This window comes from Haloterrigena salifodinae, from assembly GCF_003977755.1.
GTDB classification, from domain to species: domain Archaea; phylum Halobacteriota; class Halobacteria; order Halobacteriales; family Natrialbaceae; genus Haloterrigena; species Haloterrigena salifodinae.
In genome coordinates this window covers 109,676-166,814 of record NZ_RQWN01000003.1, presented here as the reverse complement: position 1 = coordinate 166,814, position 57,139 = coordinate 109,676, and the positions used below count along the sequence as shown (strand labels likewise).

Below are 57,139 nucleotides of genomic sequence, written 5' to 3'. Positions count from 1 at the left end.
TTCGTGGAGAGCCCGCGATCGTGTCGCGAGCGGGTCAGCGGCGCGCCCGTCCGCCGGCGGTCGGTCTCCTCGCCGTCGAACGAGCGCCATTCGGGGCCGCGATCGATCGCATCTTCCGAAGAGACGAGACCGCACTCCTCACAGATCGTTTCGGTACCTCGAGTCCGCAACCTCCCGTCACATTCCGGACAGACGGGTGCTAAGTCCGTATTCACCATTGGCAATTTCCTCCTACATGATTGGTAGACTGTTCATGGTACTTAAAATACTGGAATTTCGAAGGTAATTAATAGCGCATCGCTCCGCCTGCCAAGAAACGCTTAGTTCGCGTTCGGCCGATCGCCGCGACGTTCGGTCGATGGATACTGCTACGAGTCGCGGGATTGCGCCACCAGTGCGGGAAGTCGTCCGCCGCGAGGTCCCGTCGGACGCCGCACGCTCCTCGAGGGCTGCGACCCGCAACTCGAATTGCGTCCGTTCGATGCGAGCGGAAAGCGGAACGGCAGGCCGCTGGTCGCTCGGGTCGACGCGAGCGGGCGTGGGGTCGTCACCCAGGTGGTCGACGGACATGAATCGCCGTTCGGTTCGAGTCGGACTCGGAAAAAGCTCAGTCAGTCGGCCATCAGACGCGTCCGACGCGAGTCGTCCGACCGTCCGACCCGCGGTCGTCTCAGTCCTGCAGGTGCTCGAGCACTCCCTGCGTGTCGGCCGGCACGGGTTCGGGGTCGCTCCCCGCCGCGGCGGCGGCGTCGGGGTCCTTGAGCAGGTGGCCGGTCGTGAGACAGGCGACGCGCTCGTCGTCGTCGACGATCCCTTCCGCGCGGAGCTTTCGGAGCCCGGCGACGGAGGCGGCGGACGCGGGTTCGACGCCGATCCCCTCGGCCGCGATGTCGCGTTGGGCTTCGGTGATCTCCTCGTCGGAGACCGCGACGGCGGTGCCGCCCGTCTCGCGGATGCCGGGGAGGGCCTTCGGAGCGTTGACGGGGTTGCCGATCCGGATCGCGGTCGCTCGCGTCTCGACGTCCTCCCAGCGCCGGACCTCGTCGGCGCCGTTCTCGACGGCTTCGACCATCGGTGCCGCGCCCTCGGCCTGGACGCCGGTCAGCTTGGGGACGTCGTCTTCCTCGAGTTCGCCTGCCTGGACGAGTTCCCGGAAGGCCTTGTACAGCGCCGAGGTGTTGCCGGCGTTGCCGACCGGCAGGACGATTCGGTCCGGCACGGTGTCGTAGTCCGCGAGGAAGCCCTCGAGGATCTCGAGGCCGATCGTCTTCTGGCCCTCCAGCCGGAAGGGGTTCAGCGAGTTCAGCAGGTAGGCCTCGCCCTGTCCCGCGAGCTCCTGGACGATATCGAGACAGGCGTCGAAGTTGCCGTCGACCTCGAGAATGCGGGCGCCGTGGAGGCTGGCCTGGGCGATCTTGCCCGCCGCGACCTTCCCCGCGGGGAGGAGCACGAGCGTTTCCATCCCGCCGCGGGAGCCGTAGGCGGCCAGCGCGGCGCTCGTGTTGCCCGTCGACGCACAGGCGAGGCGGCCGACGCCGAGTTCTTCGGCGACCCTGACGCCGACGGTCATGCCGCGGTCCTTGAACGAGCCAGTCGGATTCATTCCCTCGTGTTTGATTCGCAGGGCCTCGACGCCGATCGACTCCTCGAGTCGCGGCGCCTCGTACAACGGCGTCGCACCTTCCTGGATCGAGACGCCCGACTCGAAGGGCAGGGCGTCGGCGTAGCGCCAGACACCCTGGCCCTCGAAGTCGTCGAACGTCGGGAGGTCGGCGTAGCGGACCTCGAGCAGGCTGTCGCAGTCGTCGCAGGTGTAGCGGACGTCGTCGAAGGGCGCGAACGTCTCGCCGCACTCGATACACTCGAGCCAGACGCCGTCGTCGGCATCGTCCGGGACGGCCGGCTGATCAGCGGAGAGGCTGAGACTCATTGTGCCTCGAGAGGGAGGCGACGGGGAAAAAGTAAGTGGATTCGGCAGCCGATTCACGGCGGCGCGCCGTCGAACTCGTCGATCACCTCGTGTACCGTCGCCGCCCACGCGTCCAACGCCTCGTGGAGCATCGCCTTCGTCTCGGGAACGGGGACCGCGGTAAACTGGTAGACGTAGCCGCCGCCGTCGAGCAATCGTCTGTCGCGTCGAACGAGCCCGCGATCGCGCAACGTCGACAACGATCGAGTGACCGTGCTCCGGTCGCGCTCGAGCGCGTCGGCCAGTTCGTCGATCGTGCTACCCGGCCGTTGACGGAGGACGAGATACGTTCGCGTCTCGTGGTTCTCGATTCCGAATACGCAGCTCATCACTTCCTCGAACGGCGGGTCGGACTGCTCCATCAACTCCCCGAGGCGGTGCTGGGAACGGTCGGTCATATCGGTCCGTACGACCGACGAGGTGAAAATAGTCGCTGGACAGCGTTCACGCGTCTCCGACCGCTCCGTATCCCATCTTCCGAATACAGGCTCGCATCTCGCGTTCGCTCTCGTGTCGGTGCAGCCGCGTCGGCGTGTCGCAGTAGAACACCAAGCCGTCGTACCGCAACGTCACCTCGTGTTCAGCGTCGAGAATCGTCGTCGTCACCACGACTCGCCGGCCGTCCCGAATCGCGGTTATGATCTCGTCGGCCGTGCACTCCCCGGCGTCGATCCGCAGCGGATCGGGCATCGTCCGCCACTGCGCGGACCACTTCAAAGAGCCTTTTCCCGCCGTCAGTGATGCGATCTCGGGTATGCGTGGCCGATACACGACCGAGATACTGATACACACACCCATGCCCTACGATCGGACATGAGTCAAGAAATGGCGACTCGAACCGACGAACGGACGACGACCGCACTCGCTCCGTGGCAAGCGGGAACCGTCGGCGGTATCCTCGGTGCCATCGTCTTCGGGGTGATGATGGCGATGCAGACGCCCGCCGTCCTCGAGGCCGCGATTCCGGCCATGTACGGCCTCGAGGGCGGGCTCGCGGGGACGATACTCCACGTTTCCCACGGGGCCGTCCTCGGCGTCGTCTTCGCGGCGCTGCTGGTTGCGGCGGGCCGATCCCATCTCGGCGCGGGTTCGACCCTCGTCGCCGGTTTGGTCTACGGCATCGCGGTTTGGGCGGTCCTCGCCGTCGTCATCATGCCGATCTGGCTCTCGGCGGTCGGATTCGGAATGGCGCCGGCCGTCCCTAACGTCGCCGTCGAGAGCCTCGTCGGTCACGCCGCGTACGGCCTCGTCCTCGGCGTCACGTACTCGCTGCTCGCGCGGTAACGCGAGCGGGCGGGTTCGAACGCGGCGCCGACCACAATCGTTCGTTTTCCGTACCCCGTTCTCCGTACTCGCTCACAGCAGGTGTAGCGCGATGAGGGCAGCCGACCTCAAGAGCATGATGAGTACTGAGAGCAGTAGTCTGAACGATGTTTACTTGCCCGAATCGGCAGGTCACTAGCATATACCCTCGATCGATCGCTTACGGTTGCAGACGAGACTGTCTGGAGATTAACGAAGTAATGACCGAGATGATTTCTCGATTAGTGGCGAAACGAAGCGGCGCGGTCCGGTGACCGCGGTCGCAGTCGGATCACTCGAGCAGCCAACTCAGCAACGCCTTCTGAGCGTGGAGCCGGTTCTCCGCCTGATCGAAGACGACCGAGCGGTCGCTCTCGATGACGTCGTCGGTGATCTCCTCGCCGCGGTGGGCGGGCAGACAGTGCATCACCGAGGCGTCGGCGGTGTGCTCGAGGAGGTCCGCGCTGATCTGGAATCCCTCGAAGTCGTTCATCCGGACGTCGCGTTCGTCCTCTTGACCCATGCTGATCCAGACGTCCGTATAGATGATGTCGGCGTCCGTGGCGGCCTCAACGGGGTCGTGGGTCGTCGTCGGATCGCCGCCGAGGTCGCGGGCGCGCTCGAGCACTGCGTCGTCGATACCGTACCCCTCGGGCGTCGCGACCGTCAGATCGATATCGGTCAGCGCGGCGCCGATCGCGAACGACTGGGCGACGTTGTTGCCGTCGCCGATCCAGGCCGCGGAGACGTCCTCGAAGCCGCCCTCCTGCTCGCGGATGGTCAGCAGATCGGCGAGCGTCTGGCAGGGGTGGGCGTCGTCGGTGAGGCCGTTGACGACCGGCACGGAGGAGTACTCCGCTAACACCTCCATGTTTCCGTGTTTGAACACCCGGGCCATCACCGCATCGACGTACCGAGAGAGCGTCCGCGAGGTGTCCTTCAGCGGCTCGCCTCGTCCCAGCTGGATGTCGTCCTCGCCGAGGAAGACTGCGTGGCCGCCCAGCTGGGTCATTCCCGTCTCGAAGGAGACGCGAGTACGGGTGCTCGGCTTCTGGAAGATCATGCCTAGCGTCTGGCCATCGAGGTCCTCGTGGTCCTCGCCGGCGTGCTGGGCGCGTTTGTACGCTTCCGCGCGCTCGAGGATGGTCTCGAGTTCGGTCGGCGAGACGTCGTCGACGTCGAGGAAGTGACGGGGTTCGTCGGTCATCACTCCTCACCTCCGGCGAGCGTCGTCGCGACGCGCTCTAAGATCTTCACCGACTGGTCGTACTCCGACAGCGAGAGTCGCTCGTCGGGTGCGTGGTCGAGATCCGAATTCCCGGGGCCGTAGGTAACCATCGGGCAGTCCCACGCGCCGGCGTAGAGGTTCATGTCACTGGTGCCGGTCTTGCGAAGGAGTCGGGGATCGGCCCCTTCCTTCCGGATCGCCGCGCGGAACGCGCGGGCGGCCTCGGTCCGCGGGCTCTCCATCACCGGCGGGATCGGCTCGGCCCAGGAGACGGTACCGATCTCGAGTTCGGCCTCGGCGGTCTCGCGGACCGATTCGGCGTCCAGCGACGGTGGAATTCGCAATTGGACGTCGAGGGTCGCTTCGACGGAGAGGCCGTCGTCGCTGATGCCGCCGTCCATGTCGACGGGCTTTGCGGTCACGCGCTCGAAGACGGCCTGGTACTCGTCGTTCTCGAAGGCGCCCTCGACGCTGGTCCACCACTCGGTCGCGTGCTGGATGGCGTTGGGTTCGGGGCGCGAGGTGTGGCCGGACTCGCTGGTGGCGACGTAGGTGCCCGCGAGAAAGCCGCGGTAGCCCAGCGTGATTCCCGTCGCGCCGCTGGGTTCGCCGTTGACGACCGCGTCGGGCTTCTCGCGCTCGGCGACGAGGTGGCGGGCGCCGCGGGAGTTCGTCTCCTCGCCGACGACGCCGACGAAGGAGACGCCGGTGCGGACGGCAGCGACGGCCATCGCGGCCAGCGGGCCCGTGGCGTCGACGCTGCCGCGGCCCCAGAGCACGTCCTCGCCGGTTTCCGACGCGACCTCCGCCTCGACGTCGTCCTCGTCGGCCGTCCGCACTTCGACCGGAATCTCGCCGGGGACGGTATCGACGTGGGACGTGAGCAGGACCGAGTCGTCCGCGGGCGCGCGGACGTTGCCGACCTCGTCGATCCAGGTCTCTCGGTCGTGGAGTTCGAAGAAGGCCACCAGCCGCTCGGCGGCCTTCCGTTCCTCGCCGGTCGGCGACGGGATCGAAACGAGGTCGGTCAGTAGCTGCCGCGCTTCGTCGAGCGACACGTTGGCCGGTTCGGTCACGCTCGCGCTCATGATTCTGCCTCGGCTTCGGGTGCGATGACTGCGGTCAGCGCGTCCACGAGCCGGTCTGCCTCCGCCTTGTCGATCACGAGCGGCGGCAGCAGGCGCAGGACGGTCCGTCCCGCGGGAAGCGCCAGTACTTGGTGGTTCATCGCCAAGTCGCGGGCGGCGCGGTTCGCGCCGCGTTTCAATTCGAGGCCGATGAGTAGGCCCTCGCCGCGGACCTCGCGGACCGAATCGCCCAGCGCGGACTCGAGTTCGGTCGTGAGGTAGTCACCCATCTCGGCGGCGTGGGCGGGGTACTCCTCCTCGACCAGCGTCGAGACGGTCGCGTGGACCGCCGCGGCGACGACGGGGCCGCCGCTGAACGTAGCGTTGTGCGAGGCCGCGCCGTCGGCGATCCAGTCTCGCACCGCGACCGCGCCGACGGGCAGGCCGTTGCCCAGGCCCTTCGCCGTCGTGAGGATATCGGGCGTGACGCCAGCGTTCTGGCAGGCCCACATCGATCCCGTCCGGCCCATGCCGGTCTGGACCTCGTCCAAGACGAGCGCCGCACCGGCCTCGTCGGTGAGTTCGCGAGCCGTCTCGAGGTAGCCCGTCGGCGGGACGTTGATGCCACCTTCGCCCTGAATCGGCTCGAGGATCACGGCCGCGGTCTCGTCGTCGACGGCGTCAGCGAGCTCCTCGCCGTCGCCGTAGGGGACGAACTCCATGTCGCCGGCCAGCGGCTCGTAGGGCTTCTTGTACTTGTCCTTCCAGGTGGCCGCGAGCGCGCCCATCGTCCGGCCGTGGAACGAGCGGGTCGCCGCGACGATCTTCGACTCGCCGGTCGCCGACCGGGCGAACTTCAGGGCGGCCTCGTTGGCCTCGGTCCCGGAGTTACAGAACCAGGCGCCCTCGAGTCCGTCCGGCGTCGACGCGACGAACGAGGCGTAGGCGTTCTCACGGGCCTCGACGGGGTACGAGGAGTCGACGAACGTCAGGTCGCCGACCTGCTCCTGGACAGCCTCGACGACCGCGGGATGAGAGTGGCCCAGCGGCGTACACGCGAAACTCGCGCCGGCGTCGATGTACTCCGTGCCGTCGGCGGTGTAGAGGAACGCCCCCTCGCCGCGCTCGATGCCGATCGGCTTGCTTCCGGAGACGAAGTCAAGGTCGCTCATTCTGCGGCCTCCTGTGCGGTTTCGTCCGCTTCGTCGGCGAGCACGCCGGGCTCGAGCGTCGTGCCCTCGCCCTCGAGCGCGCTCGTGATCGGTGCGTCGGCGTTGGCGGTCGCGACGGTGACGCTCGCGGCGCCGCCCTCGAGAGCTTCTTCAGCGGCCATGACCTTCTTCGTCATGAAGCCTTCAGCGGCCTCTTTGACGGCCTCGAACTCGTCGGGCGTCGACGCGGAGTCGATCTTCGTCGACTCGTCGTCGGGATCCTCGTAGATCCCCGAGACGTCGGTCAGCACGACGAGGTCGGCCTCGAGCGCGCCCGCGATCGCTGCGGCCGCGCGGTCGGCGTCGGCGTTGACTGCCGTGTAACCGCCGGACTTCTCCTTGCCCAGCATGGGGACGGAGACGACGGGCGTGTAGCCGCCCGCGAGAGTCGTCTCGAGCAGGTCGGCGTTGACCGACTCGATCTTGCCGGAGTGATCGCCGCGCTTGATCTTCTTCTTGCCGTCCTCCTTGACGCGGACGGCGGACTTGCGCTTGCCGCAGAGCAGCTTGCCGTCCGTGCCCGAGAGACCGACGGCGTCGACGCCCTCGTTGTGCAAGCTCTCGACCAGATCGGTGTTGAGCTTGCCGGGCATGACCATCTTGAAGACGTCCATCGTCTCCTCGTCGGTAAAGCGCCCGACGACGCCGCCGGGAGTCTCGACGTAGGTGGGCTCCTTGCCGAGGTCCTCGAGGGTCTCGTCGACGGCAGTCGAACCGCCGTGCGTGAGGACGACGTCCTCGCCGTCCTCGACGAGGCTCGCCACGTCGGCGAGCGCCCCTTCGGGGTCGACAGCGCGTGCGCCGCCGATCTTGACGACGACAGTCATTACGGCGCCCCCACGGGGTGCATCCCCGTAAACTCGAGTCCGGCCGTCTCCTCGAGACCGAGCGCGATGTTGGCCGCGTGGACCGCCTGTCCCGCGGATCCCTTCATCATGTTGTCGATCGCCGAGAAGACGACGATGCGCTTGTTCGAGGGGTCGAGTTCGAAGCCGACCTCGGCGAGATTCGTTCCGGCGACCGATTTGGGCTCCGGATACCGATACACGCCGGAGCCGCCGGCGGCCATCCGGACGAACGGCTCGTCCTCGTAACACGCGCGGTAGGCCTGCCAGAGGTCGCCCTTCGAGACGGGTCCCGAGGGGAAGACGTGGTTGGTCGCGCTGGCTCCGCGGATCATGTCCACGGCGTGGCAGGTAAAGGAGACGCTCGTGTCGAGGAACTGCTCGATCTCGGCCTCGTGGCGGTGGCCCGTCGGCGCGTAGGGACGGACGACACCCGAGCGCTCGGGATGCGAGGATGCCTCGCCGCCGCCGGCGCCCCCTTCCGAGGAGCCGACTTTGACGTCGACGACGATCTGCTCGCCGCCCTCGAGGATGTCGTGCTCGAAGAGCGGATACAGTCCTAGAATGGTGGCAGTGGCGTTACAGCCGCCGCCGGCGATCAGGCCCGCGCCCTTGAGGTTCTCGCGGTTGATCTCCGGGAGCGCGTACTCGGCCTTCTCTAAGTATTCGGGTGCCTCGTGGCCGTCGTACCACTCGTCGTACTGTTCCTCGCTCTCGAGGCGGAAGTCCGCCGAGAGGTCGACGACGGTGTCGGCGATCTCGAAGAACTCGTCGATCTGACCCATGGAGACGCCGTGGGGCGTCGCCGCGAACAGGACGTCGACGCTCTCGAGATCGTCGGGTTCGGTGAAACGTAGGTCCGTCCCGCGAAGCGGCGGGTGGACGGAGCCGACGCTCTTGCCGGCCTTCGAGCGGCTGGTGACCTCCGTGAGTTCGAAGTTCGGGTGGCCCGCGAGCAGGCGAAGCAGTTCGCCGCCCGTGAAGCCGGAGCCGCCGATGACCGTCGCGGTGACGGTCTCAGCGTTCGCGTCGGCGCCGGCCTCGGTGCCGACCGCCATCAGGCGCTCACCTCGAGTTCGTCCTCGGTCTCAGTTTCCGCCTTCTCCTCGAGCCAGTCGACGACGGTGCCGGCGACGTCGGTCTCGACGGCGCCGTCGAGGGCCTTGAACTCGACCGTGTGGTTGACCTCGTGGACGGTGTAGCCGTCCTCGGTCTCCATCAGGTCGATGCCCAGCAGGCCGCCGCCGACGGCGTCGCTGGCCTTCCGGACGAGTTCTTTCGCCTCCTCGTCGGGCTCGAAGACGTCCGTTTCGGCGCCCTTCGCGGCGTTGGTGATCCAGTGGTCGGAGGATCGGACCATGCCGGCGATGGGTTCGCCGTCGGTCGCGAGCACGCGGATGTCCCGTCCGGGTTTCTCGACGAACTCCTGGACGTAGAACACCTTGTGCTCGTAGTGGCCCAGCGTCGCCTTGTGCTCTAAGATCGCTTCCGCGGCGTCCTTCGAGTCGATCTTGGCCATCAGGCGTCCCCACGAGCCCACGACGGGTTTGAGGACGCAGGGGTAACCGAACTCCTCGATAGCCTCCATCGCGGTCTCCTTGGTGAACGCGACCTTCGTCGCGGGCGTGGGCACGCCCGCCTTCTCGAGCGCGAGGCTGTTTTTCACCTTATCGGCGCAGATGTCCGCGGTCTCGTGGCTGTTAATCACGGGGATACCGTACGCCTCGAAGAACTGCGTGGCGTACAGGCTCCGGCTCGTGGCGAGACAGCGGTCGACGACGATGTCGAGGTCCGCGAACTCCTCGGGCGCCTCGCTGATGTCGAAGGTCTGCTTGCGGACGTCGATCTTCTCGATTTCGTGGTCACGTTCGCGAAGCTCGTTCAGGAGGAGCTTCTCGTCCTTGCGGATCCGGGAATAGAGTATTCCTACTTGCAAGGTCACTCACCCCAGTCCTCTTCGAGCTCCGGGGCTCGCTCGAGGACTGGCGGCTCGGTGTCGACGACTTCCAGCTCTGCTCCGCACGTGGTACAGTCAACGATCTCTCCAACCTCCAGATCGTCGTGCAGGGACACCTCAGCCCCACACTCGACGCATTCGGTCATTGTACCTGCAACTGGGGGCCGGTATCCCTTAAAGCCTTCGAAATTAACAGCAAAATTACATTAACTGCACTGTCCGCTAACGGGCCGCTGACGCCAGCACACCGCAATTTTAATTTGACATATCATCTGGTAGGTTATTTGTCCCCTCGCGGGGACGGCGGCGGAAGCGGTGCTCCCGCTCGCCCGAAGGTTCGTCCCTCACCTACGGACGGCGGCAGTCGCGGCGGTCGCGGACGGCGCGGAGCGACGGCGGGAACGGCCTCAGACATAGCCGTTCACCTCCTCGCGGAGTGTCTCGTGGGCCGCCTCGAGCGCCGCGTCCAGTTCCTCGAGGGCTGCGCGGTTGTCCGACTGCGACTCGCGAGCGAGTTCGAGTTGGTCGGCGACCGCCTCGGGGGCGGGGCCGCCCTGCGAGTCGCGGCTCGCGACGCTCGCGGCGGGATCGAGGGCCTCCTCGACGGCGTCGGGGTCGACCAGCGACTCGAGGGGTTCGCCCAGGACCTCCCGGGCGGCGGCCTCGAGGGCGTCGTAATCGGCCCCGTTGTCGCGCGGCTTCGCCGCGTGACTGTCCGCGGAACTGCGTTCCGCGCTATTCTCCGCCGCGTGGGCCACCATCTCGTGGGCCGTCCGGAACGGGAGGCCGTTCGCGGCCAGGAGGTCGGCGACGCCGGTCGCCGTCGAGAACCCCTCGCCGGCCTCGGCGGCCAGCGTCTCCTCGTTCCAGTCGGCGGTCGCGACCGCGCCGGCGGCGACCTCGCTGGCCTCCGTCACGGCGTCGACGGTCTCCCAGGCGTAGGTCGTCGCCCGCTGGAGGTCGCGGTTGTACGCGCGCGGCAGTCCCTTGAGCGTCGTCGTCAGCCCCTGCACCCCGCCGGCCGCGTCGCCCGCGACCGCGCGGATGAGTTCCAGCGTGTCGGGATTCTTCTTCTGGGGCATGATCGACGACGTCGAGGAGTAGTCGTCCGAGAGGTCGACGAAGCCGCGGTTCGCGAAGATGACGATGTCTTCGGCGAGCCCCGACAGCGTCGTCGCGTGCGTCGACAGCGCCTGCGTCACCTCGAGCAGGAAGTCCCGGCTCGAGGAGGCGTCCATCGAGTTCTCTACCACGCCGTCGAAACCGAGCAGTTCCGCGGTGCGCTCGCGGTCGATATCGAACGTCGTTCCCGCGAACGCGGCGCCGCCCAGCGGCGACTCGTTGATCCGATCGTAGGCCTCGAGGAGCCGCGCCGTGTCGCGACCCACCGCGCCCTCGTAGGCCAGCGCCCAGTGGGCAACGGTGGTCGGCTGGGCGGGTTGGAGGTGGGTGTAGCCGGGCATGATCGTCTCCGCGTAGGCCTCGGCGACCGCGACCAGCGACTCGCGCAGCGCCAGCGTCGTCTCGACGGCCTCGAGGACGTCCTCGCGCAGGCGATACCGGATGCAGGCCGCGACCTCGTCGTTTCGCGAGCGCGCGGTGTGCATCTTGCCGCCCTCGGCGCCGATGCGCTCGATGACGGCCGTTTCGATGGCCTCGTGGACGTCCTCGCCGTCGGGCAGGGAGCCGTGGCCGTCGACCTCGATGGCGTCCAGCGCGGTCAGAATCTGCCCGGCCACGTCGTCCTCGACGATCCCCTGTTCGGCGAGCATCACCGTGTGCGCGCGGTCGACCTCGAGGTCGGCCTCGAAGATCCGTTCGTCGGCTGCGAGCGAGGAGAGGAAGCTCCGGGCGGGGCCGCCGCTGAAGCGATCTCGTCGGACGACGCCCTCGTCGTCGCGGCTGGATCCTCCGTCGGCCGCAAACTCGCCGTCGCGAGCGCTCTCCTCAGGCATCGTTATTCCTCGTCCTCGTCACTGCCGCTGCCGTCGGTTGCGAGTTCCGGCTTCTCGACGTCCTCGGCGTTGGCCGCGATCGCCTCGTTGGCGAGGCGGCGCTGGAAGCCGTGGTACTTCGCGACGCCGGTGGCGTCCTCCTGCTTGATCTTGCCGACGGTCTCGGTGTCGAAGGAAGCGTGCTCGGCGGAGTAGGCCGCGAACTTGCTGTCGCGTGCGACCGCGCGGGCCTGGCCGCCCTCGAAGCGGATCGTGACGGTTCCGGTGACGCGCTTCTGGGACTCCGCGATGAAGCCTTCAAGCGCGTCTACGAGCGGCGCGTCGATCAGGCCCTCGTAGCCCTTCTGGGCCCACTGCTGGTCGATCTGCTGCTTGAACTGGCGCTCCTCCTGGGTGAGCACGAGTCCTTCCAGCGCCTCGTGGGCGTTGAGCAGCGTCGTCGCCGCCGGGTGCTCGTAGTTCTCGCGAACCTTCAGGCCGAGCATGCGGTCTTCCATCGTGTCTGTGCGGCCGACGCCGTAGGCCCCGGCCACGCCGTTTAAGTGCTCGATGAGGTCGACGGGATCGTACTCGACGCCGTCGACGGCGACGGGGTAGCCCTCCTCGAACTCGATCTCGATCTCCTGGGTCTCGCCCGTCGGCGCCTGGGTCCAGGCGTAGATGTCCTCCGGCGGGACGTAGTTGGGATCCTCGAGCTCGTCACCCTCGACGGAGCGGCTCCAGAGGTTGGTGTCGATCGACCAGTCGCCGCCGCTGCCGCCCTCGACGGGCAGGTCCTTCTCCGCGGCGTACTCCTGTTCCCACTCGCGGGTCAGGCCGAGCTCGCGCACGGGGGCGATGACCTCGAGGTCGGAGTCGCGCCAGACCGCTTCGAAGCGGAGCTGGTCGTTACCCTTGCCGGTACAGCCGTGGGCGATGCCGGTACAGTCTTGTTCTTCGGCGACCTCGAGGATCGCTTCGGCGATCACCGGGCGAGCCAGGGCCGTCCCCAGCGGGTAGCCCTGGTAGGTCGCGTTCGCGCGAACGCCCTCGAGACAGAGGTCGGCGAACTCTTCTTTCGCGTCGACGACGTAGTGCTCTAAGCCGAGCGCGTCGGCGGTTTCTTCGGCTTCCTCGAACTCGGAAGCCGGCTGGCCGACGTCAACCGTGACGCCGATAACGTCGTCGTATCCGTACTCTTCCTCGAGCAACGGGACACAGACAGTCGTGTCCAGGCCGCCCGAGAACGCAAGTGCCACGCGGGTCATGTCGTATGCGAGGAAAGCGGAAGGAGGGACTTAAGCTCATTGGTTTAAGTCGTGTAAATTAGCGGTAGAGCGGCTGCTAGCCGAAAATTCTGCATTTTCTGGATCGTTGGAACGAACCGGTTCGAGGGGAGGTAGGTAGTAATCGGGCTCAACGGCCCGGCCGTCGTCGTCGCGGTCGCCGCGGAGAAACAGCCCCGTCGGTACCGGGTGCGGCGGTCGTGGCGCCGACGGTATGACTCATTGGTGGTGCTATGAGCAGCATCGGTATTAAATCCTGCTACCTCGCAAATATCGCGGGTATCAGGCCGCGAGGCGGCTGTGCGGTGGTGCCACATCACATAGGGGAGAATAGTGCGAACGCGTTGGGACCGGCGCCGGTGGCTACTCTTCGTCTTCCCCGTCGGGCAACGCCAGAACGTTCTCCCGACCGATCCGGAAGACTTCGATCTCCCCGTCCTCGCGCAATCCGCTGACGACCTGACTCGTCTTCGCCTCGGTCCAGTCCAGTTCCGAGACGACTTCCTGCTGTTTGATCCGGCCGCCCCGCTCCTCGAGCAACTGCAGGACCCGTTCCTCGTTGCTGAGCAGTTCTGGGGGCGGTGTCTCCGCCTCGGGTACGGCTGCGTTCTCGTTCGTCGTCGACCCGCCATTCGTCGCGCTAGCGGTCCGGTCACCGGTTTGATCGCCCCTGAGCCACCAGCCGGCCGCGCCGACGGTCGCGAGCAGGGCGAGGGCGCCGAGCACGAGCAACCACGGCGCCGGCCCGTCGGTTCCGGGATCGGTTTCGGACGCCGGGTCGGTCTCGTTGCTCTCCTCGATCATCACGATGGTCGGCGGCGTCGACGAGAACGGATCGCCGGAGTCGCCCCATCGAACCGACTCCCGTTCGCTGTCCTCGGTGCCGCCGGTTACCGATCCGTCGCTCCCTTCGGGTTCGGGGCTCACCTCGTCGATGGTATACCCTTCGGGCGCGTACACCTGCAACCAGGTTCCGCTGGGCAGGGAGAGGTCGGCGAGCGCCGAACCCGCCTCGATTTGAGTCAGTTGCGGGTAGGCAAACGAGTCCCACTCGAAGGTCACCACGACGTGGCCCATCTCCCGCGGTACGGAACTGTTGTCCGTCGAGACGGTGACGTTCTCGATCGCCATGTCCCGGTCGGTCGCGTTCTCCCCTTCGCGAAGGATCTCGTTCCATCGAGCTTCCTGGCTGTCGGCGTACACCTCCTGATTCGACTGGACGTCGCTACTGAGTTCTCCCCACTCCCCGTCGCTCTGGTTCTCGAACCGGTAGTCGACGACGAACGTCGCCGACCCGTTTTCGTGAACGAAGACGTCGATGTGTATCTCGTCGGCCGCGTCGAGGCGGTCGCTCGCGCTGGCCTCGTCCTGCAGGGCTGCCCCCTGTGCTCCAGCGTCGGCGGCCGCACCGATCGGAACCGCAACGGTCGCCACGAGCATGCACCCGATTCCCACGAGCACCCAGAACAGGGCCCAGCGCCCCTGCTCTCTCAGGTCCATTGTAGATACATCCCATAGCCGCCCAGATAGGTCTTTCCGAGCGAGCAACGGTGAATTTTTCACACAGTCAGTCGATCGTGACTGTATGCACGACTCGCGCGGCGAACTCGAGGTCGAGACCCTCCTAAAGATCGTCCTCGCACTACTCGCCGTCTTTCTGGCGTTTCAGATCCTGCAGATGGCTATCGGCAGTATCGCGAGCCTGCTCGGCCCGTTCTTCGTCCTCGTCCAGTTGGGCGTCGCCGTCGTCATCGTCCTCTGGCTCCTCGAGCGAATCTGAACGGGCCCGGCGACCATCACACTGATACGCGAACGCGCCCTACCTCGACCGAAGTGTACAGCGTCAACGTTCCGGTTCCCGGACGCGTCCGCCGGCTCGCCGACGAGCTCTACCCCGAACTCGTCGGCTTCGACAGCGTCCGCGAGGACCACTCGTGTCTGCTCAAACGCCTCGGCGAGGCCGACCACGTCGCCCAGTTGCAACACCGCGCCCACCGCGCGCTCGAGGGCGCGCCCGCCGTCGAGGCTCAGATTACGGGCATCGACTACTTCGAGGACCCGCCGCTCGGGACCGCCCCCGTCGTCTACCTCGCCGTCGAGAGCCCCGGCCTCGAGTCGATCCACGCCGATCTGACCGACGCCTTCGAGACCGTCGAGGGGCTCGAGGGCGGCGATTACGTCCCCCACGTCACGCTGGCCCGCGGCGGCGACCTCGAGGCCGCAAAGCGCGTGGCCGACCGCGAGATCGAGCCGATTCAGTGGACGGTCAGCGAACTCGAGTTCTGGGACGGCACCTACAAGCTTCCAGTGAGCCGCGTCTCGCTGCCCGCGTAAACGGTTCGAATCGAACGGTGAGTCGCCCGGTAGCTATTACTCGACACTCTCAGAACCTCCGGTCATGCACCGCCGCGCGTTACTCGCGAGTTCGACGACGATACTGGTTGCGGGCTGTAGTGAGGTAACGAGTCTGATGAGTGAGGGGTACGTCGACCAGACGGTACGGGACGAACAGACGGCAGGGTTCGACGCCGAAGCCGGCGAAGAACTGACCGTCACGGTCGAGAATATCGACGTCGCCGAAGCCGACAACGAGTCGACCGTTCAGCCGGACGCGATCAGCTTTCGGCTCGACCACGCCGAGGAGGGCCCGGTCATGACGGAGTCGATCTCGGAACCGACCGCGTTCGACGTGACGATCGAAACCGGCGGCGCGCACATCGTCATCGTCACGAACGGCGCCGCCGACGTCACGGTCGAACCGAGCGAGTAACGGGCGATTATCGTCAGATCAGGAAATCCAGGTTATCTGTCACTCTAACCCGACTATCTGGTCTACGGTGGCGCGCGCTGACGACGTGCCTGAGCACTGCGAAGGTACGTCATCGACAGTGTGCGAGGGATGAGTGAAGCGCGAGCGAGCGTTAGCGCGGAACCTTCGTTCCGCGAACCATGCGAACGGGTGCGAAGCACCCGTGAGCAGAAATCGGCTGGGGAGGACGTGGCAGTTCCCTGTTGCCACGATAGCAGAACTCCCGGCTTCGACAACTCATCTCTTCAACCCCCCACACAATACGCCCCTCTACTGCGTAACTCGATGAGTATCGTCTAGGGCGCCGGCGTCTCGCCGTCGTAAGCGTCGTGGTCGCCGTAGAAGTTCAGCATCGAAAACTTCAGCTTCTCGGGGTCAATGTCGATCAGTTCCTCGCGCTCCTCGTGGGGGAAGGTGCCGTTGACGCTGTACCGACCCAGGTCCGACTTCGCCGACCGCGAGTAGCGCCGATCGAGCAGGGCCCGGACGCCGACGTCCTCCGGCGAGCGGATGACCCGACCGAGCGCCTGTCTGGTCTTGCGAACCGTCGGGATCTCGACGGCGTAGCGCCAGCCCGTCTCGGTCCCGTCGAACGCCGCGTCGTAGGCCTCCTGAACCGCCTCGGCGCGGTCGTCGAGGTGGGGGTACGGAACGCCGACGACCAGCACCGTGTGGGCGTCGTCGCCGTCGAAACTGACGCCCTCCGCCAGCGTTCCCCACAACGAGGTACAGAGCACGGCGCCGTCCTCCGCGACGAACTGCTGGCGTAACTCCTCGACGGCGGTTCCGGGCTCGTCCAGATAGACCGTCTTTTCGGTTCGCCCCTTGAGTCGCTCGGCGTAGCGACTCGCCTCGCTGTAATTGGGGAAGAAGGCGAGCGTGTTCCCCGGCGTCATCCGGACGGCGTCGTGGATCGTGTCGGTCACCGCCGTCTGGACCGCGGGATCGTCCCGGTCCGACGAGAACAGCGGCGGCGTCTCGACGGCGTAGGTGCGCCGATGCTCCTCGGGGAACTGGAGCCCGTAGGCCATGGTGACGGGGTCCTCGAGGCCGAGCACGTCCTCGGTGACGTCGAAGGGCTGCAGCGTCGCGCTCATCAGGATCGTCCCGTACACCTCCTCGAACAGTTGGCCCGTAACTTGGCGGGGGAGACAGGTATACAGTTCCGCGCGGCCGTAGATCTCGTCGGTACCTGCGTCTCGAGTGACGGAGACGACGGGGTAGAGCCCCTCCTTGCTCCCCTCGTTCATCCAGGCGCTGACGAACGCAGCGGCCTGCAGGGTCTGACACTCGGTCCGCGTGGCGGTCTCGCCTTCCCGGTAGGCCTCCTCGTACTGCTCGTCTAACTCCTGGCCGAGCTTCATCGCGGCCTCCAAGTCGTCCTCGATCCCTTGGCCTGAGTAGCGTTGGAGGAACTCGAGCGTGAGGTCGTCCTTCCGGTCCTCGTTGGCGATGGGGACGTCCTCCCAGTTCTCATCGAGCCGCTCGCGCTCGCCGAAGCCGAAGGAGTCCTCGTAGGTCTCGACGAGCGCGCGATGAAAGGCCGAGAGGACGTTGGCGGCGTCCTCAGAGCGCGGGTCGTCGGCGTCAGCCAACTCGTCGAGCGCGGAGTCGAAGGTCCGCTCGGAGCAGGTCCGGGTGGCGTGTTCGCGGGCCGCGTCCTCGACGTTGTGGGCCTCGTCGAAGACGGCGATGACGTCCTCCGGATCCCGGCCGAGCCACCGGAAGAACTGCTCGCGGATCATCGAGTCCAGCAGGTGGTGGTAGTTACAGACGACCAGGTCGACGCCCTCGATCCCCTCCTTCAGCAGTTCGTAGCCGCAAAAGCCCTCCCGCTCGGCGTACTCGTAGATCTCCTCCGGCGTCCGGACGTCCTCGAAGAGCCACGCGAAGAAGTCGTCCGTATCCCGGGTGAGATTATTCCGGTAGTAGTCGCAGACGTTCTGCTCTGCTAAGTCCTCGAGTCGCTCCTCGATGTCCTCGAGTTCGTCCATCACCGCCGAGCGGGCGTCGGCTGCGCCGCCGTCGCCGTCCTGGCTCTCCTCCAGTAGTTCGCGCTGGCGGCGCTCGAGCTGTCGCTTGTCGCGTTCGGCGTCGACGACGGCGCGGGTGTTGTCCCGCAGGGCCTGGCACTCTTCGTAGCCGACGTCGATGTGACACATGGAGGATTTCCCCTTGAAGACGATCGCCCGAATGTCCTCCTCGCGGGTGATCGCGCGGGCTTCGGCGACGAACTGGCGCATCTGCTGGTGGACGTTGGTCGTGATGACGACCGTCTTGTCCTGCTCGCGGGCCACCTCGAGGGCAGGGACCAGCGACGAGAGGGTCTTCCCGGTCCCACAGGCTCCCTCGAAGAGGACGTCCTGGCCGCGGGTCAGCGAATTGTGGATGCGGTCCATCGCCTCGCGCTGGTTCTCGTACGGCTGGTCGTACGGGAAAAAGCGCATGTACCCGGTTGTCTCGGACACGCTAGACGATCAGTTCCCGATCCGATAAAAGCGTTCGTCTCGATTCGCCGCCCGACTCCGCGTCGGCGCCCGTTATGTCATCGGAGCAACTATATGGGGCCGTCGGAACCGGTCGAACGCGCGACTATGAGCGAGCTCTCACGCACGCTCGAGGAATACGAGTCCGACGCTGACGCCTACGTTCGGAAGTACTGCGCCGAGTCCGTCGCCGCCCTGTACGGCGACCTCTTTTTCGACGTCCTCGCCGGCGATCGACTGCTGGACGTCGGTTGCGGTCCCGGGTCGGACGTCTCGACGTTCGACGCCGCCGGCTACGACGCGGTCGGACTCGACCTGACGGCTTCGTTCCTGCGAGCGGCCCGCGACCGCAACCCGACCGCGCCGTTCGTCCGGGGCGACATGCGCGACCTGCCGTTCGAGGACGGCGCCTTCGACGGCGTCTGGAGTTCCGCGTCCTTTCTGCACGTGCCCAGATCCGACGCGACCGTGACGTTGCGGGAGTTCCGTCGCGTGCTCCGTCCCGACAGCGTCGTCTTCTGTCTGGTCAAGCGCACCCCGACGACGCCCGACGAGTCACGCGACAGGCACTTCGAGTACTATCGTCCGGACGAGATCCGCGCGCTCCTCGAGAGGGCGGCGTTCGAGCCGGTGCGCGTCGAGACCGAGGAAAACTGGATCCGGACACTGGCGCGCGTCGGAACGACCGAAGCCACCCGAGTGGCCGGCGATCCGGAGCGATCACCGTGACCCGACGGCGCCCTGCGGTCTCCGCCGGCCGGCTATCGCGGGGTACAGCGACAAACGTCTCGAGTCCATCGCCTCGAACATGGCCATCCCGGGGTACGATTCGAGCAACGTCGCGGAGTACACACTCGAGCAGGTCGGCGCCCGCGTCGCCGTCGTCGCGGGCGTCGTCCCCGACGCGTTCGGACTCGAGAAGAGCGGGGACGAGGGCCCGGTCGACGCCCTCAGCGATCCCGTCGAACTGCAGGCCGTCGACGACCTGAAAGCCGTCGAGGCCGTCGAGATCACGCTCGTTTACGATCCGTCGCGGCTCCCGCCGGGCGCAAGTCCGACGGACGTCGCGGTCGCCGTCGACACTGACGAAGGGTGGGAACCGCTCGAGTCGACGGTCGACCTCGAGGAGACGACGGTAACGGCGCTACTCAACGATCTCCCGCCGGGGTCGACGGTCGTCGCGGGCTACGACGACCGAGACGACGAGTCCGAGGGGATAGACGCGTAACGTGACCGACGCTTAGGTTTCCGGCTCGATGTAGACCTTCTGCACTTGGTCGTCGTGATCCATCAGCGCGCGTTCCAGCGCCGTAATGCGCTCGTCGATTTCGTCGGCGTCGAGGTCCGGATCGAACGCGACGTCGGCCGTGAGCAGCAGTTCCTCGGCCCCGAAGTAGACGGTTCGGAGGTCGACGAGTTCGGTGACGCCGTCCCAGTCGGCGACGATTCGTCTGAGTTCGTCCTCGTCCGCTTTCGGCAGGCTCTCGCCGAGGATGAGTCGCTTGTTCTCCCAGGCGAGCGCGACGGCGAAGCCCATGAGCATAATCCCGATAATGAGGGCGGCGCCGGCGTCGTACATCGGGTTTCCGGTGGTCCGAGTGAGGTATATCCCGAAGAGGGCGATTCCCGCACCCGAGAGGGCGATGGAGTCTTCGGTGAGCGCGGTCAGGGTCGTCACGTCGCTGGTCTTCCGAAACGCCTCGCGGAGGCTCGTCCACCCGTGCTCGTCCATCTGGCGGCTAATTCCCTGGTAGGCCTTCCAGAGCGCGTAGGACTCGAACGCGATCGCTCCGAGCAACACCGCGTAGTTGACGAAGATCGGATCGAACGACCGCCCCAGCAGCATGACGTCTCCGCTGGCGCGGTGGACGCCGCCGTGGGTCAGCGCGTTGTAGCCGTGGCGGGCGCTTTCCCAGCCGGCGATGCCGAACAGCATGACGCTGACGAGGAGGCTGTAGAAGAACTGCGCCTTCCCGTGGCCGAAGGGGTGGCTCCGGTTTGCCTCCTGTGCGCCGTACTTGATGCCGATCAGTAGGAAGATCTGGTTGCCGGTGTCCGAGATCGAGTGGTACGTCTCCGACAGCATCGCGGGACTCCCGGTCAACGTGAAGCCGGCGAACTTTAGGATCGCGATCGCGCCGTTCGCGAACAGTGCGGCGAGGACGACGGAGGTGCTACTGGCCATCGTCGTCCCCTTCGAGCGGATTCGTTAAAAGTGTCGACCGCGCGACGACAGTGTTCGACTTCGAAAGGAACCTGTCGGCGCCGCCCGAAGGGCGACCATGATCGCGATTTTCTCGGACACGCACAGCGGCGACGGCCACGAACTCGAGGGCGAGGCCCTGACCGCGGTCCGCGAAGCCGACACCGTAATCCACGCCGGCGACTTCACGAGCGAGGCGGCCCTCGAGGCCGTTCAGTCGGAGTGCGACCTGCTCTACGCCGTCCACGGCAATGCCGACAGCGCGGCCGTACGGGAGCGCCTGCCGACGGCCCGCACGGTCGAGGCTGGCGGGGTCCGCTTCGCCGTCACCCATCGCCGCGACGGCGGCGAGACGGGACTGGCGATGTTCGGCCGCTCGCGGGACGCCGACGTCGTCGTCTTCGGCCACAGCCACCGGCCGACTGTCGTCGAAACCGAGGAGACCCTCCTGTTGAACCCCGGCAGTCACGCCGATCCGCGCGGAAACCGACCCGGGTTCGCCGTCCTCGAGGAGCGAGCGGACGGAGACGGTCTCGAGGGTGAGATCCGAGAACCGGACGGAACACTCGTCGAGTCGTTCGAACTCGCGGTGTCGGCCTCGAGCGACGGCGAAGACACAGCGCGTTGATCGCCGGGTGACGGCGCGTCCCGATAGTGGACGATTCCGGCTACTGTTCGTCGACCTCGTCAGCATCGTCGGTCTCGCCGCCGAGCCATCGTTTCAGTAGGTAGCTGACGCCGAAGCTCGAGGTGTCGCCGTCGAATGTGGATGAGCCGATAGTCAGAGACGGACGCGGACGAACCGCCGGAAGCGACGTCGCAGGCGGCGGGCTGACGACCCACTCTCGTCTCGCTCGAGACGGTGATCACAGTCCCAGCGGATGCGTTCACTGCCAGCGGCTCCGAAACGCGAGCCCGCGGGACGCCAAGGGCAATAGCTTTCGACCCCCTGAGACAATAGACGCGTATGTCCGAACTACGCGGTGCTGCCGAGACGGCCGTCCGGCAGTGTCTCGCCCTCGAGAGCGAGGAATCGTGTGCGATCGTCACCGACGACAAGCGCGAACCGATCGGGGAGGCCCTCTACGAGGTCGCCAGCGAGATCACCGACGACGCGGTCATCGTCCGCTACCCGCCCGGTGAGACTCACGGGAGCGAACCGCCCGAACCCGTCGCCGCGGCGATGGCCGGGGCGGACGTCGTCCTCGCGCCGACGACGAAGAGTCTGAGCCACACGCGGGCCCGAACCGAAGCCAACGAGGCCGGCGCCCGCGTCGCGACGCTACCGGGGATCACCGAGGAGGTCTTCACGACGGGGCTGGACGCCGACTACGAGTCGATCGCCGCCCGCTGCGAGGACGTCAGAGCGCAGGTGGCCGACGCCGACGAGATTCGCGTGACGACCCCCGCCGGCACCGACATCGCGTTCGGGATCGGCGACCGCGAGTGGCTCTCGGACACCGGGATCGTCCACGAAGCCGGTCAGATGTCGAATCTGCCCGCCGGCGAGGTGTTCGTCAGCCCCGAAACCGCCGACGGGACGTTCGTCGTCGACGGGACGATGCGGCCCCACGGCCTGCTCGAGGACGGTCAGGAACTCACCTTCGAGGTCGAGAACGGCCTGGTCACGCACATCTCCGACGACGAGATCCGCAAGACTGTCGAGGGTGCCGCCGAGGAGGTCGGCGACGCCGCCTACAACCTCGCGGAACTGGGGATTGGCACGAACGTCGCGGTCACCGACCTCGTCGGCTCCGTCCTGTTGGATGAAAAAGCCGGCGGCACCATTCATATCGCGATCGGCGACAACGCGGGGATCGGCGGCGAGACGGAGGCACCGATCCACCTGGACGGAATCCTGCGGGAACCGACAGTGTACGCCGACGGCGAGTCGATCGACCTTCCGACCGCGACCGACGCCTGATCGCGGCGCGACTCGAGCGAGCCGAGTCTTCTATACTACCCCCGAAATACCGCCATACTACCGGTAAAATATTCCGAATACATGTGTGTACCTAGTGGTTTCAAGTGAGGCCGGGAATAGTTCGGACCGATGGGTAACACTCGGGAGTACGATATTCAGGGGATCGAGCTCGTCGACGACCGGTATACGGTCGAACAGGGGTTCGTTCGGAACAAGTACAAGGCGCTCGACGCTGGCGGCAACACCGTCCTCAAGGGGAAACAGAAGATGTTCAAGATGAAAGACGAGTTCCCCTTCACCGATGGCGAGGGCAACGAGGTGTTCACCGTGAAAGCCGGGGGGATCATCGACGTCGCGGGTAACTACGTGCTCTCGGACGCCCAGACCGGCGAGAACCTCGTCGTGCTGGACAACGACTACTCGCTGCTACAGGATACGTGGACGATCCGTGACGCGACCACCGAGGAGAAACTGGCCGAGATCAATTCGCGCGGTGCGATAGTGATGCTTGCCCGGAACATCGTTCCGTTCGGCGAACTGATCCCGCACAAGTACGAGATCACCGACGCGTCGGGCGCTCACGTCGGCTCGATCAGCGGCCGACTCTTCTCGCTGCGCGATCGCTACGATATCACCATCGACGACGCCAGTTCCGTCCCGAAAGAACCCATCGTCGCCGCGGCGATGGTCATCGACGCGATTCAGGGGAACTAGCTCGTTTCGGGACAGGAAGCGGGCCGAACCGAGCTCGCGGTCGTCTCGATCGACTTCCGTTCTCGGCGGGACGACGGCTTCAATCGCTTTTTAGGTACGTAGCGTTTAGGACGGTTATGAGCGAAATCCCGGATCGGGTTCCGACGCCCTGTCCTTCGTGCTCGCCGGACCTCGAGACGGTCCACGAGGTACTCACGGAAGGCGCCGGCACCCTCACGGTTCGTTGTAGCGAGTGCAGTCACGTCCACAAGATCCAGCCCGAGCGCGAGCGAGAGGTCACCCTCGACGTGGTCGTCTCCCAGGGCGGCGAGTCCTTCACCGCAAACGTGACGACGCCCGAAAACGAGACCGTCGAGATCGGCGACGAGTTCATCCTCGAGACCGAGGAAGTGCTCTCGACGGTTCGGGTCACGAGCGTCGAACTCGACGGCCAGAAGCGCCGCGAGGAAGCATCCGTCGAGGATATTGAAACCGTCTGGACCCGTGAGGTCGACAACGTCGCAGTCAATGTCACGGTCCACCCTCAGGACGGCTCGCGCGACGACAGCCGCAGTATCACGGTCCACGTGCCCGGCGACTACGAATTCGAGGTCGGCGAGGTCGAACAGTTCGGCGACGACGAGTTCGAGATCGACGCGTTCGTCGTCCGCAGCGACGCCGCGGACTACGACCGTGATCGCTACGAGATGGAGGGCGACTCCATCCTCGCGAAGGACGCAAAGCGCATCTACGCCTACGACCAGCAGACCAGCGCCTGGTCGGCCTGGTAGGTAGAGGTAGCCGATCGATCGGACGCCGTTCGTCCGACAAGCGACGCTCGCTCGGAGGTGCCGGCACTCGCTAACCACGGCCTATTGCTTGCGAAACGGTACGTCGGACCATGTTCCGCAACTTCGGTTCCGACGCCGAGTCCGACTCCGACGACTACGAAACCGCATGCGAGCGCATGGTCCGGACCGTCGCGTCTCGCGTCGACGACGACCGCGTTCTCGAGGCCATGGAATCGGTCCCCCGACACACCTTCGTCCCGCCGGACCGACGGGATCGGGCTTATGTGGACCGGCCCCTCCCGATCAGAGACGGCCAGACGATCAGCGCGCCCCACATGGTCGCCGTGATGGCCGATCTGCTCGGCTTAGATCCCGGCGACGAGGTCCTCGAGATCGGCACCGGTTGCGGCTACCACGCCGCGGTCACGGCCGAGCTTGTCGGCGACGAGTCGGTCGCGACCGTCGAGTACAGCGCCGAACTCGCCGACCGAGCCCGCGAGCAACTCGCGGAACTCGGGTACGACGGGGTCGACGTTCGGACGGGCGACGGTCGCGAGGGCTGGCCCGAGCACGCGCCCTACGACGCCGCGTACTTCACGTGTGCGGCCGCGACGTTCCCAGATCCCGTTGTCGATCAGGCGCGCCCCGGCGGTACGCTCCTCGCGCCGATCGGGTCCGGGTTCCAGACCCTCGTCGAGGCGACGAAGCGGGAGGACGGGGGCCTCGAGCGCACCGAGCACGGCGGGGTCAGATTCGTAGAAATGCGCGGCCGGTAACGGCAGGTTGACCGCCGGGTGGCGCAAGCGCGCCATTGATAACGACCCGAGCGATACCTCGAGTATGGACCCTGCGGTACTGCGCGAGGATATGGTCGACGGCCTCGAGTCCGCGGCCAAGGACGTCCTCCACGACGAGGTCGTCGCCGTCGCGATGCGGGACGTTCCCCGCCACGAATTCCTTGAGGACGACCGGTCGGCCTACGCCGATCGAGAACACGAGGTGTTGGGGACGCGCGTCCTCGCTCCGAGCACGGCCGCCCGATTGCTGCAAGCGCTGGCCCTCGAGGACGACCACGAGGTGCTGATCGTCGGCGCCGGGGTCGGGTACACGGCCGCCGTCGTGGCCGAAGCCGTCGGCGAGACCAACGTCCACGCGGTCGATATCTCTCGACCGCTGGTCGTCGAAGCCCGCCAGAATCTCGCTCGGACGGGCTACGAGGGCGTCCTCGTCGACCGCCGCGACGGCGCCGACGGCCTCCCGGAGTACGCGCCGTTCGATCGCGTGCTCCTCGAAGCCGCCGCCGTCGAACCGCCGCGAGCCCTGCTCGAGCAACTGACCGACGACGGCCGACTGGTGTTCCCGCGGGGAACCCAGCGGCAGCGACTCGAGGCGGTCTCCGCCGATGGCGGCCGCTCGCAGTTCGACCCCGTCTCGTTTGCGCCGCTGTTGGTCGAGGGCGAACAGTCGGGTGCCGTCGAACGAAACCGGACGGCCCGCGAAGATCGGGAACACGCTGTGCGCCGCGCCGAATCCCGGCGCGGCTGGGAACAGGACTGGATCGAGTGGGAGGAATCGATCGGCTCGCAGTGAAGTCGCCGGTCCGACCGAACAGCCGCCGCTTCCGACGCCGTTCCAGGGGAAAAGTGGGGGGGGGATGGGGGATTGGGGGTGGCGATAGAGTATCGCAGATCGCCATCAATTCGTACGCGCCGCGGGGGATTAAATATACTTACTATGTAATTAGAACCATAATGGTGGTTTCATCTAATTACTTAAATTCCGGAGGCGGGTCGCCGAGATGCATCCGTCGGAGCGGTGCTCGAGTCCGACGCGATCGATGACTACCGAGGCGCGTAGCGATTGATTTCTCTCGCTCACGGCGGCCGGCGTCCGCCTCGCGTCGAGAACTATCCGCGCTCGACTGGACTCAATTCGAACGCGGGGCTCACGAGAACAGTCAATCGATGCGTACAACGGCGACTGATCGACGATGTCGCTGGTCGAGCGCCGACAGCGAACTGCGCTGATGGCTCTCGGATGGTAGGTCAGGGGGGAAAGTGGGGGTGGGGGGATTGGGGGTGGCGATAGACTATCGCAGATCGCCATTTACCCGTATGTACCGGGAGGTGGTAAGTATGGCTTCTAATCTATTAGAGTCCTCCAGAATAGGGTACTAATTAGTTAGACTGGCCGTCGAACACTAGCGTGACGAGCTTTCGTTCGGCCGCTCGCAGGTGGTAATGGTACGTTGGCGGCGTGACGTCGAGCGCGTCGGCGAGATCCTCGCCGGTGCTCTCTCGCGGCCACTCGAAGAACCCGCTGTAGTGGGCCGCCTGTAACGCCTCGAACTGCTTGTCGGTGAGCCGCTCCTCAAGGTGCGTGTCGAGCTGTCGGGCGGACCGCGTGCTCGTCGTCTCGCGTCGCGCCTCGAGTTCCGTCTCGGGATATCCCTCCCTGATCGCTTCGACCAGCGATCGGGTTTCGACCCGCTGGGGGACCTCGAGGACGAGCGTCGTCGACCCGTTCTGTGCGGTCGCGGTCCGCAACTGGACGTCGAAGGTCCGTAGGATCTCCAAGATCGGCGACGAGGTGACCGTCACCTCGAAGAGGATCTCGTCGTCGCCTTCCGAGACGATCGAGATCGTCTCGAGCGACGCCCATTCCTCGAGCGGCGTGATATCGGCGGTCTCAGGCGTGCTGACAAACATGACGACGTCGTCGTCTCGCTCGATAATCCCCTCGATGGTCACCGCCCCCTCGACGTGCTCGGTGAATCGGTTCAAGAGCAGTCGCGAATCGTAAACGGCGAGTTCGAGTTCGAGTCGGCTGTCCGTCAGCATGGCTCGCGTCCGCTCGACCGATCGAATCGCGTGGCCGATCGTCTCGCCGAGTTCGCCGAGCACCTCCAGTTCGCTGTCGCCGACCGAGTCGACCCCTGCCACGTGGACGAGCAAGACGCCGTACTGGCGTTCGGTATCGGTCAGCGGGACCGCCAGTATCGTCTGATAGCCGTAGGTCAACGCCTCCTTTCGGCGCCGATCCCAGCCGTCGGTCTCGAGGACATTTCGGACGATCTGCACGCGGCCGGTTTCGAGGGTCTCCGCGACCAGCGAGTGCTCCGGCGCGCGCTCGCCGTCGTCGCGAATTCGGTCGATAAAGGCCGCGTCGATGCCGGCCCAGGCCGTCGGCTCGGACGGCTCGTCGTCGCTCGAGGCGATCCAGGCAAAGCAGTATCGTTCGGTGTCGGCCAACCGCTCGCACACCGTCGTCTCGATTTCGGTTCGCGTCGAGGCCTGCGCCACGCCGTGATTGATCTCGCGAACGATCTCGTTGGTGTGGTTGAGCCGCGTCAGCTCCTCGTTTTGCTGAGTGAGCGTCCGATCGTGGTCCCGGAGCAGTTGCTCGCGTTCGGCCCGATCGAGCGCCGCCTCGGTGTTGGCGGCCAGAATGTGCAGCAGTTCCGTCATCGTCTCGTCGAAACCGTCGACGTCCTCGGTTCCCGCGACCAACACGCCGTGGGTCCCGAGCGGGACGATCAGCTCGCTCCGGCTCAGCGTCTTGGTGTCAGCGTCCCGTGTCACGTCCTCGTAGTAGGCGCTCTCTCCCTCCGAGAACACCTCCCAGACATGGCCCTCACCCTGCTCGAACTGCATCTCTGGATCGACGAGTTCCCGCGACTCTCGCATCGACGCCGCGTGCGCTAAGATCCCGTCCGTCGGCTCGAACGTGTACGCCGCGGCGACGGGCACGTCGAGGATCTCACCCGCCGTATCGACCGCCGACTGGTAGATCTCCCGTTTCGTGCCCGCACGCATCAGATCCCGTGTCGTCTCGTGTAACGTCGTTAGCGTCCGCTCGTACCGTCGCTCGCTCTCCCGCAGTTCCGTCTCGGTCCGATACTGGGAGACCGCGTTCGTGATCTGGTTCGCCAACAGCGCGTACTGCTCCTTACCGGACTCCTTCTGGAGGTACTGGGTCACGCCGGCCGCGATCGCCTCGCTGGCGATCTCCTCGGAGCCCCGCCCCGTAAACAGAATGAACGGCAGATCCGGATCGTCTTCGCGAACTCGCTCCAACAGCTCCAACCCCGTCATCCGGGGCATCTCGTAATCGCTGACGATGCAATCGATCTCTCGCTGCTCGAGGATCTCCAGCGCCGCCGTCGCGTTCGTCGCCGCTTCGGCGACGATCGCATCGCGTTCGCGCTCGAGCATCTCGCCGGCCAGATCGGCGAACCCCGGTTCGTTGTCGACGATGAGAACGGTGATCGGTTTCGTCATTGGTTACCAGTAGCGCAAGTCGCTGCAGTCCACTGAGGGATGTTCAAGTGGCCACTAAATAATTAGGTTCTCGAGCGACAGTGCCGACGGACAGTTCCGCGGCGGCTGTCAGGGGAGTCACCGCTCGAATTGATATTTCTCGGCTCGTTTGACGTTCGGATGATCGATTTCGGGTTCCGCAAGTCAGAGATACGTGTTTTTTCGTCCGGTGGCCTCGAGTGACACCCAGTACAGTTCGTCGGTATCATTACACCGAACCGCGAAAGCGTCGATATCGCCGCCGTAATCGGTCAGCGTAACGGTTCCGCCGACGGTAGTTTTACTCGCAGTTTTGAACCGAACGACCTCGTCTTCGACCCACCCAGTCTTGTACTGTACGCGACGTAGCCCGCTTTCCGTATCCACGATGAGATCGTATCTGTCGTTATCCCCGAACGGGATCGAAACAGAGTAGTCGTACTCGATCAGCGCGGCGATGATCCGCGCCTCCGTTTCGTCGCCGGTCTGTTTCGTGTTCCGCGGTGCCATAACAGCGCTCTCGCTCGGCATCTTCATAACCGTCGGAGCGACTCGCTGTCGGACGATCGATTCCTCGCCTCGAGTTTCGATTACTCCACGAGCGACGGCTGCTGTACGCTTTGCGACCTCTCGATCACGTCACTTCCAACTACGCGCTGTTAGTATCGATCAGCAAGATGCCTTCTTGCAGGTGATTGATCCTCGAATACTCGCGAACGGCGAATCAGTTACTCGGAAATTAAGATTGGAAAAGCGTCTGGAGCGGGATTTGAACCACCTGACCTCGCTCACGTCGGTTCACTCGTTCCGGAGTTCGAATTCCTGGTTTCCGTCTTGCCGCTCATTATTGACGAGCATACGCTACCCGGTGCTCGTCGATTGTTGTTTTCGGAAGAAGACGCCCGGAGCGGGATTTGAACCCGCGTCACGACCGTGACAGGGTCGTATGATGGGCCACTACACCATCCGGGCTTCCAACGCAACTCTTCCTTTCCCGGTGACGGTATTAAGGGTTGTGTTCTGGATATTATTCAGTTGTCTTATCATTATCGGAGACCGTCTCTCGTCTGGCGCTCTTGGAAGTAGTCAACCGATAGAGATCGCGTTCCCCAGGGGTCACTTCGGGCTCTCTGCGGAAAAGGCACCTCTAGCGGAATGGGGGCCACCTGAACTTCGCTCACGTCGGTTCGCTTGTCCCGTAGTTCGAATCCCTGATTTCCGGCTTGCCGCTCATTATTGACGAGCACACGCTACGCAGTGCTCGTCGACTTGTTGTTCGCGGAAGAAGACGCCCGGAGCGGGATTTGAACCCGCGTCACGACCGTGACAGGGTCGTATGATGGGCCACTACACCATCCGGGCTTCCAACGCAACTCTTCCTTTCCCGAAGATAGTATTAAGGCTTTCCAATCGATCACCGTGTGGTACGGCGAATCGAATCATGGAGTCCCCCTCGAGCCCCCACTGTGATACACTCCCTCACGCTCCACAAGGAATTTAACTGATACCGGGGTACTGTCGCACGTGATCGGTGCCTCCGGTCAGGGCCGCTCCGGTCGGGTAGCTGCGCTACCCGCTCGAGTTAGTAACCGTTAAATGCGTCCCGGCGGTATTCTGCTGTAGTATCTCGTGACAGCCGCTTCTCTCCCAATAGCCGACACGCACACCAACCCCAACACATGGTAGACGTAAGCCAACACGAACTCGTTCCGGAGCACACCGTACTCGACGAGGACGCGCTCGACGAGGTCCTCGAGGAGTACGACATCGACCGCACAGACCTGCCGAAAATCAAGCGCAGCGATCCCGCCCTGCCGGACGAGGCGGAGATCGGCGACGTTATCAAGATCGTTCGGAACTCACGGACAGCCGACCAGGCAGTCGTATACCGACTCGTGGTGGAATAAATGTCAATAGAACTCAATCGCGAGAAACGGCGAGAGATCTCGCGCGAATACTTCGCGAAGGAACGGATCGCCGAACACCACTACCGGTCGTTCAACGCCTTCCTCAACCGCGGAATGCAGGAAGTCGTCGACGAGAAGGAGACGATCGACACGGACATCGGCGACAAGGAAGGGGAGGAACCCGTTCACGTCAAACTCGGCGACGTCCGCGTCGTGACGCCCCGCGTCAGGGAGGCAGACGGCTCGGAAGAGTTGCTCTATCCGCAGGAAGCCCGGCTACGTAACATTACCTACTCCGCGCCGGTCTTCATGGAGATGTCGATCGTCAAGGGCGAGGAGGGCGACCAGCGGGTCGTCGACTCCACCGAGACGAAGATCGGTCGGATGCCGATCATGGTCGGCTCCGACAAGTGTAACATCGCCGGCTTCTCCGACGAGGAGCTCGTCGAGATCGGCGAAGACCCCGCCGACCCGGGCGGCTACTTCATCGTCAACGGCTCCGAGCGGGTGCTGATGACCAGCGAGGACCTCGCGCCTAACAAGATCCTCGCCGAGTACGACACCAAGTACGGCGACGAGATCCAGGTCGCCAAGACCTTCTCCCAGCGCCGTGGCTACCGCGCGCTCGTTCTCTGCGAACGGAACCGCGAGGGGCTGCTCGAGGTTTCGTTCCCGTCGGTATCGGGCTCGATCAACTTCGTCACGCTCGTCCGCGCGCTGGGGCTGGAGAGCGACGAGGAGATCGTCCACAAGGTCTCGAACGACCCCGAGGTCGTCAAGTACATGCTCGAGAACCTCGAGGCCGCCGAGGTCCAGAGCGAAGAGGAGGCCATCGAGGAACTTGGGAAGCGCGTCGCCTCCGGGCAGGGGAAAAACTACCAGCTCAAGCGCGCGAATTACGTCATCGACCGCTACCTGCTGCCCCACCTCCACGAGGACGGCGTCGAGGAGGAGGACGTCCGGATCAATAAGGCCCACTACCTCTGCCGGATGGCCGAGGCCTGCTTCGAACTCGCGCTAGGTCGGCGCGACTCGGACGACAAGGACCACTACGCCAATAAGCGGCTGAAGGTCAGCGGCGATCTGATGAAGGACCTGTTCCGGACCGCGCTGAACAAGCTGGCCCGGGACGTGAAGTACCAGCTCGAGCGCGCCAACATGCGCAACCGGAACCTCTCGGTCTCGACTGTCGTCCGTTCGGACGTCCTGACCGAGCGCCTGGAGCACCCGATCGCGACGGGCAACTGGGTCGGCGGCCGCTCCGGCGTCTCGCAGCTTGTCGACCGGACCGACTTCATGGGCGTTCTGTCGCACCTGCGCCGCCTTCGCAGTCCGCTCTCGCGCTCGCAGCCGCATTTCGAAGCGCGGGACTTACACGCAACTCAGTGGGGTCGCATCGGACCCTCGGAGACGCCCGAGGGGCCGAACTGTGGGCTGGTGAAGAACTTCGCGCAGTCGATGGAGCTCTCCCAGAACGTCGAGGACGAACAGGAACTCAAACGTGAACTGGCATCGATGGGCGTCGAGGGGATTCCCGGCCTCGAGGGCATCGAACGATCGACCGCAGACGACTGATCAATTATGAGCAGCCAACAACGAGACGCGAAAGTGTACGTCAACGGGTCGCTGGTGGGGACCCATCCCGATCCGCACGAGCTAGCCGAACAGATCCGCGAAGCGCGACGCATCGGCGACGTTTCCGAGATGGTCAACGTCTCGGTGAAAGAGCGCACCCGCGAAGTGATCGTCAACGCCGACGCCGGCCGCGCGCGACGACCCCTGCTAGTCGTCGAGGACGGCGAACCGCGCATCTCCGACCAGGAGATCGAGGCGATACAGGACGGCGACCTCGAGTTCGACGATCTCGTCGAGCACGGCTACGTCGAGTTCATCGACGCTGAGGAGGAAGAGGACATCCTCGTGGCCGTCGACGAAGAGCACCTCACCGAGAAACACACCCACCTCGAGATCGATCCGTCGCTGATCTTCTCGATCGGTGCGGGGATGATCCCCTACCCCGAGCACAACGCCTCGCCGCGTATTACGATGGGTGCGGGGATGATCAAGCAGTCGCTGGGGCTGCCGAGCGCGAACTACCGGATCCGGCCGGACACGCGCCAGCACCTGCTGCACTACCCCCAGCTCTCGATGGTCAAGACCCAGACCACCGAACAGATCGGCTACGACGAGCGCCCCGCGGCGCAGAACTTCGTCGTCGCCGTGATGAGCTACGAAGGGTTCAACATCGAGGACGCGCTGGTCATGAACAAGGCCAGCGTCGAGCGCGCGCTCGCCCGATCGCACTTCTTCCGGACTTACGAGGGCGAGGAACGTCGCTACCCCGGCGGCCAGGAGGACCGCTTCGAGATCCCCTCCCAGGACGTCCGCGGCGCCCGCGGCGAGGACGCGTACAACCACCTGGACGAGGACGGTCTCGTGAACCCCGAGACGGAGGTCGACGAAAACTCCGTTCTCCTCGGGAAGACGAGCCCGCCGCGGTTCCTCGAGGAACCCGACGACATGGGCGGTCTCTCGCCCCAGAAGCGCCGCGAGACGTCGGTGACGATGCGCTCCGGTGAATCGGGCGTCGTCGACACCGTCACTCTCATGGAGGGCGAGGACGGCTCGAAGCTCTCGAAGGTCTCCGTGCGCGACGAACGGATCCCCGAACTCGGGGACAAGTTCGCCAGCCGGCACGGTCAGAAGGGTGTCGTGGGCCACCTCGCACCCCAGGAGGACATGCCCTTCACCGAGGAGGGCGTCGTGCCCGACCTCGTGTTGAACCCCCACGCGCTGCCGTCACGGATGACCGTCGGACACATCCTCGAGATGATCGGCGGCAAACTCGGCTCGATGGAGGGCCGGCGCGTCGACGGGACGCCGTTCCTCGGCGAGGACGAGGACGAACTCCGCGACGGCCTCGAGGACGCTGGCTTCGATTCGGCCGGCAAGGAGACCATGTACTCCGGGGTCACCGGCGAGAAGATCGAAGCCGAGATCTTCGTCGGCGTGATTTTCTACCAGAAGCTCTACCACATGGTCTCGAACAAGCTGCACGCCCGCTCGCGCGGGCCGGTGCAGGTGCTGACCCGCCAGCCGACGGAGGGGCGCGCCCGCGAGGGCGGTCTCCGTATCGGGGAGATGGAACGCGACGTGTTCATCGGCCACGGGGCCGCGATGACGCTGAAAGAACGACTGCTGGACGAGTCCGACCGTGAGTTCATCCACATCTGTGCGAACTGCGGAATGAGCGCGGTCGAAAACGTCGAACAACGGCGCGTCTACTGTCCGAACTGCGACGAGGAAACCGATATCCACGAGATCGAGATGAGCTACGCGTTCAAGCTCCTGCTAGACGAGATGAAAGCGCTGGGTATCGCACCGCGACTCGAACTGGAAGACGCCGTCTAAACAATGCAAAACAGTACACCCAAAGACATCGGACAACTCTCCTTCGGGCTCATGCAGCCCGAGGAGTATCGGGAGATGAGCGCGACGAAGATCATCACCGCCGACACCTACGACGATGACGGGTTCCCCATCGACATGGGGCTGATGGACCCCCGACTCGGCGTCATCGACCCGGGCCTCGAGTGCAAGACCTGCGGCAAACACTCGGGATCGTGTAATGGCCACTTCGGACACATCGAACTGGCCGCCCCGGTCATCCACGTCGGCTTCACGAAGCTCATCCGACGGCTCCTGCGAGGGACCTGTCGGGAGTGTTCGAAGCTCCTGCTCACCGAGGACGAGCGCGACGAGTTCCGCGAGGATATCACGGAGTCGCGCAAGCTCGGCCGCGACTTAAACGACGTGACTAAGGCCGCGATCCGGCAGGCCCGCAAGAAGGATCGCTGTCCGTTCTGCGGCGAGATCCAGTACGACATCGACCACGAGAAGCCGACCACCTACTACGAGGTCCAGCAGGTCCTGACCAGCGAGTACTCCCAGGAGATCGCGGCTGCGATGCAGGGAGAGGGCGAGGACGCAGAGCGGATGTCGCCCGACGAACTCGCCGAGCAGACCGACATCGACCTCACCCGGATCAACGAGATCCTCTCCGGCTCGTTCCGTCCCCGCGAGAGCCAGCGCAAGGCCATCGAGAAGGCCCTGGACATCGACCTCACCGAGGAGGACACGAACAAGCTGATGCCCTCGGACATCCGGGACTGGTTCGAGAACATCCCGGACGAGGACATCAAGGTACTCGGGATCGATCCCGCGAAGTCCCGACCGGAGTGGATGATCCTGACGGTGCTGCCCGTCCCGCCGGTCACCGCACGGCCGTCGATCACGCTCGACAACGGCCAACGTTCCGAGGACGACCTGACTCACAAGCTGGTCGACATCATTCGGATCAACCAGCGGTTCATGGAGAACCGCGAGGCCGGCGCGCCCCAGCTGATCATCGAGGACCTCTGGGAGCTGCTCCAGTACCACGTCACTACCTTCATGGACAACGAGATTTCGGGCACGCCGCCGGCCCGCCACCGCTCCGGCCGGCCACTCAAGACCCTCTCCCAGCGCCTGAAGGGGAAGGAAGGTCGCTTCCGCGGCTCGCTGTCCGGGAAGCGCGTGAACTTCTCCGCGCGTACCGTCATCTCACCGGACCCGACCCTTAGTCTGAACGAGGTCGGCGTTCCGGACCGGGTCGCCAAGGAGATGACCCAGACGATGAACGTCACCGAGCGGAACTTAGACGAGGCCCGTCGGTTCGTCTCGAACGGCCCCGAAGGCCACCCCGGCGCGAACTACGTCCGCAGGCCGGACGGCCGCCGACTGAAGGTGACCGAGAAGAACTGCGAGCAGCTCGCGGAGAAGGTCGAGGCCGGCTGGGAGGTCAACCGCCACCTCACCGACGGCGACATCGTCATCTTCAACCGCCAGCCGTCGCTCCACCGGATGTCGATCATGGCACACGAGGTCGTGGTCATGCCGTACAAGACCTTCCGGCTGAACACCGTCGTCTGTCCCCCGTACAACGCCGACTTCGACGGCGACGAGATGAACATGCACGCCCTCCAGAACGAGGAGGCCCGCGCCGAGGCTCGCGTGCTCATGCGCGTCCAGGAGCAGATCCTCTCGCCGCGATTCGGCGAGAACATCATCGGCGCCATTCAGGACCACATCTCCGGGATGTACCTGCTGACCGCCGACAACCCCCGGTTCAACGAGACGCAGGCACTTGACCTGCTGCGTGCAACCCGGATCGACGAACTGCCCGAACCAAGCGGCATCGACGACGAGGGCGAGCCGTTCTGGACCGGCTACGACGTCTTCTCCGAACTGCTGCCCGACGATCTGGACCTCGAGTTCACGGGCACCGTCGGCGAACCGGTCGTCATCGAGGACGGCCAGCTGATCGAGGGCACCATCGCCGAGGACGAGGTCGGCGAGTTCGGCGGCGAAATCGTCGACACGATCACGAAGGTCTACGGCAACACCCGCGCCCGGATCTTCATCAACGAGGTCTCGACGCTGGCGATGCGCGCGATCATGCACTTCGGGTTCTCGATCGGGATCGACGACGAAACGATCCCGGAGGAGGCCCAGTCCCGCATCGACGAGACCATCGAGGACGCCAACGACCGCGTCGAGGAGCTCATCGAGGCGTATGAGAACAACGAACTCGAGAGCCTCCCCGGCCGGACGATCGACGAGACCCTCGAGATGAAGATCATGCAGACGCTCTCGCGTGCGCGTGATAACGCGGGGAACATCGCAGACGAGCACTTCGACGACGAGAACCCCGCCGTCGTCATGGCCAACTCCGGTGCGCGTGGGTCGATGCTCAACCTGACCCAGATGGCCGGCGCCGTCGGCCAGCAGGCGGTTCGGGGCGAACGAATCAACCGCGGCTACGAGGATCGGACCCTTAGCCACTACGAGCAAAACGACCTCTCGGCGGAGGCCCACGGCTTCGTCGAGAACTCCTACACCAGCGGCCTGACCCCACGGGAGTTCTTCTTCCACGCGATGGGCGGCCGCGAGGGCCTGGTCGACACCGCAGTCCGAACCTCGAAGTCCGGCTACCTGCAGCGCCGGCTGATCAACGCCCTCCACGAGCTGGAAACCCAGTACGACGGCACCGTCCGGGACTCCAGCGACACCATCATCCAGTTCGAGTTCGGCGAGGACGGCACCAGTCCGGTGAAGGTGTCTTCGGGCGACGACAACGACATCGACGTCCCCCAGATCGCCGATCGCGTCCTCGACACCGAGTTCGAGTCCGAGGCGGCCAAAAACGAGTTCCTCAGCACGAGCTCCGAGCTGACGAACCTCTCGGAACACGCGGACAATCGCCTGGTCGAGGGCTCGGAGGTGACCTCCGATGACTAACGTCGACTACGACGTCACCGACGACATGATCGCGGTCGTCGAGGACACCGACCTCCCCCGCCGGCTCAAGGACAAGGTCTACGAGACTCTCGAGGACCGCGGCGACGCCACCGTCCAGGACGCCGACGAGCTCGCGAGGGCCGTCGAGTCCCGCTACCTCGACACCCGCGTCGATCCGCTCGACCCCGTCGGGACCGTATCGGCCCAGTCGATCGGGGAGCCCGGGACGCAGCTGACGATGAACACGTTCCACTACGCGGGGGTCGCGGAGATCGACGTGACCCAGGGGCTGCCGCGACTGATCGAGCTGGTCGACGCCCGGAAGACCCCGGACACACCGATGATGACCGTCTACCTCGAGGACGAGTACGCCGCCGAACGCGAGAAGGCCCACGAGGTCGTCTGGAACATCGAGGCCACCAAGATCCTCGCGCTGGGTGACGTCTCGACCAACGTCGCGGACATGCGCGTCCAGATCTCGCTCAACGAGGACACGCTCCGCGAGCGGATGATCACGCCCGAGGAAGTCGCCGAAATCATCGAGGACAACCTCGGCGTGAGCACGGTTCAGCAGGGGACCGAGATCCAGTTCGGCCCCGAGGAGCCGTCCTACCGGGATCTGCTCCAGCTGGTCGAAGAGCTGCGCGATATCACGTTCAAGGGGATCGAGGAGGTCTCCCGGGTCGTCATCCGTCGCGAGGAACTCGACGTGGGCGAGCAATTCGTCCTCTACACCGAGGGATCGGCCTTCGGAGACGTCCTGGAGATCGAGGGCGTCGACGCCTCTCGGACGACGTGTAACAACATCCACGAGATCCACCGCAACCTCGGCATCGAGGCGGCCCGCGAAGCGATCATCGAGGAGACGAACAACACGCTGGCCGAGCAGGGGCTCGACGACGTGAACGTCCGGCACCTCATGCTGGTCGCGGACATGATGACCAATCGTGGCGAGATCGAGTCGATCGGCCGCCACGGCATCTCGGGTTCGAAGGAATCCGTGCTCGCCCGCGCGGCCTTCGAGGTCACTGTCAACCACCTGCTCAACGCCGCGATCCACGGCGAAACCGACGAACTCGACGGCGTCACTGAGAACGTCATTGTCGGGAAACCGATCAAGCTCGGCACCGGCGACGTCGACCTCCGGATGGGGTCGACGAAATCCAGCGGCAGTCAGGCCGACTGATCGATGGGCGTCACCCTCGACGACGACGCCCGTCAGTACCTGGCCGCCTTCGAGGACGTCACCGACGTCAGCGGTCAGGACTGTCTGGTCACCGACGGGCCGACGGCCGACGCCGACGAACGACTGATCGTCGTCGTCTCGAGCGGCCGGATGAGCGAGGCGATCGGTCCCGGCGGGCGGACCGTCAGGCAGTACGAAGAGCGCGTCGGGAAATCCGTCAGACTCGTCGAAGACGCCGACGATCCGGAGGCGTTCGTCGCCAACGCGCTCTCGCCGGCGGCGGTGTACAACGTCACGATCAGCGAAAACGATGACACCGTCGCCTACGTCGAGGTCGCCGACGAGGACCGCGGCGTCGCCATCGGTTCGAACGGGCAGACGATCGAGGCCGCGCGGACGCTCGCACGGCGTCACTTTGGGATCGACGACGTACAGCTCATTTAACCTCTTTCGACGCCTCGTGGTTTCTCAATTCTCCACACGCGGCGCGCACCACACGAACTCAGTGGCGAGGGACTGTTTTAGCACCTCCCCATGAGAAGAGTGCGTCTATTCCCAATCGATCTCTGAGAGCGGCGAAGGAACGTTAGCAATAGAGAATGTCACATCCAAATAAATAAAAAGATCCCATCGGTAGGGAGGTTCGTATGACGGCTCCGAGCAACTCAGCCGCTAGGGGGAGAGATGTGGACGAACTCGAGATCGCGCCGGAAAACGGGTGGAACGCGCTATACCTCGACGGGGAGTGGGTTCCTGCCGGTGATCGGGAGCTAATCGACGTCGAAAATCCCGCGACTCGAACGACTGTGACGAGGGTACCCTCAGGGACCGAGGACGACGTCGATGAGGCGTACGCGATCGCAGAGGGGGCACAGGCGGAGTGGGCGGAGCGCCCGCCTCAAGAGCGAGCCGCGATCGTGTCCGAGGCCTGCGAACTGCTGGGTGAGTACGCCGACGACCTCGCGACGCTGTTCGCGGTCGAGTGCGGCGGCGTCCAGCTGAAGGCCGATTTCGAGATCCAACTCGCACAGGGCACGATGGACGTCGGTGCCGGACTAGCGATGCGCGACGGCGGCCGACGCAAGGATTCGGTTACGCCCGGCAAGGAGAACCTGCTCGTGCGCGAACCGGCCGGCGTCGTCGGCGTTATTACACCCTGGAACTTCCCGCTGTACCTCACTAGCCGAGTTGTCGCACCCGCAATCGCGCTGGGCAACAGCGTGGTGTTGAAGCCGGACGAGAACACCCCCGTGACGGGTGGACTCGTGCTCGCGAAGGCGTTCGAAGAGGCGGGCCTCCCGGACGGGATCCTGAATGTCGTCCCCGGATACGGCCACGAGATCGGAGACCACTTCTCGGGACATTCGGTTCCGTCGGTGATGTCGTTTACCGGCTCCTCGGAAGTCGGACGCGGCGTCGGCCAGCGTGCCGTCGGCTCGTACACGGAGCCCGCACTCGAACTGGGCGGAAACAACGCGCACATCGTGCTTGAAGACGCCGACCTCGAGCGTGCGATCGACGCCGGCGCGTTCGGGTCGTTCACCCACCAGGGACAGGAGTGTATCTCGATCAATCGACATCTAGTCCACGAATCCCTGTACGACGAGTACGTGGCAGGGCTGGCTGACTGCGCCGAACAACTCCCCATCGGTGATCCGCTCGAGGAAGAAACTCTCGTTGGACCGGTCATCAACGAGAGCCAGCGCGACAAGATCGTCGGGTTCGTCGAGGAATCGGTGGCGAGCGGCGCGACGGTCGAGACCGGTGGTAATCACGACGGCCTGTTCGTCGAGCCGACGGTGCTGTCGGACGTCACTGGCGATATGCCGATCGCCTGTAACGAACACTTCGGCCCGATCGCGCCAGTCATCCCCTTCGAGAGCGACGAGGAGGCGATCCAGATTGCCAACGACACCGAGTACGGTCTGTCGGGATCGGTTCACTCGACGGACGTGGCCCGGGCGCGCGACGTGGCCGACGCGATGGAGACGGGTATGGTCCATATCAACGACCAGCCGTTGAACGACGAACCGCACATCGCGTTCGGTGGCGTTGGCGCATCGGGACTCGGCCGATACAACGATGAGTGGATACTGGAAACCCTGACGACGTTGAAGTGGATTTCGATCCAGCGCGAGCCGCGCGAGTATCCGTACTGATTCGGGTAGTTCTCCGGTTCAAAACGCGTTTTGCCGGTCTGTGTCGCTAGTCACGATAGTCGCTTTCTACTCAGAGCCACTCGACGCGATACTCACAGTGCTGTCCGCCGTCTGACCGACACTGATCGCCGATTTCCTCGACTTCGACGGGATTGTTTGCGAACTTCTTCGCGACGCCCCTGATGAGTCCCTTATCGAATTCACACGGGTAGGGGTTCTCACAGGTCATCACGCCCGCGCTCTCCCCGTCCTGCTGGAACTCGTAGGAACCGATTTCGCTGCCGCGGTGGTTCTGGTGGTACGCCGTATCGATCGCCCGTAGCGCGTTATCGACCTCGGAAAGCTCCGGTGGGAATTCGACGTGTTGGGGAACGTTCTGTCCCATATTCCGCATTCTGACGTCACCGTACTCTTCGTTCATATCGTACAGCATGGCGAGTGGGATTTCGAGCGGATACCACTCGTCGGGCTCGATGTCCTCGAGTCCGTACTCGGCGAGTTTATTGGCGATCTGTTTCCCCACGAACGACGAGACCGACTCGCCTGCAGCGATGTACGAGAGGGGACTTCGACCGATCACTTCCGAGTCCTCGAGCGCCCCATCGAACCCCATTCGATCGTCCACTTTCGGAATTCCATCACTTGTTTGAACTTCCTCGTCAGAGGAACCAATGAGTCGCTTGAACCACGAAGCAGTAACGAACACTGTATTAATTGTAGTCATACCGTGTGCAGAATGACCCACCAGACTAATAACTACTAGGAATTCATGAATGTTCAACGGGCGTAATTCGTCTCCCTCGAACCGAAACGGTCGGCGAGCGATATCCGTCCGCCACCCGAGCTCGCTATAATTGTCCGTCGGTTCATTGCCCATTCGACACTCCATACGGACTCGATTCTGGGTCAAATCCGGCCACGCCGTTCGAACACTCGTTTGGAAGCGCTAGCGCGTTGTATCGGTACGGACGGCTCGAGAACTATTGCGCGGTGGTGAAACGCTCTCAGAGTCCTTCGTCGACCCCGATTGAGGGCTCTCGTGCCGTAACGCCGATTCGAAACGGGTCGCTTAAGTGCCTTCGTCGGATAGCGACGCCCATGGCAAACGGCAAATACGCCGCGCGCAAACTCAAGAAGGACCGCCAGAACCAGCGGTGGTCCGACTCTGACTACGCGCGCCGTGCACGAGGCCTCCGCGAGAAGTCCGACCCGCTCGAGGGTGCTCCGCAGGGCCGCGGTATCGTCCTCGAAAAAGTCGGTATCGAAGCGAAACAGCCCAACTCGGCGATCCGAAAGTGCGTCCGAGTGCAGCTGATCAAGAACGGGAAACAGGTCACCGCGTTCTGTCCCGGTGACGGCGCCATTTCGTTCATCGACGAACACGACGAAGTCACCATCGCCGGGATCGGCGGGGCGAAGGGTCGTGCGATGGGCGACCTCTCCGGCGTCAACTACAAGGTCGACAAGGTCAACGGTGTCGCACTGAAGGAACTCGTTCGCGGAAACGCGGAGAAACCGGTGCGATAACCATGGCGGCAGAAGACCAACCAGACCCCGACGCCCCCGCGGGCGGAGCCGACGTCGGTGCGAAGCTGTTTGGCACCTGGGAGATCGACGAGATCGCCTACGAGGACCCTTCGACCGAACGCTACATCACGGTGACGCCGGTCGCACACACCGCCGGTCGTCACGCCAGCAAGCAGTTCAAGAAGTCCCAAATCTCCATCGTCGAGCGGTTCATCAACCGTCTCATGCAGACCGAGGAGAACACGGGCAAGAAACAGAAGACGCTCAACCACGTCCGCGACGCGTTCGAACTCATCGACGAGCGCGCTGACGAGAACCCCATTCAGGTGCTCGTGACCGCCGTCGAGAACGCGGCCCCGCGCGAGGAGACCGTCCGCCTGAAGTACGGTGGTATCTCGGTCCCCAAAGCCGTCGACGTCGCACCCCAGCGTCGCGTCGACCAGGCCCTGAAGTTCCTCGCGGAAGGCGTCTACAACGACTCGTTCAAGACGTCCACGCCCGTCGAAGAGGCCATCGCCAACCAGCTCGTCGGCGCGGCTAACTACGACGTCCAGACCTACGCAGTCAGCCAGAAAGAAGAGAAAGAGCGCGTCGCAGCGGCTGCACGCTAAGCGATCGCCGACTCGTCTCTTTTCGATTCTCTCCGACCGTCCAGCAGCAGGGCTCGAGACGACCGTCTACAGTTCGCCGGTCTTGATCTGCGTGCTCCAGCGGAGTTCTCCCTCGAGGAACACGGGGAACTCTTCTGTGTTGAGGAACTCGATGAGATCCGCTCTCGAGACGTGCTGGAATGACATCTCTCCGGGAACGAGATAATACGAGTCCACACCCGAGAGGTACGGTGTATAGACGGAGCCGGGTTTCATTCTCGAGTTCTTATACACTATTACGGTCACTTCGTAGTTCGATCCGGCCCTCATTATCTCAACGGAGAGCGGTGGACTCGCCTCTAGTTGGGAGATCGCAAGTCCCTCCTCGCCGAGGAGATGATACTGCTTATCGTTGTCCGTCGTCTGCTGGAGTATTTTTAGTGCTGCATAGAGCGGTATCCCGCTGTTCAATAACTGTGCGATCGTATTCCCGGTACTAACTGCGGTCTGGTTTGTGATCTCGACGAGCGTCACGATCCCACCAATACTCCCCGCCTCGATGAGATGGAGTCCCTGTTCGTATGATCGACAGGCGTTAAGAAAGAACGTCTTCGTGCCGACGGATTCGAGATCCGCCGCATCAAGCGTTCCATCCGAACACCGGAAGCCATCCGAATCGATGTGGCCGATGTAGTGAAGGAAACCGCTCTCTTTGGCGAAGACTTTTCGTAGTTCCTGTTTCGAAAGGTCGTGGTGAACAGTAACGTCAAACGGGACGGCGGAATCCTGATACGTACTGTGGACGGTTACGAGTTCATCGTTCATACTCGGATCGTTACAGATGACTTCGATCCGGAGTGGCTCCTCTCGCGGCGCTCGCGTGATGCTATTTTGAGACGCCGATAGCGGTTTCGTGCTTACGATAGTACTACCATCGTGGTTTTTCCAGCATTGCTGAAGTACTGGACTAGAGGGAAGAGATTCCGCATCTATTTCAGGATCTGTGGTGCCTAAGTTGGTAATCTGGGATTCAGTTATCCGCGTTGGTTCTGTAGTCATTCGCCGTCGTTCCTGTGGAGGTTCTGTCGAATCACTCGTGGTATTTCTAACGTTAACACTTGCGAGGTCGTTCGCAATGAAGGGGAGAAACTCGATATGATCCTCCGTTGGCTCGAGACGAATCTCGGAATACCACGGTGGAACCTGTGGTTCTATCCGCTCGAAGGGCACCTCGAGATACGTTTCGAGCTGTTCGACCATCGATTGCTCGTATCCCTCTCCGATATCGAACTCGAGTAGTGGTTCGACTGCCTGTCGCTCGTACAGTGAACTTGGCGTTTCTCCTTCAGTCTGTACAATGCAGTCGAGGAAGAAAATCTGTCTGAGAACCCGCTCAACCGTCGTTTCGAAACCATCTCGACCATCGAGTGAGTAAGAGTATCCAGTTTCTGTTATCAGTCGCGGTGTCGACCCTGGAACAACTTCTGCTCCGAGATAATACGCTAAAGCCGTAATAGGAAAAATGTGATCGAGCGTCGGCGGGATTTCGATTTTGATCCCAGTCTGAGGCTGATTTAGGGTATCTGGAATAGATACCTCGTCAGCTAGTTCGATTGCCGGTGGATGGCCACGTAGTGTCGGATACGATCGCCCCGATGTCGTTGTCTTCAACGTTTCTCCGAACGTTGAGAGTACCCGCATTATATCGGCCGGATCATCAGTCGTTGTCACTGTCTCGCCTGGGCGGCGGTGAAAGGATCGTGCGCTAAGTGTTACTCGAGCGAGCTTTTCAAAAGCGATTTCTGCTCTCGCTTTTCCTACGCAAATCTGAACGGGATCACTGACGTGTGCATAAACCTTCAGCGGACCGGATAGATCGAGAATATATTCTTCTCCTGAAAAAGAGATGTTCTCTCCTGGACCGACTTCAGCACACAGTGTCCCATCGGGATTACGAACGTAGATATATGGATTCTCCGGAAGTGTCACTCTACTTGTTCTGATCTCTATCGTTGAGTCTACGGGAAACGGTATCCGACCTGCATTACCAACTGTCGGTGTAACCGGTGTCGTTGTCTCTAGTGGATAGCGTTTTCGCTCGATTGGATCAATAATCTCCAATCCTTTTTCAATTGCTTTGAATCTCGGTTTCATCGATTGTGAAGTTTGGTGAAAGACGCTCGGGAACACGCCATATTCCGTATCAAATTAGATATCGACTAGATACAGTATAAGTTACGGCTATTCTATATATTTTACTAGTCGTCAACTCATATATTCGAGTACGTAGTCGGAGGTCCACGTTCGTACCTAATCACATTTAATAGTATCTGCCCTCCCAGTATTGGTAGGTACTGTGTTGTTGAAATCTACCTCTCGACTGTTCGTCGTCCATCCTACCCTTTCCCTTCCTGATCTGGGTACCGATCAGGCACGAATCGCGGCAACGGTTCGACAGGCCGACTTCGATCGGTCGATCCTCGATCAGATCGACGAGAGTTACGATCTTCTCATTCTCGATTGGGAACTCGAGACTCCGGACGCGCGTGGCGTTCTCGACGCGTTTCGTCAACGGGCACCGAACACCCAGATACTCGCGCTTGCTGACGACGTTCCCACCGACGACCCCGTTGACCGCGGTGCAGACGAACTCCTCGTTCGGCCCCTCTCCGATGAAGTCTTACAGTCGACGATCGAACGCCTGCTTCTCCAGCAAGCCTACGAGATGGCGATGGACGAGTTCTTCCGTCTCTCGACCGAACGAGCGCTGCTCGAGAGCGAACTTCAATCCGGACTCGATGTCGGCGATCGGTACCAGTCCGTCGTTTCTGACCTCTATGACTCTCGTGCACGGGCAGCCGCCATTCGAGACCAACTTTCGCGCGATGAGTTCGATCAGGCACTTCGACAATTGCTCGAGTAACCTCTTTCAGCCCTAGCAGCGCTTTCGTAGCTATCGTCAAATCTTAACCATTTTCCAACAGATGTGTTAATCAATAACACTATTATTTATTCATCTGATATATTAAAATAAATTTATAGCCTCCGGCAGGTATGTCTAAGGCGTACCATGGACGACCTAACCCAGTACCTGAAGAACCACCCACGAATGATCGGCGTTTTGTTCACCATCTTGCTAGCGATTTCACAAGCAGGTTCCGCCGCTGCTTCTAGCGGATTCTACCACGGGCCGTAGACGCTAGAATAATTCTTCAGCGAGATTTTTGCTCCATCGAACTCCAGTCTTAGTTATAACTGGTATTTGCTCTCTAGCAAGATAGTCCTCTAATTCCCCATTAGAGACTGTAATTTGATTTGTTTCTCTCGGGCTCAAATAATATTTGTCTACAGAATTTATGTGGGGTGTGAAGATACTCCCGTTCCCTGCCCACGAAGTCGTATACGTGTTTATAGTTACACGTGTTTCTTTTTTCGATCGGTCTATTGAACATACGGTAGGGCCTCCCGTTTTTGATTGAGTTATTGTCGTCTTCCCGTTTCCAACGAGCCGGTATTGGTTGCCGATCACATTTTTGTGTCGTGCAACATCTAATGCAGCGTGAAGGGGGTACCCTCGATTCAAGAGTCGTGCAATTATACTACCGACACTAACTGCACCAGTATTAACGATTTCATCAAAGGTGACTATTCCGCCGATACTTCCGGAGTTGACTAACTGTAACCCCTGTTCGTATGATTGACACGCATTAAGTAGAAACGCCTTCATTCCTACAGAGTCAATCGATGCACCGTCTAATTTACCGTCGGAACACTGGAATCCATCCCCATCTATATGACCAATATAGTGGAGAAAATCACTTTTACTTGCTAATATAGATTCAAAATCTTCTATTGAGAGGTCGTAGTAAATAGTAACATCGAATGGTAGCTCCTTGCGAGTACCATAGACTCCATTTACTTTCTCCAATTCCTCCCGCATATCTGGATCATTACAAATAACTTTAATTTCGATTGGGTCCTCTCGCGGACTCCGACCGATATTATTCTGATATGCAGAGAGTGGTGTCGTGCTTTTAACGGCAGAACTTCCGCCTAGTTTCCACGTCTGGCGTACCGTCGGTGTCGGTGATTTCCATTCATCCCCACTACGGGTTTCTGAACTTCGAATCTTAACTGACGGCTGATCAACACCTCCTCGCACGAATTCTTCGATCGCTTCACTCTGCCCTTTTGACGAGGACGTTAATTGCTCGTCTTTATCTTGTATTTTGACTATTGCAAGGTCATTAGCGAGGAAGGGGAGAAATTCAATGATTTCTGTGCCAGGTTCAATATGAATGCCCAATCTCCAATCTGGGAGACACGACTCTATCGTTTCAAATGGTACTTCAAGATAGGCCTTAAGTTGTTGAGAAAGTGACTGACTATATACACGTGCGATATCGAAGTCCAGTTTCTTTTCGACTTTCTGCCGTTCGTATAGCGGTAACGGCGTTGACCCTTCTGTACGGACAATACAATCTAAAAAGAACATCTTCTTAAGTACTCGTTCAACGCTCTCCTCGAAGCCTTTGTCATCTAATAGATGTGAAGTACCATCGTCAGTGAGGATTTGTGCTCTCTTTCCTGGGATAACCTCCGCACCGAGATAGTACGCGAGTGGGGAGATAACGAATATATGGCGTAGTGTCGGCGGTATTTCGATCTGAACAGTTGGATCACGATCTTCTAACCGGCGAGGGGCCTTGAACTCCTCTCCAATTTCGATTTTTGGTGGATGGCCTCGTAGCGTCGGGTACGATCGTTCTGGGGTTGTCGTCTTCAGGGCGGACCCAAACGCTGTAACTGCACGCATTACGTCGCTTGGATCGGTCGTTGTTACGATTGTTTCTGCAGGTCTCGTATGAAAAGACCGCGCTCCGATAGTAACCGTTGTTGAATCGTCAAAGGAAATGTATGTGTGCTCGCTGTCTGAATAAACATTAACTGTCGAATCGACGTATGCATATATCTTCATAGGCCCGGACAAGTCTATGATATACTGATCTTCCGGTAATGATGCTTGTTCGTCCGGCTGCACTTCGGTGATCATCAACCCATCCTGATCCCGAATATAAAGAAGGTCGCTTGACGGGAGTGTTATCGTTTCAGTCGAAATCTTAGCAGTCGAATCAACTGGAAACGGAATCTCGTCAGTGCTTATTGGCACCGGGTCTACTCGCTCGTGAGTCGTCAGCCGATACCGGTGACGTTCGATCGGATCGATAATTTCGAGGCCGTCGTCGAGGGGTTCGAATTTCGGTTTCATAGCATCGGCAAGTGAGAGGGAAACTGTGATCGGTCGCCCCGGGAGATAGTGGACGTGACGCTCGAGCGATCGAGAGGCGTTACGACTATCCGATCGAGAGCCAGCCGGAGCTGTGGTCGCCGTCGTTGATCGTCCACCGTTCCTGGAAGACGCCGTTTCGATCGCGGAGTTCGATGACGATATCGAACACCGGCGTCAGGACCGAAACGACGTCGGAGTCGCGGTCCAGCGGGAGATGGTAGTGGATCATGCCGTCGGCGTCTCGGGTGCGGCCGTTTGTCAGGTGGGCGAATTTGAAGACGCGTTCGGCGCCGTACTCCTCGAGGAGCGGAACAAGCGAGTCGACGGCGATGCGAAGCTCACCCGGTGCGAGGCTGGTGGCGTCACGTTCGAACTCCTCGATGGCGTTCGAGACGGCGATTCCGAGGTCGGCGAGTGTGGCGACGGTGGTCGGGGAGTTGTCGGACTGCACGGAGACGGATTCCATCGACTGCGAGTCGCTGTTAGCGGCGGCAGCACCCCGAGACTGAGTCTCGTAGTTGACGAGTGCGGTCGTCGCTGACTCGTCGCCGTCGGCGAGGTGAGACATGGTGTGGCTTTCGCCGGTCGTCGAGACGAGGACGCGTCGACGCGGCTGAGACGTTGTCTGCCCCAGCAGGCGTTGACTAACCTCCTGGCGCTGTTCCGTTCGGACGGCTCCGACAACGAGCACGCTCGCCCCCCGGCGTTTCAGCTGCGATAGCTCCGCCGTGAACTGCTCGTCCCCGGACCCGCTACCCCAGCCATTGCGCGAAAACATCAATATATGTTAGACCGTTAGCGGGATCAAACATTAAATGTTCGGGTTGAAGCGAAGCTGGACGTGCGAGGAATCGGCCCGAACCGGCCTCCCTATCGGCTACCGGCTTTACGGCCGGAGCGTCGGTGTCGATCAGTCCGCCGCAGGACCGTCCGCTCGCGACTCCGGGCTACTGACGTACGAGCGAGTGGCATCGACGAGAACCTGGCGGTAGGTACTCGGATCCGGGTCGCGGGCGAGTTCCCGAAAGCGGCGTTTGAAGCCCTCGAAATCGACGTTGGGGGCGTCCATCGCGGCGGCGTGTGCGAGGTCGTATAGCCGGTGGTCGTCGGCGACTAAGTCGTGACGCTCGGCCAGTGCCAGCGCGAACGCGGCGTTGACGGCCGTAATCTCGGGATCCGAACTCGCCGAGAGGCGCTTGAAACCGGGCCGCGACGGAGTTTCGGGGCGGTCGGCGACGGCCATCGCGAGGCTCGACTCGAGAAAGGAGAGGAGTTTCTCGCCGGGGCCGACCGCGAGCGTGATGTCGTCGGCGTAGATGTCTTTCATGTGGTTGGCGATCTGGTAGCAGTGAGAGAGCTTCCGCCGTTCAACGCTCTTGCCGGCCAGCGCGAGGAAGAGCACTTCCTCGGTCGACTGGGTGTGCGAGGGGTGTTCCTGTTCGTGTCGGGCCATGTGGGCGAACTCGTGGAGGGCCAGTTCACGGGCCATGGCACTCGAGGCGGCCTGCCTCGAGATGTTCAGGACGTGGCGATCGTCGTAGTGACCGGCCCAGGTGCGTTCGTCGGGATCGTCCCGGAGCCGGACGTCGACCGGCAGCGAGAGGTCATGCTCGGTCTCGAAGAGGTCGCGGGCGCTGAGGAATGGAGAAGTCGGTCCCGGTCCCTGTACGCGTATATTCATGTGTACGGATAGCAAGGGGTCGAAGGATTTGACTCTTTTGTGCGTTCGCGTGCGGCGGACGACCTCGGCGTGCCACGTAGCGCGCGGTTGCGACTCCGAACCAGTTTGGGATCGGGCAGGTTCGCAGGGGCGAGTAGGCGGGATCAGACAGTTTGCTGACGATTGCTGCGTAGAACGACGGGTTCGGCGGTAGACGGGCCGGTTGACAGCGACCAAATTGTGTAAGGGATTCACTCACTCAAATTGGATATTCCACCGCTGGAGCCGGGAAACGCGACGAATTCCGGCGGCGACGAAACACTACCCTTTTGACCCCACTGGCGGTAATGGGGGGTATATGGGCCGACGCAAGAAGATCGTCCAAGAGTGTGAACGGTTGATGGACGAACCGGAGAACATCCGGAACATCGCCATCGCCGCTCACGTTGACCACGGGAAAACGACGCTTACCGACAATCTGCTGGCTGGTGCCGGCATGATCTCCGACGAGACCGCCGGCGAGCAGCTCGCGATGGACACCGAGGAAGACGAACAGGAACGCGGGATCACCATCGACGCGGCGAACGTCTCGATGACTCACGAGTACGAGGACACCAACCACCTCATCAACCTCATCGACACGCCGGGCCACGTCGACTTCGGTGGCGACGTGACGCGGGCGATGCGCGCCGTCGACGGTGCGCTCGTCGTCGTCGACGCTGTCGAGGGGGCCATGCCCCAGACCGAGACGGTGCTGCGACAGGCCCTTCGCGAGGGCGTCAAGCCGACTCTGTTCATCAACAAGGTCGACCGCCTGATCTCCGAACTGCAGGAAGGTCCCGAAGAGATGCAGCAGCGCCTGCTGTCGGTTATCAGCGACGTCAACGAGCTGATCCGCGGCATGACCGAGGATATGGACGACATCGACGACTGGACCGTCTCTGTCGAGGACGGCACCGTCGGATTCGGCTCCGCGCTCTACAAGTGGGGCGTCTCCATGCCCTCGATGCAGCGGACGGGGATGGACTTCGGCGAGATAATGGAACTCGAGCGCGCGGACAAGCGCCAGGAGCTCCACGAGCGGACGCCGCTGTCGGACGTCGTGCTCGACATGGTCTGTGAGCACTTCCCGAACCCCATCGACGCCCAGCCCCGTCGTATTCCGCGGGTCTGGCGCGGCGACGACCAGACCGACCTCGCCGAATCGATGCGACTCGTCGACGAGGACGGCGAGGTCGTGCTGATGGTCACCGACATCGGGGTCGACCCCCACGCCGGCGAAATCGCTGCGGGCCGCGTCTTCTCGGGTACCCTCGAGAAGGGCCAGGAGCTGTACGTCTCCGGAACGGTGGGCAAGAACCGCGTCCAGAGCGTCGGCATCTACATGGGCGGCGAGCGCGAGGAAGTGGAGGAAGTTCCCGCCGGGAACATCGCCGCCGTCACCGGCCTCAAGGACGCCATCGCCGGCTCGACCGTCTCGAGCGTCGAGATGACCCCGTTCGAGTCGATCGAACACATCTCGGAGCCGGTCATCACGAAGTCTGTCGAGGCCCAGAACATGGACGACCTGCCGAAGCTGATCGAGACGCTCCGACAGGTCTCCAAGGAGGACCCGACGATCCAGATCAACATCAACGAGGACACCGGCGAACACCTGATCTCCGGACAGGGTGAGCTCCACCTCGAGGTCATCACTCAGCGTATCGAGAAGAATCAGGGTATTCCGGTCAACACTGGTGAGCCGATCGTCGTCTACCGCGAGCAGCCCCAGAACCCCAGCGACGAGGTCGAGGGCATCTCGCCGAACCGCCACAACCGCTTCTACATCTCCATCGAACCGATGACGGACGACCTCGTCGAGACGATCCAGCTCGGCGAGGCCTCGATGGACATGCCCGAGCAGGAACGCCGCGAGGCCCTGCAGGAAGCCGGCATGGACAAGGACACGTCCCAGAACGTCGAGCACATCCACGGGACGAACATCCTCATCGACGACACGAAGGGTATCCAGCACCTCAACGAGACGATGGAACTCGTCGTCGAGGGTCTCGAGGAAGCCCTCGACAACGGCCCGCTGGCCAACGAGCCGGTGCAGGGGACGCTCATCCGCCTCCACGACGCCCGGCTCCACGAGGACACCATCCACCGCGGTCCGGCACAGGTCATCCCGGCGACCCGCGAGGCCGTCCACAAGTCCTTGATCGACGGGAAGATCAAGATGCTCGAGCCGATGCAGGACGTCCGCATCGACGTGCCCAACGACCACATGGGCGCCGCCTCCGGCGAGATCCAGGGTCGTCGTGGCCGCGTCGACGACATGTACCAGGAAGGGGACCTCATGGTCGTCGAGGGTATCGCGCCCGTCGGCGAGATGATCGGATTCGCGAGCGACATCCGCTCCGCGACCGAAGGTCGCGCCTCCTGGAACACGGAGAACGCCGGCTTCGAGGTCATGTCCGACTCCCTCCAGCGCGACAAGATCATGGAGATCCGCGAGCGCAAGGGCATGAAGCTCGAGCTGCCGCCAAGCATCGACTACCTGTAGAGTCGACTCGCCACTCGTAACCGCGATTTCTTCCGTTATTTTTCGCCTCGAGTGCCGGCTCCATCTCTCGACAGATCGGTCGCTCCTCGAATCCGACGAGGTAACCTCGAGAACCCATGCAAGTGTCGCCGAGTCGCTCGGTTTGCCGCCGCTCGATCGAAGCCGGTGTGAATCGAAATCGAGCGGCTCGCCGGTCGCAGCGAGAACGAGTGAAGCGGATCTGAGAAGCGTTTAAAGAGTGAGGTACTGCCAGACGCCGAGATGCGCTTACTCCCGCTCGCCGGCACCGAGCGCGCTCTCGCCGACCTTCTCGTGGCCCTCGATGACCTCTTGACCGCCCATGTACGGCCGTAGGGGTTCGGGGACCGTCACGGTGCCGTCCTCGTTCTGGTAGTACTCGAGGATGGCCACCATCACGCGCGGAATCGCGAGCCCCGAGGCGTTCAGCGTGTGGAGGTACTCCGCCGACTCGTGGCGCTCGGGGCGATACCGGAGGCCGGCCCGTCGAGCTTGGAAGTCCTCGAAGTTCGACGCGGACGAGACCTCGAGCCAGCGGCCGCCTTCCTCGGGGCCGTCGTCCATATCGTCGCCGGGGGCCCAGACCTCGATGTCGTAGGTCTTGGCCGAAGCGAAGGTGAGGTCGCCGGTGCAGAGCTCGAGGATGCGGTAGGGGAGGCCGAGTTGCCGGAGGACCTCTTCGGCTTCGTCGAGAAGGTTTTCGAGGCGGTCGTAGCTCTCCTCGGGTTCGACGAAGTTGACGAGTTCGACCTTGTTGAACTGATGGACGCGGACGATGCCGCGAGTCTCGGTTCCGTGCTCGCCGGCCTCGCGACGGAAGTTCGGCGTGTAGGCCTGGTGTTTGAGCGGAAGGTCGTCCTGCAGGAGGATCTCGTCGGCGTACATGTTGGTGACCGGCACCTCCGCGGTGGGACAGAGCCAGAGATCGTCGTCCTCGTAGTCCTCCTCGTTGCTGCCCCCCAGCCGGTAAGCGTCGTCGGCGAACTTCGGCAGCTGGCCGGTGCCGCGCATCGAAGAGCTCTTGACCGGGATCGGCGGGAAGAGGTCGACGTAGTCCTGCTCACGGTGGAGATCCATCATGAACTGGATTAGGGCGTGCTCGAGTTGGGCGCCCTCGCCCTTGAGGAAGTAAAAGCCGGAGCCGGTCGTCTTGGCGGCGCGTTGCTCGTCGATGATGTCGAGCTCCTCGCCGAGATCGTAGTGGGGGATCACCTCGTCGGGCAGATCATGGGCGTCGTCGAAGCCCCAGCGCCGGTCCTCGACGTTGTGTCGCTCATCGACGCCGAGCGGCACGCTCTCGTCGGGGATCTGGGGAACCTCGAGCAGCCGCTCGTCGAGTTCGTCCTTGAGCTCGTCGGCTTCGGTCTCGACGTCTTCGATCTCCGATTTGAGTTCCGTGGACTGTTCGATCGCTTCCTCGCGTTCCTCGTCTTTGCCTTCGGCGACCAGCTCCCCGATCTGCTGGGTGATCTGGTTGCGCTCGTGGCGGAGTTCGTCGCCGCGGGCCTTCAGCTCGCGCCAGCGCTCGTCGATCTCGAGGATCTCGTCGAGGTCGACGTCGGCGCCGCGGTCGTCGAGGGCCTCGCGTACCTCCTCGGGGTTCTCGCGCAGATAGGTCCGATCGATCATTGCCCGTGGGTTCTCTGTGCCCCGCCAAAACCGTGTCGGACCTGCGTCCGGCTGATTCGGCGGGCCGCGGCCGCGTCCGCCCGGCGGTGGCGGCGGTCGATGCGGGAAACGCTTTTTTCGCCGCGTAACCGAGTTCGTGCTATGGACCCGCTCGAGGGTGAAGCGTCGTCGGTATCGATCGAGTACGAGCCGGTTAGCGTCAAGGACGTGCTCGTCGAGATGAAGGACACGGCGGAGCTACTCATCGACCTCTCGTACTCGGCGGTCCTCCACCGCAACGCCGACCTCGCGCGGGAAGTGCTCCGCTTGGAAGAGCGGATGGACGTGCTCAAGCTCCGGGCGCGGATGAGCCTCATGATGGCCGTCCGCAAGCCGGCCGACGCGGAGGAGTTGGCCCCCGTCCTCGGGATCGTCGCCGCCGCAGACGAGATCAGCGATGCGGCCGGCGACATCGCCAAGATCGTCTTAGAGGAGATGGGGCTGCCCGAGGCCATGCGCGCGGCGCTGCCCGAAGCGGCGGAGACGCTGGTCCGGGGCGTCGTCGATCCCGACTCCGTCTACGCGGATCGCACCCTCCAGGACATCGACCTCGAGTCCGAGACGGGCGTCCGCATCATCGCCCTGCGCCGCGGAGACGAGTGGCTGCTCAACCCCGGTCCGAACACGACCGTCAAGAGCGATGACATTGCGCTGCTGCGCGGCCCGGATCCGTCGATTGGCGACGTCTGCGAGGCGGTGACCGGCGACATCTACGAGTCGCCGTCGGTCGACGACCCCGGCATTCCCGACCTCGAGCGGGCGGTGGACACCATCATCCACATGAAGAACCTCTCGGAGCTGGCGGTCGACCTGGCTTACAGCAGCGTGCTGTTCGACAGCGCCGAACTCGCCGAGGAGGTGCGCAACCTCGAGGTCGAGGTCGATGCCATGCAGTCGCGGTTCGAGGCCTGGACACTCCGGGCGGCCGCGGACGCAGACGACCCCGTCGTGTTGCGCGGCCTGATCCGACTGGGAACCAGCACGGAGGCCATCAGCGACGCGGCGATCGACATCAGCGAGGGCGTGCTCCGGGATATCGACGTCCATCCGGTCGTCCAGCTGGCGGTCCAGGAAAGCGACGAGATCATCACGCGCGTCGAGGTTGAGCCCGGCAGCGACCTCGACGGCATCGCCGTGACCAGCGGCGTTCCGGACGTCGAGTCGACCATGTCAGTGATCGCGATTCGGCGGCCCGGCGAGGGCTGGCTGCTGGTCACCGACGCCGACGCCGAACTACAGGGCGGGGACGTCCTCATCTCGAAGGGGACGCGGACGTCCGCGGCTGCGTTCGAGGACCTCGCACAGTCCTGACCGGTCCATCGGCTCAGTCGGCGTACTCGAGCAGCATGGTCACGAGCTCGAGGTAGACGAGGGCCCCGAGGATGGCGATCACCGCGGCCAGTGCGAACGGGACGAGCGTCTCGCTTCCTTTTCGAATCGGCATCGTCCTGAGGAAGCCGATCATCGACCCGGCCTCCGTTCGCGGCGTTCGGTTCGCGCGTGAGCGTCTCGGTGCGGTGGGAACCGGGCGTCTCGGTCCGTTCGGCGTCGGGTATCTCGACGGGGTCGTGGGGCAGGGTCCATACAGACCGGGCCCACGGTCGGACACTTGAAATTCAGTCAGACGTTCGACTGACGGTCTGACGCGTAGCTGACGCAGACCCGACGTCGGACTCGCGGCGCGGCCGATAGTCCGTCACTCGAGGCCGACCGACGTCGCCGCTCGATGTCGACGAGGCCGACGTCTCCGCTCGAGTCCGCTGGAGCCCCTCCGGCTGCCGCGGCCATGCCCATACAGGGGCCGAGTGCAAGGCCGATCGAGCCCGTAGTACGGGGACGAACCATGAACCCAGAGCTGAAGCCGCTCGACGAGCAGGTGATCGTGATCACCGGCGCGTCCTCGGGGATCGGGCTGACGACCGCGCGGATGGCCGCCGACCGGGGCGCCAGCGTCGTCGTCGCTGCCCGAAGCGAGGACGCCCTCCGGCAGTTGACCGCGGAGATCCAGGCCGACGGCGGCGAGGCGACGTCCGTTGTCGCCGACGTCAGCGACCGCGACGACGTCCGCGAGATTCGGCGAGTCGCCGAGGACACGTACGGCGGCTTCGACACCTGGGTCAACGGCGCAGCCGTCTCCATCTACGGCGAGCTCGAGGACGTTCCGATCGAGGAGATGCGCGACCAGTTCGACGTCAACGTCTGGGGGCTGCTCTACGGCTCGCTCGAGGCCGCTGATCACTTCAAATCCAGCGGCCGGGAGGGTGCGATCGTCAACGTCGGTAGCATCGTCTCCGAGCGCGCCGTCCTTTTGCAGGGGAGCTACTCGGCCTCCAAACACGCGGTCAAGGGCTTTACCGAGACGCTACGGATGGAACTCGAGCGCGAGGACGCGCCCGTCTCGGTGACACTGATCAAGCCGAGCGCGATCGACACGCCGTTCCCCGATCACGCGAAGAATCACATGAACGAGGAAGCGACGCTGCCGGCGCCGGTCTACGCGCCGGAGACGGTCGGCCGGGCCATCCTCCACGCCGCCGAGAACCCCCAGCACGAGGTGACCGTCGGCGCCGGCGGCAAGCAGATGACCGTCCTCGGACAGCACGCCGCGCGCCTGATGGACAAGGTCATGGAGACCGTCTTCTACCGACAGCAGCGCACCGGCGATCCGCCGCGTCCCGACGCCCCGGACGGCCTCGAGGAGCCGACCGGAAGCCTCGAGCAACGCGGCGGCTACGAGGGCCACGTCGCCGAGACGAGCCTCTACACGAGACTCCGCCAGCGGCGGGAACTCCCCGGCTCGAGCGCGCTCGGAGCCGGACTCGTCGCAGGGGCCGTCTACGCGGGGTACAGACTGCTGCGCAACGGCGGCGACTCAAGCAGCGACTCGAGCGGCGACGCCGCGGCGGCGGAATCGAAAGCGGAAGCGGACGCGGAGGAGCGTCGCCTCGAGAGGCCGCGTCTCTGATCGGTTCGTGGTTCCGTTCTGCGGACGTGTCTCGGATCGCTCGAGTCGATCACAGCGGCCCGATGTCGACGATCGCCCACGCGAGACCGATCGCCGCGAGCGAGAGCGCGAGGTTGCCGGCCGCGTTGGCGACGGCGAGGCGCCGGTCGCCGCGCTCGTACAACCCGACGGTCTCGACGGAAAACGACGAAAAGGTCGTGAACGCGCCGCAGATCCCGGTCCCGACCAGTCGGAGCGCCGACTCGCCGGCCCCCGCGAGGAGGGCAAGCGCGAAGCCGAAACTCCCGAGGACGTTCACTGCCAGCGTGGGCCACGGGAACCGCTCGCTGGCCAACCGGAGCGAGACCAAGTGCCGGAGCACGGCGCCGATCGCCCCGCCGATTCCAACGACTAGTGCCGGCTCGAGGGTCACGCCGTCTCACCGCCCGTTTCGGGCTCGAGGACCGAGCCGAGTCGACGCGCGACGGTTCGCCCCGCGAGGACGCCCGCGAAGCCGAACCCGTAGTTGCCGGCGACGATGGCGGCGAGGACGACGGGATCGGCCGCCAGCGCGGTCTGGATCGCGAACGTGCTGTAGGTCGTCAGCGACGAGAGCAAGCCGGTGGAGAGACAGAGCCGCGACCGTCGGCCCAGGAGTCCCGCGTACTCGGCTTCGTAGACGATGAACCCGAGCGCGGTGCTTCCGAGGGCGTTGACCGCAAGCACCGCCCGAACGTCGGATCCCAACCCCATCGCGAAAAAGCGGAGGTTCGCCCCGGCGAACGCTCCGACGGCGATCAATGCGAGCGTCTCGAGGCGACCGAACGGATTGTCAGCGGTCATGAGTGGCCGGTGGGGACGGTCGGTCGTCGAGCCCGGTCAGCCGCCGAGCGATCGACGAACGGTCCGACCGTCGAATCGAAGACGGTGGGAGTTCTCACACGATCGGCATCAGGATTGCGAAACGACGCCTCGAGCGTTCGGACCGGCGCCGCGTCGCTCCCGCCGCCGACGGAAGGAAAAGAGCCAAGGTTAGACTGGCTCTAGACCGAGCCATGGCCACCGACGGCGCCGGGAGCGGGCAGCGGGGCTTTACGCGCGCGGCGGTAGTCAACGTCCTCGGGAACGCGGTGAAGATCGTCGTCGAGGGAGCCGCGGGGCTGCTCTTCGGCAGCGTCGCCCTGCTGGCCGACGCGGCCCACTCGATCGCCGATCTGATCGCGAGCCTCGTCGTGCTCGTCTGGGGTCGCAGCTCCTACGACGAACCCGACGACACCCACCCGCACGGCCACGACCGGATCGA

At 63.6% G+C, this 57,139-nt stretch carries 53 protein-coding genes, 2 tRNA genes and 1 pseudogene (2 of these 56 cut by a window edge); 27 read left to right on the top strand and 29 right to left on the bottom strand.

The genetic code is table 11. The annotated features are described in order from the left end of the window. The 4 genes from EH209_RS15380 to EH209_RS15365 form a co-directional block, all read right to left on the bottom strand. A protein-coding gene (locus EH209_RS15380) for a transcription initiation factor IIB (protein ID WP_126663759.1) crosses the window boundary here: on the bottom strand, positions 1-218 show its 5' end (the start). Its footprint begins 682 nt before the window's first position; the window shows 218 of its 900 coding nt (coding positions 1-218); its start codon is at positions 216-218; its stop codon lies beyond the left edge, outside the window. A 452-nt stretch (positions 219-670) separates the two neighbouring features. Next, on the bottom strand, positions 671-1,930 hold the full coding sequence (gene thrC, locus EH209_RS15375; protein WP_126663758.1) for a threonine synthase: 1,260 nt from the start codon (positions 1,928-1,930) through the stop codon (positions 671-673). Between the two features lie 53 nt (positions 1,931-1,983). After that, positions 1,984-2,367 (bottom strand): helix-turn-helix domain-containing protein, encoded by a 384-nt coding sequence (locus tag EH209_RS15370; protein ID WP_012941546.1) that lies wholly within the window; start codon positions 2,365-2,367, stop codon positions 1,984-1,986. Positions 2,368-2,413: 46 nt separating this feature from the next. Next, positions 2,414-2,659: a hypothetical protein gene (locus EH209_RS15365; RefSeq protein ID WP_126663757.1), complete on the bottom strand. Its 246-nt coding sequence runs from the start codon at positions 2,657-2,659 to the stop codon at positions 2,414-2,416. 123 nt (positions 2,660-2,782) lie between these two features. Between EH209_RS15365 and EH209_RS15360 the strand changes: the two genes are divergently transcribed. Further along, positions 2,783-3,253, top strand: coding sequence for a histidine kinase (locus tag EH209_RS15360; protein WP_126663756.1), 471 nt, complete (start codon positions 2,783-2,785; stop codon positions 3,251-3,253). 310 nt (positions 3,254-3,563) lie between these two features. Here the strand turns inward: EH209_RS15360 and argF are convergent, their stop codons facing one another. From argF to EH209_RS15310, 10 genes are all read right to left on the bottom strand, one after another. After that, a complete protein-coding gene (gene argF, locus EH209_RS15355) occupies positions 3,564-4,478 on the bottom strand; it encodes an ornithine carbamoyltransferase (protein ID WP_126663755.1) in 915 nt (304 codons plus the stop codon). Beyond that, positions 4,478-5,587, bottom strand: a complete 1,110-nt coding sequence (locus tag EH209_RS15350) for a [LysW]-lysine hydrolase (RefSeq protein WP_211338371.1) — start codon at positions 5,585-5,587, stop codon at positions 4,478-4,480. Before EH209_RS15350 ends, argF begins: the two co-directional genes overlap by 1 nt. Then, entirely contained in the window at positions 5,584-6,738 is a 1,155-nt protein-coding gene (locus EH209_RS15345) for an aspartate aminotransferase family protein (protein ID WP_126663754.1), read from the bottom strand. The genes EH209_RS15350 and EH209_RS15345 overlap by 4 nt, the downstream gene beginning before the upstream one ends. Next, the gene (locus EH209_RS15340) at positions 6,735-7,604 is read right to left on the bottom strand and encodes an acetylglutamate/acetylaminoadipate kinase (protein ID WP_126663753.1); all 870 of its coding nucleotides are present in this window, start codon (positions 7,602-7,604) and stop codon (positions 6,735-6,737) included. Before EH209_RS15340 ends, EH209_RS15345 begins: the two co-directional genes overlap by 4 nt. Then, positions 7,604-8,680, bottom strand: a complete 1,077-nt coding sequence (gene argC, locus EH209_RS15335) for an N-acetyl-gamma-glutamyl-phosphate reductase (RefSeq protein ID WP_126663752.1) — start codon at positions 8,678-8,680, stop codon at positions 7,604-7,606. The genes EH209_RS15340 and argC overlap by 1 nt, the downstream gene beginning before the upstream one ends. Continuing rightward, positions 8,680-9,564 (bottom strand): lysine biosynthesis protein LysX, encoded by an 885-nt coding sequence (lysX, locus tag EH209_RS15330; protein WP_126663751.1) that lies wholly within the window; start codon positions 9,562-9,564, stop codon positions 8,680-8,682. The genes argC and lysX overlap by 1 nt, the downstream gene beginning before the upstream one ends. Next, positions 9,561-9,725 carry a lysine biosynthesis protein LysW gene (lysW, locus tag EH209_RS15325; RefSeq protein ID WP_005554620.1) on the bottom strand — a complete coding sequence of 55 codons (165 nt, stop codon included), beginning with the start codon at positions 9,723-9,725 and terminating at the stop codon, positions 9,561-9,563. The genes lysX and lysW overlap by 4 nt, the downstream gene beginning before the upstream one ends. Before the next feature lie 261 nt (positions 9,726-9,986). Beyond that, positions 9,987-11,534, bottom strand: coding sequence for an argininosuccinate lyase (gene argH, locus EH209_RS15320; protein ID WP_126663750.1), 1,548 nt, complete (start codon positions 11,532-11,534; stop codon positions 9,987-9,989). A 2-nt stretch (positions 11,535-11,536) separates the two neighbouring features. Next, positions 11,537-12,781 (bottom strand): argininosuccinate synthase, encoded by a 1,245-nt coding sequence (locus EH209_RS15315; RefSeq protein WP_126663749.1) that lies wholly within the window; start codon positions 12,779-12,781, stop codon positions 11,537-11,539. Positions 12,782-13,162: 381 nt separating this feature from the next. Beyond that, positions 13,163-14,299 carry a helix-turn-helix transcriptional regulator gene (locus EH209_RS15310; RefSeq protein WP_126663748.1) on the bottom strand — a complete coding sequence of 379 codons (1,137 nt, stop codon included), beginning with the start codon at positions 14,297-14,299 and terminating at the stop codon, positions 13,163-13,165. Positions 14,300-14,384: 85 nt separating this feature from the next. Here EH209_RS15310 and EH209_RS15305 point away from each other — a divergent pair, with 85 nt between their 5' ends. The 3 genes from EH209_RS15305 (at position 14,385) to EH209_RS15295 (ending at position 15,569) form a co-directional block, all read left to right on the top strand. Beyond that, a complete protein-coding gene (locus EH209_RS15305) occupies positions 14,385-14,579 on the top strand; it encodes a DUF7554 family protein (RefSeq protein ID WP_126663747.1) in 195 nt (64 codons plus the stop codon). 53 nt (positions 14,580-14,632) lie between these two features. After that, positions 14,633-15,133, top strand: a complete 501-nt coding sequence (locus EH209_RS15300; RefSeq protein ID WP_126663746.1) for a 2'-5' RNA ligase family protein — start codon at positions 14,633-14,635, stop codon at positions 15,131-15,133. 64 nt (positions 15,134-15,197) lie between these two features. Further along, positions 15,198-15,569 (top strand): hypothetical protein, encoded by a 372-nt coding sequence (locus tag EH209_RS15295; protein ID WP_126663745.1) that lies wholly within the window; start codon positions 15,198-15,200, stop codon positions 15,567-15,569. Between the two features lie 335 nt (positions 15,570-15,904). Here the strand turns inward: EH209_RS15295 and EH209_RS15290 are convergent, their stop codons facing one another. Continuing rightward, positions 15,905-18,076: an ATP-dependent DNA helicase gene (locus EH209_RS15290; protein ID WP_164722060.1), complete on the bottom strand. Its 2,172-nt coding sequence runs from the start codon at positions 18,074-18,076 to the stop codon at positions 15,905-15,907. A 126-nt stretch (positions 18,077-18,202) separates the two neighbouring features. On the opposite strand from EH209_RS15290, the gene EH209_RS15285 reads away from it, so the two are divergent. Beyond that, positions 18,203-18,823 carry a class I SAM-dependent methyltransferase gene (locus EH209_RS15285; RefSeq protein WP_126663744.1) on the top strand — a complete coding sequence of 207 codons (621 nt, stop codon included), beginning with the start codon at positions 18,203-18,205 and terminating at the stop codon, positions 18,821-18,823. A gap of 79 nt (positions 18,824-18,902) precedes the next feature. Further along, the gene (locus tag EH209_RS15280; protein ID WP_126663743.1) at positions 18,903-19,322 is read left to right on the top strand and encodes a hypothetical protein; all 420 of its coding nucleotides are present in this window, start codon (positions 18,903-18,905) and stop codon (positions 19,320-19,322) included. 12 nt (positions 19,323-19,334) lie between these two features. Here the strand turns inward: EH209_RS15280 and EH209_RS15275 are convergent, their stop codons facing one another. Next, the gene (locus tag EH209_RS15275) at positions 19,335-20,279 is read right to left on the bottom strand and encodes a cation diffusion facilitator family transporter (protein WP_126663742.1); all 945 of its coding nucleotides are present in this window, start codon (positions 20,277-20,279) and stop codon (positions 19,335-19,337) included. A gap of 97 nt (positions 20,280-20,376) precedes the next feature. Between EH209_RS15275 and EH209_RS15270 the strand changes: the two genes are divergently transcribed. From EH209_RS15270 to EH209_RS15245, 6 genes are all read left to right on the top strand, one after another. Beyond that, a complete protein-coding gene (locus EH209_RS15270; RefSeq protein WP_126663741.1) occupies positions 20,377-20,925 on the top strand; it encodes a metallophosphoesterase in 549 nt (182 codons plus the stop codon). A gap of 339 nt (positions 20,926-21,264) precedes the next feature. Further along, positions 21,265-22,221, top strand: a complete 957-nt coding sequence (locus EH209_RS15265) for an aminopeptidase (protein ID WP_126663740.1) — start codon at positions 21,265-21,267, stop codon at positions 22,219-22,221. Positions 22,222-22,350: 129 nt separating this feature from the next. After that, positions 22,351-22,935 carry an LURP-one-related/scramblase family protein gene (locus EH209_RS15260; RefSeq protein WP_126663739.1) on the top strand — a complete coding sequence of 195 codons (585 nt, stop codon included), beginning with the start codon at positions 22,351-22,353 and terminating at the stop codon, positions 22,933-22,935. A 116-nt stretch (positions 22,936-23,051) separates the two neighbouring features. Continuing rightward, positions 23,052-23,705 (top strand): HVO_0476 family zinc finger protein, encoded by a 654-nt coding sequence (locus tag EH209_RS15255; RefSeq protein WP_126663738.1) that lies wholly within the window; start codon positions 23,052-23,054, stop codon positions 23,703-23,705. Positions 23,706-23,815: 110 nt separating this feature from the next. Then, the gene (locus tag EH209_RS15250) at positions 23,816-24,481 is read left to right on the top strand and encodes a protein-L-isoaspartate(D-aspartate) O-methyltransferase (RefSeq protein ID WP_126663737.1); all 666 of its coding nucleotides are present in this window, start codon (positions 23,816-23,818) and stop codon (positions 24,479-24,481) included. A gap of 64 nt (positions 24,482-24,545) precedes the next feature. Further along, positions 24,546-25,295, top strand: a complete 750-nt coding sequence (locus EH209_RS15245) for a protein-L-isoaspartate O-methyltransferase family protein (RefSeq protein ID WP_126663736.1) — start codon at positions 24,546-24,548, stop codon at positions 25,293-25,295. A gap of 587 nt (positions 25,296-25,882) precedes the next feature. Here EH209_RS15245 and EH209_RS15240 read toward each other — a convergent pair. The 4 genes and pseudogenes from EH209_RS15240 to EH209_RS15225 all read right to left on the bottom strand — a co-directional run bounded on the left by EH209_RS15240 (position 25,883) and on the right by EH209_RS15225 (position 29,365). Beyond that, positions 25,883-27,985: a bacterio-opsin activator domain-containing protein gene (locus EH209_RS15240; RefSeq protein WP_126663735.1), complete on the bottom strand. Its 2,103-nt coding sequence runs from the start codon at positions 27,983-27,985 to the stop codon at positions 25,883-25,885. A gap of 117 nt (positions 27,986-28,102) precedes the next feature. Continuing rightward, positions 28,103-28,513 (bottom strand): annotated as a pseudogene (locus EH209_RS15235) (group I intron-associated PD-(D/E)XK endonuclease). 389 nt (positions 28,514-28,902) lie between these two features. Continuing rightward, positions 28,903-28,975 (bottom strand) — tRNA-Asp (locus EH209_RS15230). Between the two features lie 317 nt (positions 28,976-29,292). Then, positions 29,293-29,365 (bottom strand) — tRNA-Asp (locus EH209_RS15225). A 317-nt stretch (positions 29,366-29,682) separates the two neighbouring features. Here EH209_RS15225 and EH209_RS15220 point away from each other — a divergent pair. From EH209_RS15220 to EH209_RS15190, 7 genes are all read left to right on the top strand, one after another. Then, a complete protein-coding gene (locus EH209_RS15220) occupies positions 29,683-29,910 on the top strand; it encodes a DNA-directed RNA polymerase subunit H (RefSeq protein WP_126663734.1) in 228 nt (75 codons plus the stop codon). Continuing rightward, entirely contained in the window at positions 29,911-31,485 is a 1,575-nt protein-coding gene (locus tag EH209_RS15215) for a DNA-directed RNA polymerase subunit B'' (protein ID WP_204748896.1), read from the top strand. A gap of 6 nt (positions 31,486-31,491) precedes the next feature. Beyond that, entirely contained in the window at positions 31,492-33,321 is a 1,830-nt protein-coding gene (gene rpoB / locus EH209_RS15210; RefSeq protein ID WP_126663733.1) for a DNA-directed RNA polymerase subunit B, read from the top strand. 3 nt (positions 33,322-33,324) lie between these two features. Beyond that, the gene (locus EH209_RS15205) at positions 33,325-36,249 is read left to right on the top strand and encodes a DNA-directed RNA polymerase subunit A' (protein WP_126663732.1); all 2,925 of its coding nucleotides are present in this window, start codon (positions 33,325-33,327) and stop codon (positions 36,247-36,249) included. Further along, a complete protein-coding gene (gene rpoA2 / locus EH209_RS15200) occupies positions 36,242-37,435 on the top strand; it encodes a DNA-directed RNA polymerase subunit A'' (RefSeq protein ID WP_126663731.1) in 1,194 nt (397 codons plus the stop codon). The genes EH209_RS15205 and rpoA2 overlap by 8 nt, the downstream gene beginning before the upstream one ends. A gap of 3 nt (positions 37,436-37,438) precedes the next feature. Beyond that, positions 37,439-37,879: a NusA-like transcription termination signal-binding factor gene (locus EH209_RS15195; RefSeq protein WP_126663730.1), complete on the top strand. Its 441-nt coding sequence runs from the start codon at positions 37,439-37,441 to the stop codon at positions 37,877-37,879. A 203-nt stretch (positions 37,880-38,082) separates the two neighbouring features. Then, a complete protein-coding gene (locus EH209_RS15190) occupies positions 38,083-39,594 on the top strand; it encodes an aldehyde dehydrogenase family protein (RefSeq protein ID WP_126663729.1) in 1,512 nt (503 codons plus the stop codon). A gap of 70 nt (positions 39,595-39,664) precedes the next feature. Here the strand turns inward: EH209_RS15190 and EH209_RS15185 are convergent, their stop codons facing one another. Further along, on the bottom strand, positions 39,665-40,318 hold the full coding sequence (locus tag EH209_RS15185) for a 4-vinyl reductase (RefSeq protein ID WP_126663728.1): 654 nt from the start codon (positions 40,316-40,318) through the stop codon (positions 39,665-39,667). A gap of 374 nt (positions 40,319-40,692) precedes the next feature. Here EH209_RS15185 and EH209_RS15180 point away from each other — a divergent pair, with 374 nt between their 5' ends. Both EH209_RS15180 and EH209_RS15175 read left to right on the top strand, forming a co-directional pair. After that, the gene (locus EH209_RS15180) at positions 40,693-41,121 is read left to right on the top strand and encodes a 30S ribosomal protein S12 (protein WP_005580585.1); all 429 of its coding nucleotides are present in this window, start codon (positions 40,693-40,695) and stop codon (positions 41,119-41,121) included. Between the two features lie 2 nt (positions 41,122-41,123). Further along, positions 41,124-41,732 carry a 30S ribosomal protein S7 gene (locus EH209_RS15175; RefSeq protein ID WP_126663727.1) on the top strand — a complete coding sequence of 203 codons (609 nt, stop codon included), beginning with the start codon at positions 41,124-41,126 and terminating at the stop codon, positions 41,730-41,732. A gap of 66 nt (positions 41,733-41,798) precedes the next feature. On the opposite strand, the gene EH209_RS24665 is transcribed toward EH209_RS15175, so the two are convergent. Continuing rightward, positions 41,799-43,865 (bottom strand): hypothetical protein, encoded by a 2,067-nt coding sequence (locus tag EH209_RS24665; protein WP_249038814.1) that lies wholly within the window; start codon positions 43,863-43,865, stop codon positions 41,799-41,801. 202 nt (positions 43,866-44,067) lie between these two features. Here EH209_RS24665 and EH209_RS15165 point away from each other — a divergent pair, with 202 nt between their 5' ends. Continuing rightward, positions 44,068-44,634: a HalX domain-containing protein gene (locus EH209_RS15165; RefSeq protein WP_126663726.1), complete on the top strand. Its 567-nt coding sequence runs from the start codon at positions 44,068-44,070 to the stop codon at positions 44,632-44,634. 147 nt (positions 44,635-44,781) lie between these two features. Then, positions 44,782-44,907 (top strand): DUF7503 family protein, encoded by a 126-nt coding sequence (locus tag EH209_RS25255; RefSeq protein ID WP_449271920.1) that lies wholly within the window; start codon positions 44,782-44,784, stop codon positions 44,905-44,907. A 3-nt stretch (positions 44,908-44,910) separates the two neighbouring features. Here the strand turns inward: EH209_RS25255 and EH209_RS15160 are convergent, their stop codons facing one another. From EH209_RS15160 to EH209_RS15150, 3 genes are all read right to left on the bottom strand, one after another. Then, a complete protein-coding gene (locus EH209_RS15160; protein WP_249038813.1) occupies positions 44,911-46,881 on the bottom strand; it encodes a DUF434 domain-containing protein in 1,971 nt (656 codons plus the stop codon). A 184-nt stretch (positions 46,882-47,065) separates the two neighbouring features. Further along, a complete protein-coding gene (locus EH209_RS15155; protein ID WP_126663724.1) occupies positions 47,066-47,779 on the bottom strand; it encodes a DUF7504 family protein in 714 nt (237 codons plus the stop codon). A 132-nt stretch (positions 47,780-47,911) separates the two neighbouring features. Then, complete coding sequence (locus EH209_RS15150; protein WP_126663723.1) at positions 47,912-48,682, bottom strand: DUF5781 family protein; 771 nt, start codon at positions 48,680-48,682, stop codon at positions 47,912-47,914. Positions 48,683-49,019: 337 nt separating this feature from the next. Here EH209_RS15150 and EH209_RS15145 point away from each other — a divergent pair, with 337 nt between their 5' ends. Then, positions 49,020-51,206 (top strand): elongation factor EF-2, encoded by a 2,187-nt coding sequence (locus EH209_RS15145; RefSeq protein WP_126663722.1) that lies wholly within the window; start codon positions 49,020-49,022, stop codon positions 51,204-51,206. Between the two features lie 267 nt (positions 51,207-51,473). On the opposite strand, the gene serS is transcribed toward EH209_RS15145, so the two are convergent. Then, positions 51,474-52,853: a serine--tRNA ligase gene (gene serS, locus EH209_RS15140; protein WP_126663721.1), complete on the bottom strand. Its 1,380-nt coding sequence runs from the start codon at positions 52,851-52,853 to the stop codon at positions 51,474-51,476. A 141-nt stretch (positions 52,854-52,994) separates the two neighbouring features. On the opposite strand from serS, the gene EH209_RS15135 reads away from it, so the two are divergent. Beyond that, entirely contained in the window at positions 52,995-54,203 is a 1,209-nt protein-coding gene (locus tag EH209_RS15135; protein WP_126663720.1) for a potassium channel family protein, read from the top strand. A 13-nt stretch (positions 54,204-54,216) separates the two neighbouring features. Here EH209_RS15135 and EH209_RS24130 read toward each other — a convergent pair whose 3' ends face one another. After that, complete coding sequence (locus EH209_RS24130) at positions 54,217-54,357, bottom strand: hypothetical protein (protein ID WP_164722059.1); 141 nt, start codon at positions 54,355-54,357, stop codon at positions 54,217-54,219. Between the two features lie 378 nt (positions 54,358-54,735). Between EH209_RS24130 and EH209_RS15130 the strand changes: the two genes are divergently transcribed. Then, positions 54,736-55,857 (top strand): SDR family oxidoreductase, encoded by a 1,122-nt coding sequence (locus tag EH209_RS15130; protein ID WP_126663719.1) that lies wholly within the window; start codon positions 54,736-54,738, stop codon positions 55,855-55,857. 49 nt (positions 55,858-55,906) lie between these two features. On the opposite strand, the gene EH209_RS15125 is transcribed toward EH209_RS15130, so the two are convergent. Both EH209_RS15125 and EH209_RS15120 read right to left on the bottom strand, forming a co-directional pair. Next, a complete protein-coding gene (locus tag EH209_RS15125) occupies positions 55,907-56,269 on the bottom strand; it encodes a fluoride efflux transporter FluC (RefSeq protein WP_126663718.1) in 363 nt (120 codons plus the stop codon). After that, positions 56,266-56,679 carry a CrcB family protein gene (locus EH209_RS15120; protein WP_126663717.1) on the bottom strand — a complete coding sequence of 138 codons (414 nt, stop codon included), beginning with the start codon at positions 56,677-56,679 and terminating at the stop codon, positions 56,266-56,268. Before EH209_RS15120 ends, EH209_RS15125 begins: the two co-directional genes overlap by 4 nt. Before the next feature lie 212 nt (positions 56,680-56,891). On the opposite strand from EH209_RS15120, the gene EH209_RS15115 reads away from it, so the two are divergent. Then, on the top strand, positions 56,892-57,139 hold the beginning of the coding sequence (locus tag EH209_RS15115) for a cation diffusion facilitator family transporter (protein ID WP_126663716.1). 664 nt of this gene lie beyond the right edge of the window; the window shows 248 of its 912 coding nt (coding positions 1-248); it begins with the start codon at positions 56,892-56,894; its stop codon lies off the right edge, out of view.

Coding starts and splice junctions, on each gene's coding strand:
- thrC (WP_126663758.1), bottom strand. CDS start 1,930: ATGAGTCTCAGCCTCTCCGCTGATCAGCCGGCCGTCCCGGACGATGCC.
- EH209_RS15370 (WP_012941546.1), bottom strand. CDS start 2,367: ATGACCGACCGTTCCCAGCACCGCCTCGGGGAGTTGATGGAGCAGTCC.
- EH209_RS15365 (WP_126663757.1), bottom strand. CDS start 2,659: ATGCCCGATCCGCTGCGGATCGACGCCGGGGAGTGCACGGCCGACGAG.
- EH209_RS15360 (WP_126663756.1), top strand. CDS start 2,783: ATGAGTCAAGAAATGGCGACTCGAACCGACGAACGGACGACGACCGCA.
- argF (WP_126663755.1), bottom strand. CDS start 4,478: ATGACCGACGAACCCCGTCACTTCCTCGACGTCGACGACGTCTCGCCG.
- EH209_RS15350 (WP_211338371.1), bottom strand. CDS start 5,587: ATGAGCGCGAGCGTGACCGAACCGGCCAACGTGTCGCTCGACGAAGCG.
- EH209_RS15345 (WP_126663754.1), bottom strand. CDS start 6,738: ATGAGCGACCTTGACTTCGTCTCCGGAAGCAAGCCGATCGGCATCGAG.
- EH209_RS15340 (WP_126663753.1), bottom strand. CDS start 7,604: ATGACTGTCGTCGTCAAGATCGGCGGCGCACGCGCTGTCGACCCCGAA.
- argC (WP_126663752.1), bottom strand. CDS start 8,680: ATGGCGGTCGGCACCGAGGCCGGCGCCGACGCGAACGCTGAGACCGTC.
- lysW (WP_005554620.1), bottom strand. CDS start 9,725: ATGACCGAATGCGTCGAGTGTGGGGCTGAGGTGTCCCTGCACGACGAT.
- argH (WP_126663750.1), bottom strand. CDS start 11,534: ATGCCTGAGGAGAGCGCTCGCGACGGCGAGTTTGCGGCCGACGGAGGA.
- EH209_RS15315 (WP_126663749.1), bottom strand. CDS start 12,781: ATGACCCGCGTGGCACTTGCGTTCTCGGGCGGCCTGGACACGACTGTC.
- EH209_RS15310 (WP_126663748.1), bottom strand. CDS start 14,299: ATGGACCTGAGAGAGCAGGGGCGCTGGGCCCTGTTCTGGGTGCTCGTG.
- EH209_RS15305 (WP_126663747.1), top strand. CDS start 14,385: ATGCACGACTCGCGCGGCGAACTCGAGGTCGAGACCCTCCTAAAGATC.
- EH209_RS15295 (WP_126663745.1), top strand. CDS start 15,198: ATGCACCGCCGCGCGTTACTCGCGAGTTCGACGACGATACTGGTTGCG.
- EH209_RS15285 (WP_126663744.1), top strand. CDS start 18,203: ATGAGCGAGCTCTCACGCACGCTCGAGGAATACGAGTCCGACGCTGAC.
- EH209_RS15280 (WP_126663743.1), top strand. CDS start 18,903: ATGGCCATCCCGGGGTACGATTCGAGCAACGTCGCGGAGTACACACTC.
- EH209_RS15275 (WP_126663742.1), bottom strand. CDS start 20,279: ATGGCCAGTAGCACCTCCGTCGTCCTCGCCGCACTGTTCGCGAACGGC.
- EH209_RS15270 (WP_126663741.1), top strand. CDS start 20,377: ATGATCGCGATTTTCTCGGACACGCACAGCGGCGACGGCCACGAACTC.
- EH209_RS15265 (WP_126663740.1), top strand. CDS start 21,265: ATGTCCGAACTACGCGGTGCTGCCGAGACGGCCGTCCGGCAGTGTCTC.
- EH209_RS15260 (WP_126663739.1), top strand. CDS start 22,351: ATGGGTAACACTCGGGAGTACGATATTCAGGGGATCGAGCTCGTCGAC.
- EH209_RS15255 (WP_126663738.1), top strand. CDS start 23,052: ATGAGCGAAATCCCGGATCGGGTTCCGACGCCCTGTCCTTCGTGCTCG.
- EH209_RS15250 (WP_126663737.1), top strand. CDS start 23,816: ATGTTCCGCAACTTCGGTTCCGACGCCGAGTCCGACTCCGACGACTAC.
- EH209_RS15245 (WP_126663736.1), top strand. CDS start 24,546: ATGGACCCTGCGGTACTGCGCGAGGATATGGTCGACGGCCTCGAGTCC.
- EH209_RS15240 (WP_126663735.1), bottom strand. CDS start 27,985: ATGACGAAACCGATCACCGTTCTCATCGTCGACAACGAACCGGGGTTC.
- EH209_RS15220 (WP_126663734.1), top strand. CDS start 29,683: ATGGTAGACGTAAGCCAACACGAACTCGTTCCGGAGCACACCGTACTC.
- EH209_RS15215 (WP_204748896.1), top strand. CDS start 29,911: ATGTCAATAGAACTCAATCGCGAGAAACGGCGAGAGATCTCGCGCGAA.
- rpoB (WP_126663733.1), top strand. CDS start 31,492: ATGAGCAGCCAACAACGAGACGCGAAAGTGTACGTCAACGGGTCGCTG.
- EH209_RS15205 (WP_126663732.1), top strand. CDS start 33,325: ATGCAAAACAGTACACCCAAAGACATCGGACAACTCTCCTTCGGGCTC.
- rpoA2 (WP_126663731.1), top strand. CDS start 36,242: ATGACTAACGTCGACTACGACGTCACCGACGACATGATCGCGGTCGTC.
- EH209_RS15195 (WP_126663730.1), top strand. CDS start 37,439: ATGGGCGTCACCCTCGACGACGACGCCCGTCAGTACCTGGCCGCCTTC.
- EH209_RS15190 (WP_126663729.1), top strand. CDS start 38,083: ATGACGGCTCCGAGCAACTCAGCCGCTAGGGGGAGAGATGTGGACGAA.
- EH209_RS15185 (WP_126663728.1), bottom strand. CDS start 40,318: ATGACTACAATTAATACAGTGTTCGTTACTGCTTCGTGGTTCAAGCGA.
- EH209_RS15180 (WP_005580585.1), top strand. CDS start 40,693: ATGGCAAACGGCAAATACGCCGCGCGCAAACTCAAGAAGGACCGCCAG.
- EH209_RS15175 (WP_126663727.1), top strand. CDS start 41,124: ATGGCGGCAGAAGACCAACCAGACCCCGACGCCCCCGCGGGCGGAGCC.
- EH209_RS24665 (WP_249038814.1), bottom strand. CDS start 43,865: ATGAAACCGAGATTCAAAGCAATTGAAAAAGGATTGGAGATTATTGAT.
- EH209_RS25255 (WP_449271920.1), top strand. CDS start 44,782: ATGGACGACCTAACCCAGTACCTGAAGAACCACCCACGAATGATCGGC.
- EH209_RS15155 (WP_126663724.1), bottom strand. CDS start 47,779: ATGTTTTCGCGCAATGGCTGGGGTAGCGGGTCCGGGGACGAGCAGTTC.
- EH209_RS15150 (WP_126663723.1), bottom strand. CDS start 48,682: ATGAATATACGCGTACAGGGACCGGGACCGACTTCTCCATTCCTCAGC.
- EH209_RS15145 (WP_126663722.1), top strand. CDS start 49,020: ATGGGCCGACGCAAGAAGATCGTCCAAGAGTGTGAACGGTTGATGGAC.
- serS (WP_126663721.1), bottom strand. CDS start 52,853: ATGATCGATCGGACCTATCTGCGCGAGAACCCCGAGGAGGTACGCGAG.
- EH209_RS15135 (WP_126663720.1), top strand. CDS start 52,995: ATGGACCCGCTCGAGGGTGAAGCGTCGTCGGTATCGATCGAGTACGAG.
- EH209_RS24130 (WP_164722059.1), bottom strand. CDS start 54,357: ATGATCGGCTTCCTCAGGACGATGCCGATTCGAAAAGGAAGCGAGACG.
- EH209_RS15130 (WP_126663719.1), top strand. CDS start 54,736: ATGAACCCAGAGCTGAAGCCGCTCGACGAGCAGGTGATCGTGATCACC.
- EH209_RS15120 (WP_126663717.1), bottom strand. CDS start 56,679: ATGACCGCTGACAATCCGTTCGGTCGCCTCGAGACGCTCGCATTGATC.